Source organism: Rhodobacteraceae bacterium IMCC1335, from assembly GCA_039640495.1.
In the GTDB taxonomy this organism is placed as follows: Bacteria; Pseudomonadota; Alphaproteobacteria; order Rhodobacterales; family Rhodobacteraceae; genus Thalassovivens.
This window is the reverse complement of record CP046864.1, coordinates 1,268,775-1,326,445: the sequence shown is the minus strand read 5'-3', so window position 1 is coordinate 1,326,445 and position 57,671 is coordinate 1,268,775. Positions and strand designations below refer to the sequence as shown.

Annotated in this window: 56 protein-coding genes, 2 tRNA genes and 3 pseudogenes (2 of these 61 cut by a window edge); 27 read left to right on the top strand and 34 right to left on the bottom strand. The window is 48.4% G+C overall.

The genetic code is table 11. The features are described 5' to 3' along the window. The 4 genes in view from ugpC to GN241_06315 are tightly spaced (at most 37 nt apart) and all read left to right on the top strand, a layout consistent with a single transcriptional unit that may run on beyond the window. A protein-coding gene (gene ugpC, locus GN241_06330) for a sn-glycerol-3-phosphate ABC transporter ATP-binding protein UgpC (GenBank protein XAT57016.1) crosses the window boundary here: on the top strand, positions 1-808 show its 3' portion. It extends 269 nt beyond the left edge of the window; 808 of the gene's 1,077 nt are visible here — the last part of the coding sequence; its start codon lies beyond the left edge, outside the window; the stop codon is at positions 806-808. A 37-nt stretch (positions 809-845) separates the two neighbouring features. Further along, positions 846-1,589 carry a TIM barrel protein gene (locus GN241_06325; protein ID XAT57015.1) on the top strand — a complete coding sequence of 248 codons (744 nt, stop codon included), beginning with the start codon at positions 846-848 and terminating at the stop codon, positions 1,587-1,589. Between the two features lie 33 nt (positions 1,590-1,622). Further along, positions 1,623-2,768: a gfo/Idh/MocA family oxidoreductase gene (locus GN241_06320; protein ID XAT57014.1), complete on the top strand. Its 1,146-nt coding sequence runs from the start codon at positions 1,623-1,625 to the stop codon at positions 2,766-2,768. 7 nt (positions 2,769-2,775) lie between these two features. Next, the gene (locus GN241_06315; GenBank protein ID XAT59197.1) at positions 2,776-4,389 is read left to right on the top strand and encodes a family 43 glycosylhydrolase; all 1,614 of its coding nucleotides are present in this window, start codon (positions 2,776-2,778) and stop codon (positions 4,387-4,389) included. 103 nt (positions 4,390-4,492) lie between these two features. Here the strand turns inward: GN241_06315 and GN241_06310 are convergent, their stop codons facing one another. Further along, complete coding sequence (locus GN241_06310) at positions 4,493-5,056, bottom strand: histidine phosphatase family protein (GenBank protein XAT57013.1); 564 nt, start codon at positions 5,054-5,056, stop codon at positions 4,493-4,495. Positions 5,057-5,168: 112 nt separating this feature from the next. After that, the gene (locus GN241_06305; protein XAT57012.1) at positions 5,169-5,540 is read right to left on the bottom strand and encodes a DUF861 domain-containing protein; all 372 of its coding nucleotides are present in this window, start codon (positions 5,538-5,540) and stop codon (positions 5,169-5,171) included. 366 nt (positions 5,541-5,906) lie between these two features. Between GN241_06305 and GN241_06300 the strand changes: the two genes are divergently transcribed. Both GN241_06300 and GN241_06295 read left to right on the top strand, forming a co-directional pair. Continuing rightward, entirely contained in the window at positions 5,907-6,380 is a 474-nt protein-coding gene (locus GN241_06300; protein XAT57011.1) for a DUF2938 family protein, read from the top strand. A gap of 385 nt (positions 6,381-6,765) precedes the next feature. Next, positions 6,766-7,674 carry a dihydrodipicolinate synthase family protein gene (locus tag GN241_06295; GenBank protein XAT57010.1) on the top strand — a complete coding sequence of 303 codons (909 nt, stop codon included), beginning with the start codon at positions 6,766-6,768 and terminating at the stop codon, positions 7,672-7,674. A gap of 217 nt (positions 7,675-7,891) precedes the next feature. Here the strand turns inward: GN241_06295 and GN241_06290 are convergent, their stop codons facing one another. The 13 genes from GN241_06290 to GN241_06230 all read right to left on the bottom strand — a co-directional run bounded on the left by GN241_06290 (position 7,892) and on the right by GN241_06230 (position 21,566). Continuing rightward, positions 7,892-9,115, bottom strand: coding sequence for an acyl-CoA dehydrogenase (locus GN241_06290; GenBank protein XAT57009.1), 1,224 nt, complete (start codon positions 9,113-9,115; stop codon positions 7,892-7,894). 177 nt (positions 9,116-9,292) lie between these two features. Next, complete coding sequence (phoB, locus tag GN241_06285) at positions 9,293-9,976, bottom strand: phosphate regulon transcriptional regulatory protein PhoB (protein XAT57008.1); 684 nt, start codon at positions 9,974-9,976, stop codon at positions 9,293-9,295. Between the two features lie 13 nt (positions 9,977-9,989). Then, complete coding sequence (phoU, locus tag GN241_06280) at positions 9,990-10,709, bottom strand: phosphate signaling complex protein PhoU (protein XAT57007.1); 720 nt, start codon at positions 10,707-10,709, stop codon at positions 9,990-9,992. Between the two features lie 10 nt (positions 10,710-10,719). Next, complete coding sequence (locus GN241_06275; GenBank protein XAT57006.1) at positions 10,720-11,505, bottom strand: phosphate ABC transporter ATP-binding protein; 786 nt, start codon at positions 11,503-11,505, stop codon at positions 10,720-10,722. 3 nt (positions 11,506-11,508) lie between these two features. Beyond that, positions 11,509-12,804 (bottom strand): phosphate ABC transporter permease PstA, encoded by a 1,296-nt coding sequence (gene pstA, locus GN241_06270; GenBank protein ID XAT57005.1) that lies wholly within the window; start codon positions 12,802-12,804, stop codon positions 11,509-11,511. A 2-nt stretch (positions 12,805-12,806) separates the two neighbouring features. Next, positions 12,807-13,937, bottom strand: a complete 1,131-nt coding sequence (pstC, locus tag GN241_06265) for a phosphate ABC transporter permease subunit PstC (protein ID XAT59196.1) — start codon at positions 13,935-13,937, stop codon at positions 12,807-12,809. A 393-nt stretch (positions 13,938-14,330) separates the two neighbouring features. Beyond that, positions 14,331-15,347, bottom strand: a complete 1,017-nt coding sequence (locus GN241_06260) for a phosphonate ABC transporter substrate-binding protein (GenBank protein ID XAT57004.1) — start codon at positions 15,345-15,347, stop codon at positions 14,331-14,333. A 196-nt stretch (positions 15,348-15,543) separates the two neighbouring features. After that, complete coding sequence (locus GN241_06255) at positions 15,544-16,572, bottom strand: two-component sensor histidine kinase (protein XAT57003.1); 1,029 nt, start codon at positions 16,570-16,572, stop codon at positions 15,544-15,546. A 122-nt stretch (positions 16,573-16,694) separates the two neighbouring features. Further along, the gene (locus tag GN241_06250; protein XAT57002.1) at positions 16,695-17,873 is read right to left on the bottom strand and encodes a cystathionine gamma-synthase; all 1,179 of its coding nucleotides are present in this window, start codon (positions 17,871-17,873) and stop codon (positions 16,695-16,697) included. Beyond that, the gene (locus tag GN241_06245) at positions 17,870-18,400 is read right to left on the bottom strand and encodes a gamma carbonic anhydrase family protein (GenBank protein XAT57001.1); all 531 of its coding nucleotides are present in this window, start codon (positions 18,398-18,400) and stop codon (positions 17,870-17,872) included. The genes GN241_06250 and GN241_06245 overlap by 4 nt, the downstream gene beginning before the upstream one ends. Then, positions 18,397-19,044 carry a guanylate kinase gene (locus GN241_06240; protein XAT57000.1) on the bottom strand — a complete coding sequence of 216 codons (648 nt, stop codon included), beginning with the start codon at positions 19,042-19,044 and terminating at the stop codon, positions 18,397-18,399. Before GN241_06240 ends, GN241_06245 begins: the two co-directional genes overlap by 4 nt. 3 nt (positions 19,045-19,047) lie before the next feature. Further along, positions 19,048-19,944, bottom strand: a complete 897-nt coding sequence (locus tag GN241_06235; protein XAT56999.1) for a YicC family protein — start codon at positions 19,942-19,944, stop codon at positions 19,048-19,050. A 251-nt stretch (positions 19,945-20,195) separates the two neighbouring features. Next, positions 20,196-21,566: a 3-deoxy-7-phosphoheptulonate synthase class II gene (locus GN241_06230; GenBank protein XAT56998.1), complete on the bottom strand. Its 1,371-nt coding sequence runs from the start codon at positions 21,564-21,566 to the stop codon at positions 20,196-20,198. A 173-nt stretch (positions 21,567-21,739) separates the two neighbouring features. Between GN241_06230 and GN241_06225 the strand changes: the two genes are divergently transcribed. The 6 genes from GN241_06225 (at position 21,740) to GN241_06200 (ending at position 28,173) form a co-directional block, all read left to right on the top strand. Then, positions 21,740-22,741 carry a helix-turn-helix domain-containing protein gene (locus GN241_06225; GenBank protein ID XAT56997.1) on the top strand — a complete coding sequence of 334 codons (1,002 nt, stop codon included), beginning with the start codon at positions 21,740-21,742 and terminating at the stop codon, positions 22,739-22,741. Between the two features lie 148 nt (positions 22,742-22,889). Beyond that, a complete protein-coding gene (locus GN241_06220; GenBank protein ID XAT56996.1) occupies positions 22,890-24,107 on the top strand; it encodes an ABC transporter substrate-binding protein in 1,218 nt (405 codons plus the stop codon). 88 nt (positions 24,108-24,195) lie between these two features. Next, a complete protein-coding gene (locus GN241_06215; protein XAT56995.1) occupies positions 24,196-24,972 on the top strand; it encodes an ATP-binding cassette domain-containing protein in 777 nt (258 codons plus the stop codon). A 73-nt stretch (positions 24,973-25,045) separates the two neighbouring features. After that, positions 25,046-25,759 (top strand): ATP-binding cassette domain-containing protein, encoded by a 714-nt coding sequence (locus GN241_06210; protein ID XAT56994.1) that lies wholly within the window; start codon positions 25,046-25,048, stop codon positions 25,757-25,759. Positions 25,760-25,861: 102 nt separating this feature from the next. Beyond that, positions 25,862-26,872 (top strand): branched-chain amino acid ABC transporter permease, encoded by a 1,011-nt coding sequence (locus GN241_06205; GenBank protein ID XAT59195.1) that lies wholly within the window; start codon positions 25,862-25,864, stop codon positions 26,870-26,872. Next, complete coding sequence (locus tag GN241_06200) at positions 26,872-28,173, top strand: branched-chain amino acid ABC transporter permease (protein ID XAT56993.1); 1,302 nt, start codon at positions 26,872-26,874, stop codon at positions 28,171-28,173. Before GN241_06205 ends, GN241_06200 begins: the two co-directional genes overlap by 1 nt. Positions 28,174-28,373: 200 nt before the next feature. Here GN241_06200 and uvrA read toward each other — a convergent pair whose 3' ends face one another. Then, a complete protein-coding gene (uvrA, locus tag GN241_06195; protein ID XAT56992.1) occupies positions 28,374-31,232 on the bottom strand; it encodes an excinuclease ABC subunit UvrA in 2,859 nt (952 codons plus the stop codon). A gap of 211 nt (positions 31,233-31,443) precedes the next feature. Between uvrA and GN241_06190 the strand changes: the two genes are divergently transcribed. Beyond that, entirely contained in the window at positions 31,444-32,388 is a 945-nt protein-coding gene (locus GN241_06190) for an ROK family protein (protein ID XAT56991.1), read from the top strand. On the opposite strand, the gene GN241_06185 is transcribed toward GN241_06190, so the two are convergent. From GN241_06185 to GN241_06175, 3 genes are all read right to left on the bottom strand, one after another. After that, positions 32,351-33,532, bottom strand: coding sequence for an MFS transporter (locus GN241_06185; GenBank protein ID XAT59194.1), 1,182 nt, complete (start codon positions 33,530-33,532; stop codon positions 32,351-32,353). The genes GN241_06190 and GN241_06185 overlap by 38 nt on opposite strands. Positions 33,533-33,808: 276 nt before the next feature. After that, positions 33,809-34,165 carry a LysE family transporter gene (locus GN241_06180; GenBank protein ID XAT56990.1) on the bottom strand — a complete coding sequence of 119 codons (357 nt, stop codon included), beginning with the start codon at positions 34,163-34,165 and terminating at the stop codon, positions 33,809-33,811. 488 nt (positions 34,166-34,653) lie between these two features. Further along, positions 34,654-35,964, bottom strand: a complete 1,311-nt coding sequence (locus tag GN241_06175) for a HAMP domain-containing protein (GenBank protein ID XAT56989.1) — start codon at positions 35,962-35,964, stop codon at positions 34,654-34,656. A 42-nt stretch (positions 35,965-36,006) separates the two neighbouring features. Between GN241_06175 and GN241_06170 the strand changes: the two genes are divergently transcribed. Together GN241_06170 and GN241_06165 are read left to right on the top strand one after the other, a co-directional pair. Beyond that, the gene (locus tag GN241_06170; GenBank protein XAT56988.1) at positions 36,007-36,927 is read left to right on the top strand and encodes an MBL fold metallo-hydrolase; all 921 of its coding nucleotides are present in this window, start codon (positions 36,007-36,009) and stop codon (positions 36,925-36,927) included. A gap of 67 nt (positions 36,928-36,994) precedes the next feature. Continuing rightward, positions 36,995-37,069 (top strand) — tRNA-Asn (locus GN241_06165). 201 nt (positions 37,070-37,270) lie between these two features. Here the strand turns inward: GN241_06165 and GN241_06160 are convergent. After that, entirely contained in the window at positions 37,271-37,669 is a 399-nt protein-coding gene (locus tag GN241_06160; protein XAT56987.1) for a hypothetical protein, read from the bottom strand. A gap of 70 nt (positions 37,670-37,739) precedes the next feature. On the opposite strand from GN241_06160, the pseudogene GN241_06155 reads away from it, so the two are divergent. From GN241_06155 to GN241_06125, 7 genes and pseudogenes are all read left to right on the top strand, one after another. Beyond that, positions 37,740-38,872: pseudogene (locus GN241_06155) on the top strand (IS3 family transposase). A gap of 19 nt (positions 38,873-38,891) precedes the next feature. Then, positions 38,892-39,965: pseudogene (locus GN241_06150) on the top strand (nitrate ABC transporter substrate-binding protein). A gap of 3 nt (positions 39,966-39,968) precedes the next feature. Beyond that, positions 39,969-40,802: a nitrate ABC transporter permease gene (ntrB, locus tag GN241_06145; protein ID XAT56986.1), complete on the top strand. Its 834-nt coding sequence runs from the start codon at positions 39,969-39,971 to the stop codon at positions 40,800-40,802. Positions 40,803-40,812: 10 nt separating this feature from the next. Next, the gene (locus GN241_06140; protein XAT56985.1) at positions 40,813-41,718 is read left to right on the top strand and encodes an ATP-binding cassette domain-containing protein; all 906 of its coding nucleotides are present in this window, start codon (positions 40,813-40,815) and stop codon (positions 41,716-41,718) included. A 44-nt stretch (positions 41,719-41,762) separates the two neighbouring features. Continuing rightward, the gene (cynS, locus tag GN241_06135; protein XAT59193.1) at positions 41,763-42,203 is read left to right on the top strand and encodes a cyanase; all 441 of its coding nucleotides are present in this window, start codon (positions 41,763-41,765) and stop codon (positions 42,201-42,203) included. 148 nt (positions 42,204-42,351) lie between these two features. Then, positions 42,352-42,486, top strand: a pseudogene (locus GN241_06130) (IS6 family transposase). A 475-nt stretch (positions 42,487-42,961) separates the two neighbouring features. Beyond that, positions 42,962-43,240: a hypothetical protein gene (locus tag GN241_06125; GenBank protein ID XAT56984.1), complete on the top strand. Its 279-nt coding sequence runs from the start codon at positions 42,962-42,964 to the stop codon at positions 43,238-43,240. A 71-nt stretch (positions 43,241-43,311) separates the two neighbouring features. On the opposite strand, the gene GN241_06120 is transcribed toward GN241_06125, so the two are convergent. From GN241_06120 to GN241_06095, 6 genes are all read right to left on the bottom strand, one after another. Further along, complete coding sequence (locus GN241_06120; protein ID XAT56983.1) at positions 43,312-43,848, bottom strand: UPF0149 family protein; 537 nt, start codon at positions 43,846-43,848, stop codon at positions 43,312-43,314. Between the two features lie 102 nt (positions 43,849-43,950). After that, on the bottom strand, positions 43,951-44,838 hold the full coding sequence (locus GN241_06115) for an NAD-dependent epimerase/dehydratase family protein (GenBank protein XAT56982.1): 888 nt from the start codon (positions 44,836-44,838) through the stop codon (positions 43,951-43,953). A gap of 101 nt (positions 44,839-44,939) precedes the next feature. Continuing rightward, positions 44,940-45,467: a DUF3833 family protein gene (locus GN241_06110; protein XAT56981.1), complete on the bottom strand. Its 528-nt coding sequence runs from the start codon at positions 45,465-45,467 to the stop codon at positions 44,940-44,942. Between the two features lie 207 nt (positions 45,468-45,674). Beyond that, entirely contained in the window at positions 45,675-46,025 is a 351-nt protein-coding gene (locus GN241_06105) for a hypothetical protein (protein ID XAT56980.1), read from the bottom strand. A gap of 122 nt (positions 46,026-46,147) precedes the next feature. Continuing rightward, on the bottom strand, positions 46,148-46,795 hold the full coding sequence (locus GN241_06100) for a hypothetical protein (protein XAT56979.1): 648 nt from the start codon (positions 46,793-46,795) through the stop codon (positions 46,148-46,150). Between the two features lie 1,650 nt (positions 46,796-48,445). Then, entirely contained in the window at positions 48,446-48,919 is a 474-nt protein-coding gene (locus GN241_06095) for a hypothetical protein (protein XAT56978.1), read from the bottom strand. Between the two features lie 337 nt (positions 48,920-49,256). Between GN241_06095 and GN241_06090 the strand changes: the two genes are divergently transcribed. Next, positions 49,257-50,387: a PQQ-dependent sugar dehydrogenase gene (locus GN241_06090; GenBank protein ID XAT56977.1), complete on the top strand. Its 1,131-nt coding sequence runs from the start codon at positions 49,257-49,259 to the stop codon at positions 50,385-50,387. Between the two features lie 286 nt (positions 50,388-50,673). Here the strand turns inward: GN241_06090 and GN241_06085 are convergent, their stop codons facing one another. Both GN241_06085 and GN241_06080 read right to left on the bottom strand, forming a co-directional pair. Next, positions 50,674-51,474: a methyltransferase domain-containing protein gene (locus GN241_06085; protein XAT56976.1), complete on the bottom strand. Its 801-nt coding sequence runs from the start codon at positions 51,472-51,474 to the stop codon at positions 50,674-50,676. A 94-nt stretch (positions 51,475-51,568) separates the two neighbouring features. Beyond that, entirely contained in the window at positions 51,569-51,937 is a 369-nt protein-coding gene (locus GN241_06080) for a cupin (GenBank protein XAT56975.1), read from the bottom strand. A gap of 172 nt (positions 51,938-52,109) precedes the next feature. Between GN241_06080 and GN241_06075 the strand changes: the two genes are divergently transcribed. Beyond that, the gene (locus GN241_06075) at positions 52,110-53,444 is read left to right on the top strand and encodes a Rieske 2Fe-2S domain-containing protein (protein ID XAT56974.1); all 1,335 of its coding nucleotides are present in this window, start codon (positions 52,110-52,112) and stop codon (positions 53,442-53,444) included. Here GN241_06075 and GN241_06070 read toward each other — a convergent pair. Further along, a complete protein-coding gene (locus GN241_06070) occupies positions 53,283-53,552 on the bottom strand; it encodes a hypothetical protein (GenBank protein XAT56973.1) in 270 nt (89 codons plus the stop codon). The two genes, GN241_06075 and GN241_06070, sit on opposite strands and share 162 nt — an antisense overlap. A gap of 9 nt (positions 53,553-53,561) precedes the next feature. After that, entirely contained in the window at positions 53,562-53,747 is a 186-nt protein-coding gene (locus GN241_06065) for a hypothetical protein (protein ID XAT56972.1), read from the bottom strand. A 318-nt stretch (positions 53,748-54,065) separates the two neighbouring features. Between GN241_06065 and GN241_06060 the strand changes: the two genes are divergently transcribed. Further along, positions 54,066-54,137: transfer RNA gene (locus GN241_06060), tRNA-Lys, on the top strand. 413 nt (positions 54,138-54,550) lie between these two features. Here GN241_06060 and GN241_06055 read toward each other — a convergent pair. The 4 genes from GN241_06055 to GN241_06040 form a co-directional block, all read right to left on the bottom strand. Continuing rightward, on the bottom strand, positions 54,551-55,603 hold the full coding sequence (locus GN241_06055; GenBank protein XAT56971.1) for a hypothetical protein: 1,053 nt from the start codon (positions 55,601-55,603) through the stop codon (positions 54,551-54,553). Further along, positions 55,518-55,712: a hypothetical protein gene (locus GN241_06050; protein ID XAT56970.1), complete on the bottom strand. Its 195-nt coding sequence runs from the start codon at positions 55,710-55,712 to the stop codon at positions 55,518-55,520. The genes GN241_06055 and GN241_06050 overlap by 86 nt, the downstream gene beginning before the upstream one ends. 273 nt (positions 55,713-55,985) lie before the next feature. Next, on the bottom strand, positions 55,986-56,216 hold the full coding sequence (locus tag GN241_06045; protein XAT59192.1) for a hypothetical protein: 231 nt from the start codon (positions 56,214-56,216) through the stop codon (positions 55,986-55,988). A 9-nt stretch (positions 56,217-56,225) separates the two neighbouring features. Continuing rightward, positions 56,226-56,552, bottom strand: a complete 327-nt coding sequence (locus tag GN241_06040; GenBank protein XAT56969.1) for a phage major capsid protein — start codon at positions 56,550-56,552, stop codon at positions 56,226-56,228. Between the two features lie 706 nt (positions 56,553-57,258). Between GN241_06040 and GN241_06035 the strand changes: the two genes are divergently transcribed. Both GN241_06035 and GN241_06030 read left to right on the top strand, forming a co-directional pair. Beyond that, positions 57,259-57,651, top strand: a complete 393-nt coding sequence (locus GN241_06035; GenBank protein ID XAT56968.1) for a VOC family protein — start codon at positions 57,259-57,261, stop codon at positions 57,649-57,651. Continuing rightward, positions 57,651-57,671 carry the 5' end (the start) of a competence protein TfoX gene (locus tag GN241_06030; protein XAT56967.1) on the top strand. The gene runs 291 nt beyond the window's last position, so only the first 21 of its 312 coding nucleotides appear in the window; it begins with the start codon at positions 57,651-57,653; its stop codon lies off the right edge, out of view. The genes GN241_06035 and GN241_06030 overlap by 1 nt, the downstream gene beginning before the upstream one ends.

Below are 57,671 nucleotides of genomic sequence, written 5' to 3'. Positions count from 1 at the left end.
GAACGTTGAGGGGAATTTATCCTTTGGCCTGAAAAACACGAAAATGCCTAAAGAGGAGATCAAAGCGCGTGTGGCTCGGGCCGCCGAAATTTTGCAGATCGAACCCTTGCTCTCCCGCAAACCCGCCGCGCTTTCTGGCGGGCAGCGCCAACGTGTAGCCATCGGGCGTGCTCTGGTGCGCGATGTCGATGTCTTTTTATTCGATGAGCCTCTGTCAAATCTGGATGCTAAGCTGCGTGCCGATTTACGCGTTGAAATCAAGCGTCTGCACCAACAATTGGGCAATACGATGATTTATGTTACGCATGATCAAATCGAGGCCATGACATTGGCCGACCGTATCGCGGTGATGCGCAGTGGCAAAATCATGCAGCTTGCTTCACCAAATGATATCTACAACCGCCCACGCAATAAATATGTAGCGAATTTCATCGGTTCGCCCTCAATGAACTTTCTGGATGGTCAGATCCAAGATAACCATTTTATCTTCGAAGACGTCAAATTGCCGCTCGATCGTTATGAATTCTCTGAACAGCCAGCCAATAACTGCGCCGCAACCATTGGGATCCGTCCAGAGCATGTGATCGTGGGGGATTTAAGCGCCAAGGCTCCTTATCACACACAAGTCACCGTTGATTTGGTCGAACCGATGGGCTCGGACACGATCGTTGATTGCACCGTAAGCGGGGCCTATTTCAGATTTCGGATGGATGGCCAAGCCCGCGTAAAACCAGGAGATCTTGTCAGCATAGGGTTTGACCCGAAACAAGCCTCTCTGTTTGATCCTGCTTCCGAATTGCGCCTTTAACCCCCCTCTTAGCCCCTACAATAAAAGAAGATTACTCATGCCCGCACATTCCATGCAACTTTACTCGTTTCGAAATTTTGACTTAGCGGATACGCTGCAAACTCTGGCTGATCTGGGGTTGCGCGAGGTCGAGGGGTTCGGGGCATTATACGAAGATCCAAGTAAAACCAAAGCGCTGTTGGACGCATATGGCCTGTCAATGACCACCGGCCATTTCGACATAGATCTGGTTGAGAATGAACCAGAAAATGCCTTAAATATTGCACGTGAATTTGGCATGGAAGCCATGATCCTCGCCTTTTTAAAGCCCGAACGGCGACCAACAGATCGCGCAGGCTGGGCTGCCTTTGGCGCGCATCTTGAAACAATCGGTACGCCTATTCGTGCGGCGGGATTGCAGTTTGGCTGGCATAATCATGATTTCGAATTTATTCCCTTAGAGGATGGCACGTATCCGATTGAAGCCATTTTAGAGGCTGCGCCCTCGCTGGTTCTGGAACTTGATCTTGCTTGGGTGGCGGTTGCAGGGGGATCACCCGTAGAATGGATAGAGCGTTACAAAAATCGCATCATATCTGCGCATATCAAAGATCACGCCCCAAAGGGTGAAAACCTTGATGAAGGCGGTTGGGCTGATGTTGGGCATGGGGTGCTGGATTGGGATGAAATCAGCGCATGTTTACGCGCATCGGGCATTGGCCGTTATGTTCTGGAACATGACAATCCAAAAGATGGTGTGCGCTTTGCAACAAGATCCTACGAAAAACTGATAACCTTTTAAACTAAAGGCCACTGCAAGAAAGGCGCTAAAATTATGAAGAAAATGGGCATTGGCCTTATTGGATGTGGTAATATCTCAACGGCTTATCTACAATTGGCATCGCAATTTTCACCCCTAGAAATGCGCGCTGTTGCAGATCTTGATATGGCTGCAGCCAAAACTCAGGCAGAAAAATTTAACCTCCGCGCGCTCAGCGTACCTGAACTACTTGCCAGCGGTGATATCGATATTATTGTGAATCTGACCGTACCAGCGGCGCATTTTGAGATCACAAAACAAATCCTACAAGCGGGAAAACATGCCTTTTCGGAAAAACCGTTTGTGCTCAGCTTGCAAGAAGGTGAGGCGTTGCGCAAATTGGCCGATGAAACGGGCTTGCGCATCGGTTCGGCGCCCGACACGTTTTTGGGCGGAGCCCATCAAATGGCGCGATCTTTGATTGATCAGGGCGCGATAGGAGAGATTTTAAGCGGCACCTGCCATGTCATGTCGCGGGGGATGGAAGCATGGCATCCGAACCCTGATTTTTTCTTTCAACCTGGTGGCGGGCCAGTGCTCGATTTAGGCCCTTATTACATTACGAATTTGGTGCAACTGATCGGGCCGGTCAAGGCGGTAAGCGCGATGGCCTCAACCGGCCTGAAAACCCGCACCATTGGCACCGGTGCGCGCACAGGAGAGAGCATACCCGTGGATACCCCCACCACGCATCATGCCTTACTCGAATTTCAATCCGGCGCGATTATAACGCTGGGTGCAAGCTGGGATGTTTGCGCACATCGGCACGAAAATATGGAGCTTTATGGCAGCGAAGGCTCGCTTTACCTGCCTGATCCCAATTTCTTCGGGGGCAGCGTGCTCTACACGGATGCAAGCGGGGGCACCGCGCAGCCCAAGCAAAATGATCATCCGTTCGGCATCACCAATACCACCGATGGACAAGGCGAAAAGCGGGCCAATTACCGCTGCGCCGGGCTTGCTGATATGGCGGCGGCAATTCTTGAAAACCGCCCGCATCGTTGTTCTTTGGATTTGGCAGCGCATGTCGTGGACGTGATGACGAGTATTCTGGATTCGGGTGAGAAAAAGCAGTGGATTGAGCTGTCAACCAGTTGCGCACGGCCCGCAGCGCTCTGTAAAACAGAGGCTTTAAAACTGCTAGATCAAACAGCGGGGTAATATGAGAGTGATCAAGAATCCGGTTTTACCAGGTTTTCATCCGGATCCGTCTTTTCTTCGGGTCGGTTCCGATTACTATCTAGCGACCTCTACCTTTGAATGGTATCCCGGGGTGCGCATTTATCATTCAACCAATCTTGGCGCGTGGCGCTTGGTGGCAACCCCTTTGAACAGGCCTGCGCTTTTAGACATGCGTGGAAACCCAGATTCAGGCGGTGTTTGGGCCCCGTGCCTCTCTTATGCGGACGGTTTATTTTGGTTGGTTTACACAGATGTGAAACGCTTGGACGGCGCTTTTAAGGATACGCATAATTATATCACAACCTGCCCGCGCATCGATGGCGAATGGTCTGATCCAATCTACGTAAACTCGTCGGGATTTGATCCGTCGCTTTTTCACGATGACGATGGCCGCAAATGGCTCTTGAATATGGTTTGGAATCATGGCGCGCATGATACAGGCTCTAACCCGACGCATCACCGTTTTGATGGCATAGCTCTGCAGGAATGGGACCCCGATAAAGGTTTGTTCGGACCCATTAAAAACATCTGGTCCGGAAGCCAAAGAGGGCTGACAGAAGCACCCCATATTTTCAAAAGAAACGGCTATTATTACCTAACCACCGCAGAGGGGGGAACCGGCTATGGGCACGCGGTGAGCATGGCGCGCGCGCGCCATCTAGAGGGGCCCTATGAGGTCCATCCAGAACAACATTTGATGACGCATAGCGCCACGCCTGACCACGCGTTTCAACGCATTGGGCACGGCCAATATGTTGAGACCCAAGACGGTGATGCCTATCACTCATTTTTGATGGGGCGGCCAATACCCGACCCAGATGGGGTTGGCCGTTTTTGTCCCTTGGGCCGTGAAACAGGATTAGAGCGCTGCGTTTGGAAAGCCGATAACTGGCTTTATCTTGAAGAATCTGGGCAAAACGTTCGGGCAAACCTGCCCAGCTCTGACCAAGGCCAGCACAGCGTTCAAAAAGCCAAAACCAAAACAATAAATTATACGTTCAATCACCTTCATTCTGATTTCCAATGGCTTAGAACGCCGTTTCCCGAAAGGTTATTTCGTTTAGAAAATAATCGTTTAATTTTAATAGGGCGGGAAAGCATCGGCAGTTGCTTTGAACAAGCATTGCTCGCGCGCCGCCAACAACATCTCATCTATTCCGCCGAATGCCAGCTGGAATTTGCGCCGCAAACCTATCAGCAAGCCGCCGGTTTGATCACCTATTATAACGGCCATAAATTTCATGCGCTCATGCTGTCTCATGATCAAAAACTTGGCCGGATATTAACCATGTTTTCCTGTCCGGGCCGCTATCCCAATACGGATATGGACTATCCACTTGCGGCGCCGGTGCCCGTCGCTGAGGGGCGGGTCGAATTACGCGTTCAAACCGATCATGCCAAGCAACAGTTTTTCTGGAAACAGGCTGAAGATTGGCATCCGATTGGCCCAGTTTTGAATGCAGCTTGCCTGTCAGATGAAGCCGGCAAAGGCGAAGGCAAGTCTTTTACAGGCAATTTCGTCGGTATGATTGCCTTTGATACGTCAGGTTTGGCCGCCGAAGCGCAATTTTCCCGCTTCAGCTATACTGGCGCCGAATAAGCTTTGAACAATCGCGGCAACTGTCTTGGGTAAAAACACGGTTTTAACACCATTTCTGCTCAGCTATAAATAGCTAAATCTGCTTATCAGGTCTTGCCAAGGCTTAACGTAACACCGCCTCAGCACCCCTGTATAAATGATAGATACAACCTTGCTCTGCGTGCAGCTTTAATAAGTCAGCCTGATCAAGGCCCAGATAAAGGCCGCGCAAGACCTTAGAGGTCACTGCATGCGTAACGATAATAGCCGGATCTTCAAGTTCTTGTAAAAAGGACATGACCCGCGTTGAGATCATCTGAAAGGTTTCACCGCCTGGACTCTTAAAAAACCAGTCAAATCCTTGCACTGGCGCTTTGATTGTTTGATTTATGTCCTCGCGCGTGGCCCCTTCCCACGCGCCAAAATTGATTTCAAGCAAACGCGGATCTTTTACGTGAGTTTTGATAAAGGGGGCTGCAAGATTTGCCGTTGTTAAAGTTCTTCCCAAAGGGCTAACGAACACAATATGCGGCAAGCTTTTAGCAGATCGCAACACTTCGCCTTGGGCCAAGGCCTGCTGCCGCCCCTTATCTGTCAGAGGCGAGTCTTTTTGCCCCTGAAAACGCCCCTGCTGGTTCCAGAGCGTTTCACCATGTCTTAAAATATAAAGCTCGGGATAAGGGTACATGCTCGAAACCTATCTTAATAAAATCATACAGACACATGCATATGCTGCGGATCACAGTTTTAAAAGGCGCAGAAACGTTTCCCAAAAACCGTTTCAACAAACACACCTAACGTTAAAATCCGCTGGATTTATTCCCAAAAAATACTTTCGTAACCTCTTGAATAATTTCCCATGTGACGCGGCGTCCATCGGGCATAAAAAGGCTGTCGCCGGCACCCAACACGTGGCTTTTGCCCGTTGATTGATCTGTCAGATGGCAACGCCCAGATAAAAAGGTCATCAATTCATCGCCCTGCTCTGTGCATTCAAAGGTACCCGCAGTGCAGCGCCAGATGCCCGAGCGCGTTGTATAGCCCGCCCCCCCGGTATCAATACGGCCCGATGCGGCGGGCGCCCCAAACAGAATTTTATAATTGCTTTCAGGGTTATCAAAAGGCCAAGGCTGCAAAACCCCAATCTCAGTACCGGGTGTATAAATCTGCATGCCTCAGCTCCTGAAAATTACCAATAATCAATCGACCTTAGCACATGTTATACATGATGTAAGTTGATGTGAGGCGCGCGCGAGCAGCGACTTCTTTGCCAACCTAGATCAAAAATCTGTAAATTTTCCAGAACCCAACCCGACAAATAGAAATTGCGCGTTGGAAAACGGCTGTTTCACCCAACGGAAGATGATCACAGGGCATTAAAAACAGCCCCGCAATACGCCCTGCAAGCCGCAGAATAGGGTCAAATTGATAGCTCTGACTTCTTTAGGTATCCTGCAAGCTGATAGTAACTTTTTTATCTAGTTCAGTATGATAGCGATGGTTATACTGACAGAACTCAAATTTGATCAGAGGCAAGCATGAGCAATCTTCTTTTGGCAAGCGCAGTTGGAATTGGGGGAACCGTGTTCATGGATCTATGGTCGGTTCTGTTAAATCGCGTCTTTGCGATTGCGCCCCCCAATTGGGGATTGGTTGGCAGATGGGTGTTCCACTTAAAACATGGCGTGGTTTTTCATTCAGATATTCAAATCGCGCAAGAAACGGCTGGTGAAACCCGCATCGGCTGGGCCTTCCATTATGGCGTGGGTATAATCTACGGCGTTGTTTTCATTGCTTTAATAGGAGCAGACTGGCTAAGGGACCCAAGCTTCCTGCCTGTTTGGGTGTTTTCTGTTGCCACAATCGCCGCAGGATGGTTTTTATTGCATCCCGGTTTGGGGCTTGGCATCGCCTTATCAAAAACCCCGAACCCGCATTTTGGGCGCGCGATGGGATTGCTTGGCCATAGCGTTTTTGGGCTCGGAATGTGGTGCACCGCGCTTCTGTTTTAGCGCATTCAAGAAGACGGGTCTGGCAGAAGTGAACGTATCTAAATTGCTAAGATATCTGCGCGTTACAACCTTAAAACGCATTTTAGCAACAGCCTAAACAGTGCTACGTTCGATCCTAAAACAAACTGCATGTGAGCTTTTGCAAAGTGGTTCTGCGGCCATCTTGAACATCTTTAAGCCTTAAAGATGGATCTCTTCACGCATCGCGCTAGATTGACAAAGAGTCCGAACTGACATGGTGCAATGATTAGTTCAAATAATAAAACATCTTTGCGTAACCGCGTAGCCGGCAAGGGGCCAAATAATTCACAGCAAAGATCAGGGCAAGACGCCCGAATTTGCGGCCATGCGATAAGCCGCTTTACCCTTATAGATGGAGTAAAACATGAAATTTGAGGGTGTTTATACCCCACTTGTCACCCCGTTCCACAAGGATTTCACGTTAAACAAACAGGCCATGCAAGCCAGCATCGACCTTTTGATCGACGCTGGCATTCATGGATTAATTGTGGCGGGCACGGAGGGTGAATATTATGCAATGTCGATGAAAGAACGCGTCTATTTGATGCGATTGGCAAAAGAAATGATTGCAGGGCGCGTGCCCATGATTATCGGCACCAGCGCGATACGTACCGAAGAGTGCATCGAATATGCCCGTCAAGCCAAGGTGCAGGCGGCAGATGCAGTTCTGGTCACAGCGCCGCCGATAGCGCTTCCAACGGGCCCTGAAATCGCAGCGCATGTTTTGGCCATTGAGCGCGCAGCCAGGTTACCGCTTATATTGCACAATGATCCGCAGCGACTATCGGTTAATCTGAATGAAAGCTGTCTTGCTCAAATTGTTGCATCCCATCATCCATGCGCGTTGATCGATAGCAGCGGCGATCCGGAGCATTTGCATACCACTGCGCGCGCGTATCCTCAAATCGACCTATCCTGCGGAAACAGTTCTGGCGCGCTTGAGTTTTTTGCTAGGGGCGGGCGCAGCTGGGTTTGCGCGGGTTCCAATTTTGCACCAGAGGCCCATATCGCGCTTTATCAGGCCTGCGTGATCGAAAGCGATTTTGTCAAAGGTCGGGCGATCATGTCGGCCATGCTGCCATTGATGCAGGCTTTTGAAACGCAAGGAAGGTTTGTGCAATCTGTCAAACATGGCGTGAACACGCGCGGGATCGATGCTGGCCCCCCGCGCAAGCCGCTTCATCCCTTAGCACAAGACGAAAAAGACCGGTTAGAAGCGATGATAGATACAATGAATAAATCAATTTCAAAAATCACAGGTCAGGCTGCGTGAGGGGCGTTATTGGGATCTATGTTAATGACATTTCATGGATGCCGATGTTCATATGTCGAAGAATCTGCGCCAATTGGTGCAGATCGATTCTTAAACCGAAAGGGTAATGGCCAGCCTTTGCGCGCCACGCGGTATTTGAACCACATGGGGAAATAAAAGAGCCTTTGACTGGTCTAAAAGCCAGCGCTTGCAGCAAACGTTAGATGCCCTTGAGCGGCTAGAAAAACGCTTGCAAACCGGTTTGGGCACGACCTAGGATCAACGCATGCACATCATGCGTGCCCTCATAGGTGTTCACCGTTTCCAGATTATTCATGTGGCGCATCACTTGATATTCATCCGAAATACCATTGCCACCATGCATATCCCGCGCAAGGCGTGCAATATCCAGCGCTTTGCCGCAATTGTTACGTTTGATCAAGCTGATCATCTCTGGCGCGGCTTCAGCTTGATCCAACAAACGCCCCACCCGCAGCGACGCTTGCAATCCTAAAGCGATTTCCGTTTGCATATCCGCCAGCTTTTTCTGAAACAATTGCGTCTGCGCAATTGGCCGGTGAAATTGTTTGCGGTCGAGGCCATATTGTCGGGCCGCATGCCAACAGAACTCAGCCGCGCCCATAACGCCCCAGCTGATGCCATAGCGCGCTCTGTTTAAGCAGCCAAAAGGCCCTTTCAATCCTGAAATATTGGGCAGCAAAGCATCTTCTGAGACTTCGACATTATCCAACACAATCTCGCCGGTGACTGAGGCCCGCAACGACAGTTTGCCATCAATTTTAGGAGCAGTCAGACCCGCCATCCCTTTTTCCAAAATGAACCCCCTGATGGCACCATCATGCGCATCTGATTTGGCCCACACCACGAAGACATCCGCGATCGGCGCATTCGAAATCCACATTTTAGATCCTGTCAGTCGATACCCATCCGCAGTTTTAATCGCCCGCGTTTTCATGCCTGCCGGATCCGACCCCGCATCTGCTTCGGTCAATCCAAAGCAGCCAATAAGGCGCCCTTCTGCCAAGCCAGGCAGATATTTGTTGCGTTGTTCCTCGGAACCATAGGCGTGAATCGGATACATCACCAGGCTTGACTGCACCGACATCATCGAACGATAGCCACTGTCAACGCGTTCAACTTCGCGGGCCACAACCCCGTAAGCCACATAGCCTGCGCCTAACCCGCCATATTCTTCAGGTACGGTTATTCCCAACAAGCCCAGCGCCCCCATTTCCCGAAAAATCTCTGGCTCAACAGTCGCATTTCGATAGGCGTTCAAAATTCGGGGCTGCAATTCATTCTGCGCAAAGCTTCGCACAGATTCTTGCAACATGCGTTCTTCCTCGGTCAACTGATCTGAAAAATTGAACGGATCTTGCCAATCGAAACTGCTTAGATTTGGCCGATCTTTCGCGCTGATCACGTCAGTTGCATCTTTCATATCGATATCCCCAAGGCTGCTTTTTTGAATTAGCACCAATATGACCTGAATATCAGAAAAGTTACAGCGCAATCGCGAATTTTTTTTTCATTAAATCCACCATCATTCAGGCGGAACCGCGGCTTTTATGTGCAGTTCAAACGCTCTGTCGCCCCCCCGGTCAAAATTGAAACAGTTTCAACCCAATGCGTATCCAGCACCGCGCACTGTGCGTAAAAGATCTCTACCGCCATTCTGGCACAAGGCCTTGCGAAGACGTCCTATATGAACATCAACCGTGCGCGTTTCGACATCGGTTTCACGCGACCAAACGCGATCAAGCAGCTGATCCCGGCTCCAAACGCGGCGCGGCTTTTCCATAAAAACACTGAGTAATCTAAATTCAGTCGGACCAAGTTTCAGCGGCTGGTTATCCCGAAACACTTCAAAGGTTTCAGCGTCCAAAACAATATCCTCAAATCGCAATTTTTGTCCCATCGCGGCGGCGCGCGTTCGACGTAACTGGCCGCGCACCCGCGCCATTAATTCAATCACCGAATAAGGTTTGATCATGTAATCATCTGCGCCGGTTTCCAAACCACGTACCTTATCAACTTCTTCTGAGCGCGCAGAGAGCATAATAATTGGGATTTCCCGCGTTTCCCGATTCAGTTTCAAACGACGGCACACTTCAATACCTGAGACCAATGGCATCATCCAATCCAACAAAATTATGTCGGGTGACGCTTCATCCACGACCAGAAGCGCTTCTTCACCATTCTCGGCGATCAACACCTCATAGCCTTCGGCTGCTAGATTATAGCACAAGATCTCACGCTGTGACGGCTCATCTTCCACAATCAAGATCGATGGTTTTACCATGCGGCGCGTCCAATTATTTTCTTAAGCTGATATCAGGGTCCAGCGATGTAAGATCGCCCTTTGGGCGCGGGTCGCTGGGAAGCTCGCCAGTTGCCAAAAAGACAACTTGTTCGCAAATTGAGGTCACATGATCGCCCATGCGTTCGATATTCTTAGCGATGAAATGCAAATGCATGCAGGCCGTGATATTGCGCGGATCTTCCATCATAAACGTTAAGAATTGCCGGAACATTCCGTTATACAGCTGGTCAACATCACGGTCTTTTAAAATCACCCGCTCTGCCAAATCCGGATCACGTTGAATATAAGCATCCAACGCATCTTTTAACATCAGCTCAACCTCGCGCCCCAAACGTCGCAAAGATGACCCCGCATTTTCTATCTCGGGCAGCTCCAATAGCACGCCTGTGCGCTTGGCCATATTTTTTGAATAATCGCCAATGCGTTCAAGGTTGCCACTGACTTTAATCACCGACAGGATCAACCTTAAATCGACCGCGTTAGGAGAGCGCAAAGCCAAAACCCGCGCAGCCTGCGCATTGATCGACGCTTCAAGCTGGTCAATCAATTTATCGCGCGCGATCAGCTCTTCTGCCAATGGATTATCACGGGTTTCAAATGAGCGGGTCGCATCTGCGATTGATGCCTCAACAAGCCCCCCCATTTTCATGATCAGGGCTTCTATTGTTTCTAGGTCTTTATCAAATCCGCTGACAATATGTTTTTCTACCATGGAAGCCTCCTTAGCCGATCCGGCCCGTGATGTAACTTTCGGTACGGGCATCTTTCGGATTTGTGAAAATCGCACTCGTATCGTCAAACTCGACCAAATTACCAAGGTGGAAAAAAGCAGTTTTTTGGCTAACTCGGGCCGCTTGCTGCATCGAATGGGTAACGATAATCACAGAGTAGTTTTGTTGTAACTCGCTGATCAATTCTTCGATTTGCGCGGTCGCGATGGGATCAAGCGCAGAACATGGCTCGTCCATCAGCAAAACTTCAGGCTCTGTGGCGATTGCGCGGGCAATGCATAAGCGCTGCTGCTGCCCGCCCGACAAGCCGGTTCCGGAGGTGTGCAGCCGGTCTTTCACCTCATCCCAAATGGCGCCGCGGCGCAGCGCCTTTTCAACAATTTTATCCAACTCTGCTTTATTCTGCGCCCGGCCATGTATGCGCGGGCCATAGGCAACATTGTCATAAATAGACTTTGGAAATGGGTTGGGCTTTTGAAACACCATGCCAATCTTGGCCCGCAGCATCACTGGATCTATTTGCGATATATCGTGATCGTCAAACATAATTCTTCCTTCAACACGACATCCCGAAATCGTATCGTTCATCCGGTTGAAACATCTTAAAAAAGTTGATTTTCCGCAGCCTGAGGGACCAATGAAGGCGGTTACCATTTTCTCAGAAATACGAATATTCACATCTCTAAGAGCCTCTTTATCACCATAAAGCACGCGCACATCTTGAGCGACTATTTTTGATTTATCAGACACGGTTTCTTCCATATTTGTATCAAGCATATCCTACCACCGTTTTTCAACGCGGCGGCGCAGGATTATCGCCAGAGCATTCATTGTTATCATAAAACATAATAAGACGATAATGGCACCCGAGGCGCGCTCAACAAAGGCTGGGTCACCTCTGACCGTCCAATTATATATTTGCACGGGCAGCGCCGTTGAGGGATCAAAAATACCATCGGGAGACAGCGATGGGTATTCGCGCACAAAAGCCACCATCCCGATCAACAGCAAAGGTGCGGTTTCCCCCAGCGCTTGAGCAAGGCCCAGAATAGTGCCTGTTAAAATACCAGGCGCTGCTGAGGGCAATACGTGATGAAACACCGCCTGAACGCGGGATGCGCCAAGCCCTAGCGCTGCAGATTTGATCGAGGGTGGCACCGCTTTGATCGCGGCGCGCGCGGCAATTATCACGGTTGGCAAAGTCATCAATGTCAGGCACAAACCTCCAACAATCGGGGCTGATTGAGGCAAATCCATAAAATTAATAAAAAGCGACAGCCCCAAAATCCCAAACACGATCGAGGGCACCGCCGCCAAGTTTGAAATATTTATTTCAATCAAATCGGTAAACCAATTTTTCGGAGCAAATTCCTCTAGGAAAACCGCTGTGCATACAGAAAGAGGCACGGCCAAAACAAAAACGATTATCACCATATAAAGCGAGCCAAGCAAGGCCACACCCAAGCCCGCTGCTTCTGGCCGCAAGTCAGAGGCGTCAGGCCAATATAAAAATTGCCCGTTGAACCGCGTCTTTAATAGACCCGCGGCTTTCATAGCATCTGCCAAAACCAGCTGATCTGGCGAAATCATAACATCAAGCGCGGCGGTTTCGAAAGTCACCCGCCCTTTGTAATACCCGTCAATCCGGCCATTGGCCAAAACTTCAAAGTCAAACGGTCGGTCAAGCAGAGATGGATCCTCTAACACTGCATCGCGCAACTGAGCAGGCGCCTCTTTTGAGATCATATTCTTAAGCTGCTTTTTATCCAATTTTGAAAAGTCGATCCCCGCATCTTTCAGGTTTTGCTGCAATTGATCCCGGATCACCTTTGAATAGCCGATCGTTGAGACTTTTTTCATCTTTTCAGGATCCCGCGTACCGGTTTTATCCAGTTTAGCAGCGGGCAAATCCATCTGCAGCTGAATGAAGGTTTGTTTGAAGGCCGGCAGACCCGCAGCCAAGACCGAGCTGAATAAGGCTAGCACGCACAGCAAACCCAGCGTTATCGCTGATAGGCCATATATCTTGAAGCGCATTTCTTTCGCGTGACGGGCTTTTAAATCCAAAACCTTAATCCCTATTCATATTCTTCACGGTATTTGCGCACGATATAAAGCGCCAATACATTCAAGCATAATGTGATCACAAACAGCGACAGCCCGAGTGCAAAGGCCACCAAGGTTTCTGGCGATTCAAATTCTGTATCACCTGTGAGCTGATTGACAATTTTGGCGGTGATTGTTGCCATGCCTTCCAGCGGGTTAAGGCTTAGCTTGGCCGCTGCACCCGCCCCTAAAACTACGATCATGGTTTCGCCAATTGCACGGCTGCTGGCCAAAAGGATCGCACCAATGATGCCAGGCAATGCGGCGGGAATAATCACTTTTTTCACCGTCTCTGACCGCGTAGCCCCAAGCCCGTAAGACGCATCGCGCAAGGATTGAGGCACCGCATTGATGATATCGTCAGATAGTGAACTGACAAAAGGAATAAGCATAATGCCCATCACCAAACCCGCCGCTAGAACAGAATCCGAATTTGACCCTAAGCCAAGTGGTTGCGTAAAGGAATCCCGCAACATCGGGCCCACCGTAAGCAAGGCAAACAATCCATAAACGATAGTGGGAATTCCAGCCAACAGCTCCAACAAAGGTTTGGTGATATCCCGAAAGCGTTGCGTGGCATATTCTGACAGGTAGATCGCCGCAAACAACCCAATCGGAACCGAAAAAGCCAACGCCACAAAAGAAATATATAACGTGCCCCAGAGAAGCGGCAAAACACCCAGCTCGGACCCATACCCTTCTACCTCACCAGAATGGAATTGTGGGCTCCAAACGGTGCCAAATAAAAAATCGGAAATCGGGTGCATTTGCGCAAAATGGAGGGTTTCGGACAGCAGCGACACGACAATCCCGACCGTGGTTAAAACCGCCACCACGGATGAGGCCGCCAGCACCGAGATAACACCAAATTCAACCCGCTCGCGCGCATTAAACTCGATTGAGACTTTATGCCAGGCGCGAAGGGCAAAACCCAATGCGATCAGGCTGGTTCCGATCAGCAACAACGTTGAAAACTGCATTTTCAAACGCAAAGCGTGAAGAACAAGCTCGAGATGAGCCACATCATAAGCCTCGCCCAAAAGCGGTAAAACCGTTTCAAGCCCACCGGACCAATATGAGATTACGGCCATCAGCAGGCCCATAAAGCCCTGCGGCGCCAAGCCGAGCAAACCGGCATTCAAGGAAGCGCGTATGCTTTCGCGCAGCAAGTGCAGATCGGCCGTGGTTTCAAATAAATCCGCGCCCAAAACCTTAATCGCAGAATTGAAAAAATAAAGTTCAAGCCCCCATATGAACGATAAAAAAAGCATGATTGGAATACTGACTTGCATCACGCCATACCAACCCCAATGGGTTGGGGAGGCACCCATAACTTGCCCTTTTATGCGCAAATTTAGAGACCGCGAACGACAAAGAAAAAACGTAGCGACACAGGCCAAAAAGAGAATGGGCAAAACAGAATTCATGTTTCAACCTTTAACAAAGCAGGAGCCGCCTCAATCTGAGGCACGCCCCCTTGAAACAGTCTCCTTGGATTATTCCAAAGGACCCATCGGAATGCGGTTTGCGACCATATCCTGGGTTTCAGCAAGCTGCGGATCGGACACCAAACCATATTCCGACAATGGCCCATCGGGGCCCGCTATGTCATCGCTTACAAAAAACTCAACAAACTCTTGAAGCCCTGGGATCGCATCTAAATGCGCAGTCTTAACGTAAAAATAAAGCGGGCGTGACACCGGATAGGCCCCGGTTGCAATGGTTTCCGTTGATGCCTCAACACCGTTAATTGTCGCCGCATAAATTGTATCGGTATTGTTCATCAAAAAGCTCAATCCAAACACGCCAATGCCGTTGGGATTCGAAGATAAACGCGCCAACGTTTCGGTGTAGTCCCCGTCAATATCTACGGAACGGCCATCGGTGCGCACTTTAAAGCATTCTTTTTCAGCTTTCTTTTTATCGTTTCCATTGGCCGCGAAGAAAGTCTCATAAAATCCGGCAGCTTTACATCCGGCAAGCATAACTTTCGTTTCAAACACTTCCCGCGTTCCATGTTTGGTGCCCGGAATGAACAACATGATCTCTCGATCAGGCATAGACGGATCTATTTCCGTCCAATTCTGAGCAACCGATTTATCGCTGGTCGCGAGATAAATCTGCATCGGCGTCAGATTTTCAAAACCCGTGGTTTCCAATCGGCTTGCAAACACAATGCCATCGTACCCGAAGCGCACTTCCATGATTTCGTTCACGCCATTCGCCGCGCAAGTGTCAATATCGCTTTGCTTGATCCGGCTTGAAGAATTGGCAATATCCGTTGTGTTTACGCCAACGCCTTCGCACAGCTTCTTACGCCCAGCGCCTGACCCCCCCGATTCAATCAAAGGTGTGGGAAAATCAAAGTTTTCTCCAAAGGCCTCGGCAACGATTGTGGCATAGGGCAGTACCGTTGATGAGCCTGCAGCGTGCACATTGTCGCGTGCAAAAGCAAAATTTGCAGATGTTGCACTTACAACCAAGGCGGAAATTGCTAGTTTAACAAAAGACATCGATCTCTCCTAAATGTGTCAGGTCCAGCCAGGTGCGTTTTGCACCTTGTTCGATTCTTGCTGTGCTACCTCTGTTTTGCGATGCTTTTGCGACAGTTTTGTAACAGCTATATGACGGCTTTATATTTTTACAAAAAATTTTCGCCAAACCCCAATTTTAAGAAGCTTGACCAAGCTTTGGAAAGCCTCGCACCGTCTAGATTGGCAAAATAATTTTAAATTCACTGCCTTTGCCAACAGCACTGTCAATTTTCAAAACCCCACGATGGCGGCTGACAATATGCTTTACAATTGCCAAACCCAAACCGGTTCCCCCCATTTCGCGGCTTCTATGGCTGTCAATACGGTAAAACCTTTCGGTCAAGCGCGGTATATCAAGCGCATCAATGCCGGGGCCCTTATCCACTACGTTTATAGCGATACCCTCGCATCCAAGACGGGTCTGATAGCTGATATCCGACAAGGTAACGCTTACCTCATTATTTGGCCCACCATATTTGATCGCATTTTCAATAAGGTTGATAAAAACTTGCCTCAACTGGTCTTTATCCCCAGCCATTTTGACCAAGCGATCCGCGTTGACCACGTGCAAGCGTACCCCTCGCGCTTCGGCAACGGGCGCCAATGTTGTTGCGGTTTCCTGCAGCAAGCGCGACACGTCAACCACCTCATTCGGGCGCATTCGTTCAACCGCCTCAACTTGTGACAGGGATAGCAGATCGGAGACCAAGCGGTTCATGCGCTGCGCTTCGCGCTCCATAATTTCAAGAAATCGCGCGCGCGCTGAGGCATCCGAGCGCGCTGACGTGTTCAGGGTTTCAATAAAGCCTAACAGCGCGGTGAGGGGTGTTTTCAACTCGTGGCTAACATTGGCAACAAAATCGCGCCGCATTTGGCTGACATGCTCTTTATCAGATTGGTCTTCAAAACATAGCAATGTCAGATTTTCGTCAATGGGCGCGCAGGACACTTTATAAAGCGCATCTTGAGTGCTTTCATTCACGACGAACTGGCTGATCTGCCTACGGCGCGTTGTCAATACAGCCTCTACCGCTTCGAGCAGAGCGGGCTGTCGCAGCACTGTAATATAGTGCCGATCCAACAACCCCTCCCCCAAGAGAGAAACCGCCTCTGCGTTCATCATCGAGACGCGCTGATTGGCATCTATAGCTAGCGTGGCAAGGGGTATGCCCTGCAGGATGGACGCAATATTTACCTCTGCCATCATGTCACCTTTTTGAACCCACATAAAACGGGATGCTTTGAACGCCTATATCGTTAAGCTATAGGATGATGATAAAAGCAATCCATCGCTCGCGGCTTTTTGAATGCCCGTGGAGGGCATAATTACACAGACGCAAGCGCATGTTCGAAGACATTCAGCAGGGCAATCTCATCTTCCAAACCAACCGAAACGCGAAAAAAACCCTCCGAAATGCCCAGCTCTTGCTGTTCAGGCCCCGTCAACACCCGATGCGATGAACTGACAGGATGGCTGAGCGTGGTGCCCACATCCCCCAATGTGGGGGCAAAGGCTATCGGATCGGCAGCTTTTGTAAAACGCTCAGCAGCTTCTCGTGTCTGATTGGCCAACTCAAAACTCACCATATTGCACCCGTTTTGCCCCAAAATGGTCTGTGCCCGGGTGAAATCAGGGTGGCTGGCTTGGCCTGGATACAGCACCCGCGCCACGGCTTTATGTTGCGCAAGCATCTTGGCCAAAGCGCTTGCTGTGGCTTGCGTTTTGTCAAAGCGCAAAGGAAAGGTCAGCAATCCCCTTTCGGCAAGCCAGCAATCAAATGGGCTGGCCGTCATCCCGGCGGTTACCGAGAATGTATAAATTTTGTCTCGTAAACCCAGATCTTTTGCGGCCACATAGCCCAGAGTGACATCGGAATGCCCCGCCAATAATTTTGTTACCGAATGGATCACAATATCCGCACCAAAGTCAAAAGGCCGGATGGCTTTTGGCGTGGTGAAGGTATTATCGACTGCCAGTATCACCTGCTTCTCTGCCGCCCAGGCGGCAATGCCAGTCAGATCAGCAACGCGCAAAGTCGGGTTTGACACCGCCTCAATCAAGATCATTTTCGTATTGGGGCGCCGCGCCGCTGCCACGCAATCCGCTTGCGTGGTATCAACTAAGCTGGTGTGAATCCCCAATCTGGGCAAATCCTCTTTCAAAAGGCGCAGCGAACGGCCATAAAGCTGGTCTGACCCGATGATATGATCACCCGCCTCGAGCACCCCCAAAAGGGCCGCGCTGACCGCAGCCATTCCAGACCCCAGCACAATTCCATGATGCGCGCCCTCTAGATCATCGATGAGGCGAGCCAGCGCCTCTGCGTTCGGATGCCCCTCGCGCGCATAGGTATACCCCTGCAGCCTTCCCTCATATTGAGCATCCAGCATATCGGGCCCCTCAGACGCGTACACAACCGATGGGGATAAAGGGGTAACCACAGGTCGGCTGGCACTGCTCGGCAGGCCAATAGGCCGCATCAAATTGCGAGGATGGTTTTTCATAAAATAACCTGCTCCTCCAACTGATCGCGAAACTGCGCTGCATTCTCTTGGTAATGCAGCGCGCTTGCCGCTAGACCTTGGATCTCTTTCGCGCTGAGCGCACGCACGACCCTTCCAGGACTGCCCACAACCAGTGATCCATCTGGAATGACTTTATTTTCTGTGATCAATGCCCCCGCCCCGATCAAACAGTTTTTTCCAATTTTTGCCCCATTTAAGACAATTGCGCCCATTCCAATCAGTGAGGTATCGGCAATTTCACATCCATGAAGGATCACCTTATGGCCAATTGTGCAATTTTCTCCAACCTGCAGCGGGTACCCAATATCAGTATGGATGACAACATTTTCTTGAATATTGCTGCCAGCCCCAATCTTGATCAATTCGTTGTCACCGCGCAAAGTTGTACCGAACCAAACCGATGTTTTGCGCTCGAGGATCACGTTCCCAATGACATTGGCATCTGGCGCGACCCAAGCAGAAGGATCAACTTGCGGTGTTTTGGCATTCAAACGATAAAGCGTCATAATCGATCCTCAAACTCACTGTTCAAGCGGCGCACTCGGTCAACCAAGCCAGGTTGTTGGGAAAGGCGCATACGCTCAGATGTGATGATGTTTTTCAAGTCTTGTTCTGTTTCATCAAGATCATCATTGATCAGAACGTAATCATATTCAGGCCAATGGCTGATTTCGTTGCGTGATTTTGCCATACGCCCGGCAATCACCTCTTCGCTGTCTTGCGCCCGCGCTCTCAGACGGCGTTCAAGCTCTTCTATGCTGGGTGGCAAGATGAAAATAGATAACACATGTTTGCCCAAACTGGAATTTCGCACCTGTTGACCGCCTTGCCAATCAACATCGAACAGCACATCTTTTCCCTCTATAATGGCTTCTTTCACGGGGCCATGCGGGCTTCCGTAAAAATTTCCAAACACCTCAGCATGCTCGAGCATTTCATCGTTTTCAACCAAATTTTCAAAGGTTTTTTGATCGATAAACATGTAATCCTGCCCATCAACTTCTCCGGCGCGCGGCGCCCGCGTGGTGGCCGAAATCGAAAATTGGATTTCAGGATCCCACTGGCGTAACCTGCGCGCCAGGGTCGATTTTCCTGCACCTGAGGGCGAGGATAAAATAATCAGCAAACCGCGCCGGTCTTCTTGGGTCATACTTTATTCCACATTCTGAATTTGTTCGCGCATCTGATCTGTTAAAACCTTCAACTCGAGCCCAAGATCTGTCAATTCTTTATAATTGGCCTTTGCGCACAGCGTATTGGTTTCTCGGTTAAACTCTTGCATCAAAAAATCTAATTTTCGGCCCTTTGCACCTTTTTGCTCGATCAATTTACGCGCCGAGGCAACATGTGCGTCAAGACGATCTAATTCCTCAGTAATATCACTCTTTATCGCAATCAGCGCCACTTCTTGGGCAACACGCTGAGGGTCAATTTCATTCTCGGCGCGAAAAATTTTATCAAGATTCTTTTGCAGTGATTTGGCAGCGGCCTCTTCACGCTGTGGAAGCAGAGTTTTAGCCTGCGCCAAAAGGCGTTCAAAATCCGCTAATTGCTTTGAAATAATTGTTTTTAAGGCTGTACCTTCTGCTGCGCGACTTGCCGCAAAGGCGCGCAGCATGGGCCGCAACGCCGCAAGAAGATCGGCGCCTTGTTCGCTTAATGGCTGTTGCCCTACCTCCGAAGATACCAGCACCCCGCCCAATGGCAAAATGTCAACCGCCCGAGAAGGCGCCAAGCTAAGACCGATATCCATCGCTTTTTGTTCGATACGTTCTAACGCATCTAAAATCGCCGCTAGGCTTTCTTCGCCAAGCTCTGCTTGATCTGCGGGTGACACATGGGCTTCTAGTTTCAGCGAAACAGAAATATGCCCCCGCGTCGCACAGGTTTGCAATTCAGTGCGCAAAATCTCTTCAAACCGCTCAATCCATTCGGGGATGCGGCATTTAATGTCTAGTCCACGGCCATTTACGCTTCTTATTTCGGCTCGCCAAACCACCCCATTTAAGCATCCAGTATCGGATGCAAAACCAGTCATTGAACAGATCAAAATGACCTCCTGTACCACTGAGATTGTGCTAAGCTATCCCCAGAGACAGATCAACCCACCACCAAGCATCGGCTGCCAGCAAATATCCGCCGGCACCGAGCGTTTTCAGCCTTAAGCTGAAAAACAGCGCCTCCCCCACCGTTTAAAAAGGTTCAGGCTGCTCACCCTCATTACCCGCCTAGCGCAGTTTCGCGTAAGCACATAAGACAATGTCGACAATAGCGTGCGTGCCGGCAGGGGCTATCCCATTGTTACGCAACGGCTGTTTTCGCGCGTCCCTGCCGGTGAGAAACCAATTCCTCGGCCACCAAAAACGCAAGCTCCAAAGACTGGCTGGCGTTTAGACGCGGATCGCAGGCGGTGTGATAGCGCGCCGATAGATCTTCATCGCTTACAGCGTATACGCCTCCAGTACACTCGGTTACATCTTGGCCTGTCATTTCAAAATGAACGCCGCCTGGAACTGTACCCTCTGCCGTGTGTACCGCAAAGAATTCTCGTACCTCCCGCAAAACACTGTCGAAGGGGCGCGTTTTATAACCGGTCGAGGATTTGATGGTATTTCCATGCATCGCATCGCAAGTCCAAAGCACATTGGCGCCTTCTTCCTGCACAGCCTTGATTAACCGCGGCAAATGATCACCCACAGCACCGGCGCCAAATCGTGAAATCAGCGTCAGGCGTCCAGCCTCATTGTCAGGATTGAGACGCGCCATCAAGACCTTAAGATCATCAGCGGTGGTGGTTGGTCCACATTTTAGCCCGATCGGATTTTGAACGCCGCGGCAAAATTCTACATGCGCCCCATCTGGCTGGCGGGTGCGATCGCCGATCCAAATCAGATGGCCCGATCCGGCCAGCCATTTTCCAGATGTTGAATCTAAGCGGGTTAAGGCTTCCTCATACTCCAGCAAAAGTGCTTCATGGCTCACATAAAAATCAACTGTCCGCAGTTCTTGAGAGCTATGAGAGGCGATACCTGCCGCGCTCATGAAGTCAAGCGCATCGCTGATACGGTTCGCCATGTTGCGGTACTCTGCAGCGCGCTCGCTTTCAGTAAAGCCCAGCGTCCAACTATGCACTTGATGCACATCCGCATAGCCACCTTTGGAAAACGCCCGCAACAGGTTCAGCGTCGCCGCAGATTGCGTGTAAGCTTGCGTCATTTTTAGAGGTTCCGGAATGCGTGCCTCAGGCGTAAAGGCCAGCTCATTGATAATATCGCCTCTGTAACTGGGCAGTTCCACGCCATCTTTGGTCTCGGTTGGGGCGGATCTGGGCTTGGCGAACTGGCCGGCCATGCGGCCCAATTTCACCACAGGTACTTTCGCGCCATAGGTCAGAATCATCGCCATTTGAAGCATCACTTTAAACGTGTCACGAATTCCATCCGCAGTGAATTGCTCAAAACTTTCTGCACAATCTCCGCCTTGCAATAAAAAGGCTTCCCCCCGTGACGCCGAGGCAAGCTGAGCTTTTAAATCACGGGCTTCGCCCGCAAAAACCAAAGGCGGATAATTTGACAGCTGTGCTTCTACTTTCTCCAAAGCTGCCGCATCGACATAATCGGGCATTTGCACGCGTGGAAGTTTGCGCCAATCAGATTTTTGCCACTCTGCCATATCTTGATCTCCGAACCACAGGATTGTTTCGCATTCCTATACTAAACCTGTCGCAAAAGAACCATAGCAGAATGTTATTCTACATCTTGACGCGGTGGATTAGTTTTGACCAAGTGATGTCTGAAAAAATCGTACGAGCAGACCCGCGGCTCGTTAATGAAAGAGATAGTGGAATGGTCAGCCAATCCAATTTAATTTCAGTCTCCAACCAGCAAGGTGCCCCGCGCCGATTTGCATTTGTCTTGATCGAAGAGTTTTCACTGCTTTCATTTGCGGCCGCGTTGGATGCGTTGCGGATCGCAAATCGGATGTCCGGCAAATCTCTTTACAGCTGGACAGTGCTTGGAGAGAGCGCAGATATTGTTTTTTGTTCTGCAGGAACATCCTTCCGCGTCGATGACGGGCTTGTTGAGCTGAAAAGAGATGATACCGTCATCCTGTGCGGGGGCATGAATATTCAGCGGCAAACCTCTAAAAAGCTTTTGAATTGGGTGCGCCGCGAAACGCGCAAAGGCCTTTCTGTGGGCGGGCTTTGCACCGCAGCTTACACGATGGCAAAAGCCGGCCTGTTAAACGGACGACGCGCCACCATACATTGGGAAAATCATGATAGTTTTGCCGAAGATTTCGATGAGGTCGAATTAACAAAATCCGTCTTTATGAAAGACGGTAAGTTTATGACCACCGCAGGTGGCACCTCATCGATCGATTTAATGCTGAAATTAATCGCCGAGGATTTTGGCGAGGATTTGGCCAATGCTGTGGCAGATCAACTGATTTACAGCTCGATCAGAACCGACCAAGACACCCAAAGATTATCAGTACCAACGCGGATTGGCGTCCGCCACCCAAAACTAAGCCAAGTCATTCAAATGATGGAAACAAATATCGAAGAACCGATCAGCCCCTCGCTGCTGGCAAAATATGTTGGCATGTCGACCCGGCAGCTAGAGCGGCTTTTCAGGCGCTATTTAAACCGAAGTCCGAAGCGGTATTATATGGAGCTTCGCCTGCAAAAAGCCCGCAATCTTTTGATGCAGACGGATATGAGCGTGATCAATGTTGCGCTGGCCTGTGGCTTTGCCTCACCCTCTCACTTTTCAAAATGCTACCGAGCGCATTATCAAACCACACCCTATCGCGAGCGGGGCAGCCTGTCAGCAACCTCGAGTTGATTTGATCGCAATGTGCAAGGGCTTTGCATCGCAGAAAAACAGTTTAGCCTGAACTTATGCTGATATTTCAAGCATTCCTACTTTTCTTTTGCGACACAGCGTCATAAAGTTCGGTCTGGATTTGTGATCCTTACATGGGAGAAGTAACATGAGAAATTTTTTAATGGCCACGGCTGCGGCAGCTTTAACAGCAGGCACCGCAATCGCAGGCAGCCATAGTGGCGAGATTAAAATCGGCGTGATTTTGGGCTTTACCGGCCCGCTCGAAACAATCACCCCCTCAATGGGCTTGGGCGCTGAGCTGGCGATGAAAGAAGTCACTGCGTCAGGCAAATTGCTCGATGGCGCAACCGTGACGCCGGTGCGCGGCGATTCGACCTGCATTGACGCAGCCGCGGCAACAGCGGCGGCGGAGCGTTTGATCACATCTGATAAAGTGGATGCGATCATGGGCGCGGATTGTTCAGGCGTCACAGGCGCAATTTTGCAGAATGTAGCGCGCCCAAATGGCATTGTGATGGTATCACCATCAGCGACATCTCCTGCGCTTTCAACGGCTGAAGATGATGGGTTGTTTTTCCGCACAGCCCCGTCAGATGCGCGTCAAGGCGTCGTGATGACAGAAAATATCATGGATCGCGGTTTCAAATCCGTTGCTCTGACATACACAAATAACGATTATGGCAAGGGTTTGGCTGACAGCTTCCAAGCCGCATTTGAAGCCGCTGGTGGCACTGTAACCGTGTCTGCTGCGCATGATGAAGATAAAGCAGATTATTCTGCCGAAGTCGGCGCGCTGGCCTCAGCCGGGGGTGAAATTTTGGTTGTTGCGGGCTATGCAAACGGTGCTGGCACGCAAATCATCCAAGGATCGCTTGACACAGGCGCGTTTGACACATTCGTGCTGCCAGACGGTATGGTGGGTCAAGATATTGTCGACACAATTGGCCCAGATTTGACCGGCTCATTCGGTCAATATCCAGGCACCGACAGCAAAGGCGCTGACATGTTTGTTGCGATGGCACTTGGCGCCTCTTTGAACAATCCTGCAGAAGCTTTTGGCGGTTCTGATGCATTTGCGCCCGAAAGCTACGATGCTGCCGCTTTGATCATGCTCGCCATGCAAGCCGCTGGCTCAACTGATTCAGCCGCAGTGAAAGAGCACATAATGGCGGTTGCCAATGCGCCAGGCGAGCAAATCATGCCGGGCGAATTAGGTAAGGCGCTTGATATGATCAAAGCCGGTAAAGACATCGATTACGTGGGAGCAACCGCCGTTGAATTGATCGGACCGGGCGAATCAGCTGGTAACTATCGCGAGATCGAGATCAAAGACGGTGCAGTGGCAACGGTCGCATTCCGTTAATCTCTTTAAGTGAGAACAAAAAACAGCCCGGGAGACCGGGCTGTTTTGCATTTCAACCCTGCGCAGTGGATGAATAAGGGCAGTTGTTTTGATTAAAGTTCAAAATCTTCACAAACATTTTGGTGGGTTTCACGCGGTTGACGGAGCCTCGCTTGAAATTGCCTCAGGGTCTATAACAGGGTTGATTGGCCCGAATGGCGCTGGAAAAACCACTTTATTTAACGTCATCGCCGGGGTGCTTGCGCCGACATCGGGCAGCGTTTTGATGAATGGCGAAGATATCACCGGATTGGCGCCGCATCAGTTGTTCAGTAAAGGCCTGCTGCGCACGTTTCAGATCGCCCATGAATTTTCATCTATGAGCTGCCGCGAAAACTTGATGATGGTTCCGGCAAATCAATCAGGGGAAACCCTTTGGAACACTTGGTTTGGCCGCAAACGCATCGCCAATGAAGAACGGGCGCTGGCGGCAAAAGCGGATGAAGTCCTTGAGTTTTTAACCATCGATCACCTGCGCGACCATAAAGCTGGGCAAGTCTCTGGCGGTCAAAAAAAGCTGTTAGAGCTGGGCCGCACGATGATGGTCGATGCAAAAATTGTGTTTCTGGATGAAGTTGGGGCTGGGGTGAACCGCACGCTTTTGAACACAATAGCCGATGCAATCTTGCGGCTGAATAAAGAGCGCAATTACACATTCGTTGTCATCGAACATGATATGAATTTTATCGAGCGGCTTTGTGATCCAGTGATCTGCATGGCTGAAGGACGGGTGCTGGCAGAAGGGACGCTGGCCGAAATAAAGGCCAATGAACAGGTTATCGAAGCCTATTTGGGCACCGGCCTGAAAAACAAAACCACCGCATGAATAAGGGCGTCAGAAAATGAATATGAGCAGCCTAAATCTGCACGTTACTTGGATGCAAGCGAGTTAATTGGACATGAATGAGCCATTTTTAATCGGAGAAACGATGACCGGCGGCTATGGGCAGGGGCCAGATATTCTGCACAGCTGTACCATTGCGGTCGAGCGCGGAGAAATCGCGGTGATTGTGGGCCCAAATGGTGCGGGAAAATCAACCGCGATGAAAGCTGTTTTCGGCATGCTTCGCCTGCGCGAAGGCCAAGTGCGCCTTGATGGTGATGATATCTCACATCTCTCACCGCAAGATCGTGTTGCCAAAGGCATGGGATTCGTGCCCCAAACAAACAACATATTCACCAGCATGACAGTACAAGAAAACCTAGAAATGGGTGCGTTTATTCGACGGGATGATTTTCGCGAGACGCTTGAGCAGGTCTATGATTTATTTCCTATTCTGCGCGATAAACGCCGGCAAGCCGCCGGCGAGTTATCAGGCGGGCAACGCCAGCAAGTGGCGGTTGGGCGCGCGTTGATGACCAAGCCCAAATTGCTCATGCTTGACGAACCAACCGCCGGTGTCAGCCCGATTGTTATGGACGAGCTCTTTGATAGGATCATCGAGGTGGCCCGCACCGGCATACCGATCCTTATGGTTGAACAAAATGCGCGGCAGGCGCTGAGCATTGCCGATAAAGGCTATGTCTTGGTGCAAGGGCGCAACGCCTTTACCGGCAGCGGCGCAGAATTGTTGAACAATCCAGAAGTCCGCAAATCGTTCTTAGGGGGGTAGAGCTTTGCGTAAAGTTTTTGAATGCACTCGATTATGCGGTGGCGGTCTTTCACCTCAGACGCGTCTGCGCGCGCGCAGAATTGATCTAGGGGAATGCCCGTGATGGATCTGCTTAATGCACTGGTTGCGCTGGCCAATTATGTAATTATACCCGGCCTTGCCTATGGCAGCCAATTGGCGCTGGGGGCTTTGGGTATCACGCTCATCTATGGGGTGTTGCGCTTTTCTAATTTTGCGCATGGCGATACGATGGCCTTTGGAGCAACGCTGAGTATTCTGGGCACGTGGTGGCTTCAATCGATGGGAATTTCTTTTGGGGTTTTGCCAACCGCCCTTTTGGCGCTGCCCTTCAGTATTCTTGGCTGTATTGCGTTGATCTTGTTCACCGATCGTACCGTCTATCGCTTTTATCGCGTTCAAAAAGCCAAACCCGTGATCTTTTTAATCGTTTCGATGGGGGTGATGTTTATTATGAATGGCGTCGTGCGCTTCATCATCGGCCCCGATGATCGCACTTTTAGCGATGGTCAGCGCTTCATCATGTCCGCGCGCGAGTTTAAGGCCATGACCGGGTTGAAAGAGGGGTTGGCAATTAAAACGACGCAAGGCTTGACCATGATTGCCGCCGTGATTGTTGTTGCGGTGCTGTTTTGGTTCCTTGAGCGCACACGAACCGGCAAGTCGATGCGCGCCTATGCGGATAATGAAGATCTGGCTTTGCTCTCTGGGATCAATCCAGAGCGCGTGGTGATGGTGACCTGGATGATCGTCGCGGCGCTGGCGACGATTGCGGGCACGCTTTATGGGCTGGATAAAGTGTTCAAGCCCTTTACCTATTTGCTCTTGCTCTTGCCGATTTTTTCCTCGGCCATCGTCGGTGGGTTGGGCAATCCGGTTGGCGCGATTGCCGGCGGGTTTGTGATCGCCTTTTCGGAAGTTACCATAACCTATGCGTGGAAAAAGGTGGTGACCTATCTCGTGCCAAGCGATTGGGCCCCCTCGAGCTTGGTGCAATTGCTAAGCACTGATTATAAATTTGCAGTCAGCTTTTCTATTTTGATCATTGTGCTGCTATTTCGTCCGACCGGTTTGTTTAAAGGAAAGGCCTATTGATGGCGCAGTATAGAAACATTTTTCTGTTTGCAGCGATGGCATTGCTCATCCTGTTGACCGGTTTTTTGCAAAGCTGGAATAGCGCTTTATTGATCCTCAATATGGGGCTAATCAGCGCCATCATGTCCTTAGGGGTCAATTTGCAGTGGGGCTTTGCGGGCCTTTTTAACGTGGGCGTGATGGGGTTTGTAGCTCTGGGCGGTCTGGCCACTGTGCTGATTTCAATGCCACCCGTTACAGAGGCGTGGAGCGCAGGAGGGCTGCGCACCCTGCTGGGACTGGTGATTGGTGTTGCCAGCCTTTGGCTAACCAGTTTGGCCATTGCCCGCCTGCCATCGGGCAAAGCCAAAATATTGGGGATCATTGCAGGGCTGATTGTGGGGTTTTTCGCATTCAGATTTGTTTTCGATGGCGGAGTATCAGCGATCGAAGCGGTCAATCCAGCCTCAACGGGATATCTCGGCGGATTGGGATTGCCGATCCTTCTGGCTTGGCCCGCTGGCGGGCTGCTGGCTGCGGGTGTGGCCTGGATTATCGGAAAAACCGCCTTGGGCTTGCGCTCTGATTATCTGGCTATCGCGACGTTAGGCATTGCGGAAATTATTTTAGCGATCATGAAAAATGAGGATTGGTTGGCCCGAGGCGTCAAAAATGTAATCGGCCTTCCTCGGCCGGTTCCCTTCGAGGTGGATTTGCAAAACAACCCAGACTTTGTGGCAACTGCAAGCGACCTTGGCATGAATGCTGTGACCGCCTCGTCTATTTATGTAAAGCTGTGCTACGCTGGCTTGTTCACTGTCGTTCTGTTGCTTTTGCTTTGGATGGCCCAAAACGCGCTGCGCAGCCCATGGGGGCGCATGATGCGCGCCATTCGCGACAATGAAACCTCTGCGGAAGCTATGGGAAAAGACGTTACCAAACGGCATCTGCAGATCTTTGTGTTGGGCTCGGCAATCTGCGGCATTGCGGGCGCTATGATGACCACACTGGACGGCCAGCTGACCCCAGCGGGCTATCAACCCTTGCGCTATACATTCTTGATCTGGGTTATGGTGATTGTCGGCGGCTCTGGAAATAATTTTGGCGCAGTGCTGGGCGGTTTTGTGATCTGGTTTTTTTGGGTGCAGGTGGAACCAATCGGTGGTTTTTTAATGCAAGCAATCACCTCTGACATGGAAGATGGAAGCCCCTTAAAACAGCATTTGATCAGCAGCGTGGCGCATATGCGGCTGTTTACCATGGGTCTAATCTTATTGCTGGTGCTGCGGTTTTCGCCCAAAGGCTTAATTCCTGAAAAATAGCAAAACGGGTTGAGGTCCTCCACCAGGGGGCCTTGCAGACCGCTTTTTAAAGGTCGCGCATACCGCTTTGAAGCCCAGACTGCGACCAACAAAACCTGCGCTACAAACATCAACCGGCGATCAAGAACAGCGCCACGAAACACACCTCCAAGCCACTCCGAGCGCAGCGAGAGCTTTTGTATCCCCCAGGCAAAGGCGGCTTATTCAGCCGCTAATTTCCGATCTTTGAGCAACATCTTCAAATAATGGCCCGTGTAACTGCTTGTATTCTTGATGATGGTTTCCGGAGTTCCGGCGGCCACGATACGCCCGCCCCCATTACCGCCTTCAGGACCTATATCAATGATCCAATCTGCCGTTTTGACAACATCCAGATTATGCTCAATCACCACCACAGAATTGCCTTGATCCACCAGTTCATGCAGCACTTCTAGTAATTTTCGTACATCTTCAAAATGCAAGCCCGTTGTCGGTTCATCCAGAATGTAAAGGGTACGGCCCGTTGAGCGCTTTGCCAGCTCTTTTGACAATTTGACGCGCTGCGCTTCACCGCCCGAGAGCGTTGTGGCTTGCTGGCCCACCTTGATATAGCCCAAACCCACCCGCACCAATGCATCCATTTTTTCACGGATCGATGGCACCGCCTGAAAAAACGCCTGCGCATCTTCGACCGTCATATCCAGCACATCCGCAATACTTTTGCCTTTGAACTTAACCTCTAGCGTTTCGCGATTGTAGCGCGCGCCATTGCAGGTTTCGCAGGTCACGTAGACATCGGGTAAGAAATGCATTTCAATTTTGATAACTCCATCGCCCTGGCAGGCTTCACAGCGCCCACCTTTCACGTTGAAACTGAACCGGCCGGGCTTATACCCGCGGGTTTTTGCCTCGGGCAATCCTGCGAACCAATCGCGGATGGGCGTAAAGGCACCCGTATACGTTGCGGGGTTTGAGCGCGGCGTCCTGCCGATCGGACGCTGGTCGATATCGATCACCTTATCGAGAAATTCGAGACCTTTGATCGTTTCACAGGGGGCTGGCGTTTGTTTGGCTCCGTTCAAACGCATCGAGGCCGTTTTGAACAAGGTTTCGATTGTAAGCGTGGATTTACCACCGCCGGACACCCCTGTAACGCAGATCAGTTTGCCAAGCGGAAAATCCGCCGTAACGGATTTCAGGTTATTTCCGGTGGCCTTGACCACGGTGAGCATATTGCCGTTCCCACTGCGCCTTACCGCAGGAACCGCGATCTCTTTTATTCCTTGAAGATATTGCCCTGTAAGAGAGTTTGGGTCGGCCGACACCTCTGCTGGCGTGCCGCGGGACACAACATGCCCCCCATGAACACCCGCGCCTGGTCCGATATCGAACACGTAATCCGCCTCGCGGATTGCTTCTTCATCATGTTCGACCACGATCACCGTATTGCCCTGATCGCGCAAGTTTTTCAACGTGGTAAGCAAGCGGTCATTGTCGCGCTGATGCAGGCCAATTGAGGGCTCATCGAGCACGTATAAAACTCCCGTAAGGCCGCTACCAATCTGACTGGCCAGCCGGATCCGTTGGCTTTCACCCCCCGATAAGGTGCCCGCATTGCGGCTGAGGGTTAAATATTCCAAGCCCACATTGTTCAAAAATCCGAGCCGCTCGCGGATTTCTTTCAAAATCGACGCAGCGATTTGATTTTTTTGATCGCTCAGATGTTCGGGCACACTTTCGCACCAGCTCAGCGCATCTCTGATCGACATCTGCACAAGTTCACCCACGTGCAATTTGGCAATCTTAACCGCCAGCGCCTCGGGGCGCAGGCGGAAGCCATTGCAGCTTCCGCAGGGTTGGTTGTTCTGATAATTTTCAAACTCTTCGCGCACCCACGAACTATCGGTCTCGCGATATCGCCGCTGCATATTCGGAATGACACCCTCAAAACCGCGGGTTACCTGATAAACGCGGCCTCCGTCATCATAACGAAACTTAATCTCCTGATCCCCTGATCCGTGCAAAAACACCTTTTTAACGGCGGCGGGCAGATCCTTCCAACTGACATTCATGGACACGCCATAATGTTTAGAAATTGCCTCGATCGTTTGTGTGAAGTAAGGGCTCTTTCCCTTCCGCCATGGTGCGATGGCACCATCCCGCACTTTCAGCGTTTCATCCGGCACCACCAATCGCTCATCAAAAAAACGCTCTTGGCCCAACCCATCACAATCCGGGCAAGCCCCGAAGGGCGCATTGAAGGAAAACAGACGCGGTTCAATTTCCGAAATTGTGAAGCCGCTCACCGGACAAGCGAAATTTTCGCTGAAGGTAACCCGCTCAGGATCACCCTCATCCGGAGCGGTTTCCAAAATTGCAATGCCATCGGCGAGATCAAGCGCGGTTCGAAAACTATCTGCAAGGCGTGTTTCTATGCCCGCACGCACCACAATCCGATCGACAACAACGTCGATATCGTGGCGAAATTTCTTATCTAGGGTGGGCGGATCATCCAATTCATAAAACGCGCCATCCACTTTCACGCGTTGAAATCCTTGCTTTCGCAATTCAAGAAATTCTTTGCGATACTCGCCTTTTCGATCGCGCACGATCGGGGCCAATAAATAGGCCCGGGTGCCTTCTTGCATCCCCGCGACGCGGTCGACCATGTCTTGCACCTGCTGGGCCTCAATCGGCAAGCCAGTGGCAGGACTATAGGGCGTGCCAGCCCGGGCAAAAAGCAACCGCAAGTAATCATAAATTTCGGTGACTGTGCCAACTGTGGAGCGCGGGTTTTTGCTGGTGGTTTTCTGTTCGATCGAAATGGCAGGGCTGAGGCCAGAAATCTGATCGACATCCGGTTTTTCCATCATATCCAGAAACTGACGGGCATAGGCGCTAAGCGATTCAACATAGCGCCGTTGCCCTTCAGCATAAACGGTATCAAAGGCCAGCGATGACTTTCCGGATCCGGAAAGACCTGTTATCACCACAAGTTGATCTCGTGGAATATCCACATCGATTGACTTTAGGTTATGTTCGCGGGCACCGCGCACAGAGATGAATTTTTGATCTGCCATGATGTTCCTTACTCTACAATGCAAACATAGGCTGATTAAACTGAGTCTCCAATCAAATTTTGAGAACAAATATAGAACATTTGGTTTTACGTGGCCTTTTCCTCTGATCTTTCATTCTGTAACATTTGCTCGATCTATCGGCTTGAGCAATCGCCTTTAGGCTTCTAAACAGCAGATGAAGCAGAAGCAGGCGGCAGCTCGGGGATAAATAATGGCTGATAACACCTATATTTTGATTGATTTGGGGGGCAGCAATACCCGCGTCGCTCTGAGTGATGATACCACGTTGAACTCTGAAACAATTCAAAAATTTTCGAATGCAGGCTATGGCTGCTTAGAAGATATTATCAAAACCTATATGCAGGCGCAAAACCTAAGCAAGGTTACAGCTATTTGTGTTGCCGCTGCGGGGCCGCTTCGCGACGGCGTGATAAAAGTGACTAATCTAAACTGGGTTATTTGCCCGGATCGATTGCGCGCGCTTACCCAAGCCGATAATGTTGGTTTGCTTAACGATCTACAAGCCCAAGGATACGCGCTTAACGTTCTGCCGTTGGAAAGCCTCAAGCATCTTTATGGCCCTGCAAAAGCCAAAGTGGGGGCCACTAAACTGGTCTGTGGAATTGGAACCGGCTTTAATATTGCGGCTGCCTATCCTGCTTCTAATGGTGTGCTGGTGCCGCCTGCGGAAGCGGGGCATGTTCGGTTGCCCGTTGCAACCCCGATACAGCGCGAGCTGTCTGATTGGATTACATCTGAACGGGGGTTTGCATCTGTTGAAACCGTGCTGGCTGGGAACGGGCTGGAAACCTTAAACAGATTTTTTGATCCCGAGCACCCTCGCAGCGCCAGCGAAGTTATGCAAGCCGCGCAGGATGGACAGCGCGAGGCACGCCAAGTTGTAACTTGCTTTGCATCAGTCATGGGCTCTTATTTTGGCGATTTGGCCCTGGCACATCTGCCCCTCGGTGGCATTTATATGATTGGCGGGGTTTCCCGCGCAATCGCGCCCTATGTAACGCCGGAAAATTTCGGAGCGACCTTTCATGATAAAGGCGTCTTCTCCGATTACATGTCGGAATTTCCGATCTTTTTGGTTGAGGATGACTTTGCCGCGCTTAAAGGCTGCTTGGGCTATCTGCAACAATCGATTTAGGCAAATGCGGCGCTGCGCGCCAGACCCCAAATGACATCACGACCGTGCTCAATACAAAGAATATAGCAACCGCGATATATTGACTTTCCAACCCTATATCCCAGTCAATCATCACCCCGGTGATGCCCGGCCCAAGCGCAGAACCCAATACCATAATCGCGGCCGCCAATGATTTAATCGCGCCCAGATACCGGGTGCCATAGAACTCAGCCCAAAACGCATTTGGAAGCGTTGTATTTGCGCCGGCTGTGATGGCCAGAAACAGCAAACCCGTTACGAACATCATCTGCGATTGTCCGAATGCAAAGCACAAGAAGGCAACCGACATCGGCAATTGGTAAAACCAGATCAGCCTTGGGGTGCCAAAACGATCTAGCGCCCAGCCCGATGCCAACATCGCCAAAACCGCGCCCCCCGTATATAGCGGGAAAAAACTCACCAACGTTAAATGATCCCAGCCTTTTATGGCCGCGAAATGCACCTGTTGAAAGAAAAACGCCGTGTTAAACGCGCTGGGGCCCAGTAATGCCGGCATCATGCACCAAAAAAGTGGGTGGCGGATAACCGCGCCGCGCGTCCAATGCTGCGCATCCATTCCCAAAGAGCTGTTATCTTCTGCCATGGATTGCGGGGTTCGCTCTTGACGCAGCAAGCGAAATAAAACTGGTAAAGACAATAAAAGCACCCCAGCAGCAACGCTCCATAAAGAACGCCACGACACAAAGCCCATTAAAAACACGAACAATACGGGCAGAAAAGCTTCTCCGAACGAATATCCCAATCCCGCGATCGACAGCGCGCGCCCCCGATTGGCCACAAACCAGCGGGACATAGCCACCACGGCCAGATGCGAGCACATGCCCTGCCCCAATAAACGCAACGCGAAAATTGCAAAAGGCAGGTAAAACACATGCGACAGATTGGCCATCACAAGCGTTGCCCCCATTAAACCAGATAAAACGAAAAGCCCCAAAACTCGGGTCCGGAGGACATCGCTTAAAGTGCCCAGCCAAACCATCACTATCGCCGACGCCGTGGTGCCCAAGGAGTAAAACCCACCCCAAGCCGCGTGCGAGAGGCCGAATTCGGCCCGAATATGGCCTGAAAAGATAGAAATGAAGAAGGTTTGACCAAAGCTTGACATAAATGCCAGCAAAACCCCTGCTCCTAACCAGGCGCTATTTTGACGGAAGAACTGCAAAATAGGCACAGGCGTCTCCTTTGATTAGACCTCTGTGCTAAAGTTAAATGTTCCAAAAGGAAAGATTATAATGATGCGGTGCTGCAAGCTTGTTTTTACGGACCCAAGACCGCACATATTTTATATTTAAACGCTCTGCCACGCGCGTTTGCCGTAAAAAACTTTCAATTTCTATGAGGCCTTAGGCTAAAGCGTATCTTGGATATGATGTCCGAGACTTTAACGGGCGAAAAAGATCGATACACCAAGCAAGCAGAGCACAATGCCCGTGAGGTATTGTGGCTTTGTCTGACGTGTAGGGTTTGCGACAAACCATTCTCGCGCATAGCCGGATGCGAAGGCAACGCTCGCTTCAACGATAAAGACGCTAAGTTTCATCAAAATTCCAAGTAACAATATCTGGGAGCTTAAGTTTCCGCGTCCGCTGTCGGCAAACTGCAGTAAGAACGCAAATATGAAGATGATAGCCTTCGGATTAAGCAGGCTTGGGATGATTAGTGCTAAGTCTTGCCCTGGTGTGACTGCTAAGATTAAAACGGCTAAAATAAAAATAGGCAAAACAGAAATGTCAAACATGGTATTTCGTGGTTGTTAAGGTGATTTCATGTCAAAATTATATGAAAAGAGTTAGAGTATATCGCCCATTACAAGTTCCAGATACTCGAATCTTTGACCAAAAAAAGCATAGGCATTTGACAACAAAAAAGACCGGCGCCTCATCCGCAGGCACCTGCCAGTCATTCTTGAGCATAAAATTTTTATCCGCTTAGAAAGAAACCGTGGAGGGGTGCGTTCCTCTAAAAGCGTCTTTAATCATAAAGCCGTCTTCAAGAAGTATAGGCCGCCCCTCCACAAAACTCGTCACCAATACGCATACGCAACATCTCCAACCGCGCCGGGCACACAAAACCAAAAAAGACACCCAAACCAAAACGAATCCGAAAATGTTTCGCCTACCCATGCCATTAAAGGACAAAAAGATATTTTTCAATACAAAAGTATACATTTACATCCTTTAAATTCACGCTTGCAAAGCCCGTAAACCAAAAACCGCCAAATTTCACCTAACGCGAAATGATAAGGCTTGCGCAAAGGCCTCCAAAAGCGCCACTTTCGGACAGCTCAACTCGTCCACCATGAGCACGCGCAATATCAGCGGCAATTGGAAGCCCAAGACCAACCCCCGATCCTTTATTTTGGTTGCGCGCGGGATCAAGACGCGAAAATGGCTTCATGGCTTCTTCATAAAGCTCTGGGGGAATACTTGGCCCGTCATCCTCCACGGAAATCATCAGGCTGCGCGCATCATATTGAAGATCAACAACCGCTTTCGTGCCATACCGCACCGCGTTCATAATCAAGTTTTCAAGCGCGCGTTTGATCGCAAGCGGACGCATCTCAACGAGGATAGCGCTTGGCTTGCAGCGCAAAGAAACGGAATATCCGGCGCGCGTTGTATCTAGTACAATCATTTGAACCAACTCGAACGGGTTGGTTGCCTCTGATTTACCCCCTTCATCGCCCTGCTCGCGGGCAAAGGAAAGAAATTCATCCAAGAGCTGGCGCATTTCATCAACATCGCGTTCGAGCAATTTGCGATCATCATGCTCGAGCATAGACAGGCCCAGCTTCAAACGTGTCAAAGGTGTACGCAAATCGTGACTAACACCCGATAATATCATTGTGCGTTGTTCAATATGGCGTTCAATGCGTGCACGCATATCTAAAAACGCCCGTCCCGCTGCGCGCACTTCGATCGCCCCAGAGGGGTGATATGGTAGGGTCCGCCCCCGGCCAAAGGCCTCAGCCGCAGCGGCCAAACGGGTGATTGGCCGCAATTGATTGCGTAGATAAATAAATGCAATCAAAGTGAAAAACACACCAAATACAACCATATTGACGATCAACTGGTGCGGGTTTGACGGCGACACCCTGTCACGTGAAAATTCAATATCAAAATAGGCTCCCGCCAATTCAAGCCGCAGATGCACCATTTTAGGCGTATCAAGATTAACCGCCACCAAACTGTCTAATAGCTCAAACTCTTTTACAACAACCAATCCGGTTAGATCATAAAAATGCCGAAAAGTTGCCAAATCCGGAGCATCGGCAGCAACGGTCTCAATGGTGATATTCAAAGCTTTGGCCAAATTTTCCGTCGCTTCGGTCAGACCCTGATCCGCGATCAGCCGCGCGCTTAACAAGCTAAGTTCGCTGATCACTGTCCGGCTCATCTGCTCGGTCACCCCTTCAAAGTGTCGCTGGATAAACACGATGGAGACCACAAGCCAGAGCAACACCACCGGCAGCACCAAAATTAAGGCCACGCGACCATACAGCCCCGAGGGCAAATAGCGTTTGAAGGATCTAAACATCACCTCTACATCTAGAACAAGTTTAGAACCGGGGAAACAAAAATGGACTCTGCCCACCAAAGCTTTGATCCGCCTGTTGGCATAGCGCAGCAAATTGCGCCAAATCTTCGCAGAATTTTGGCCCCAAATCCGTCACCCATGACGTTTCGGGGCACGAACACCTATCTGCTAGGCGGGTCTGATCTGGCGATCATTGATCCCGGGCCCGATCAATTAACGCAGTTAAGGGCGATCAAAGCAGCGCTTCAGGGCACGCAAAAAATCACCCATATCCTCATTACCCATTCGCATCTTGATCACTCGCCTTTGGCGCGGCGGCTTTCGGCGGATTGCGGCGCGCCCATTTTTGCATATGGGCGCTCTGATACAGGGCAAAGTGACCGCATGAAAGCGCTGATTAAATCGGGCTATAGCGGCGGTGGAGAAGGCGTCGATTGCGAATTTACCCCAGATCACACCTTGAAAGACGGCAGCAAACTGGCTGGCCCTGATTGGGAACTGGAAGCAATTCACACCCCGGGGCATTTTTCAAATCATCTCTGTTTTGGCTGGCAGGAGGCCGCTTTTACTGGCGATCATATCATGGGTTGGGCCAGCTCGATGGTGTCGCCACCCGATGGTGATATGGGTGATTTTATACGCTCTTGCGAAACGCTTTTGCAGCGCGACTGGAACGTTTTCTACCCTGGTCATGGCGATATTGTTCAAACACCAAACGCGCGTATTCGCGAGTTACTTGCGCATCGAGAGCACCGAGAACGCTCGATACTTGCGGCCCTGTCAGTAGAGGGGCGCAGCATAAAAGAGATCACAAAAAACGTTTATCGTGACACCTCTGACGATTTGCTCCCAGCTGCCGAACGCAACGTATTTGCTCATTTGATCGACCTTTGTGAACGCCAAAAAGCCATCTGTGATGAACCAATCCGTTTTGAAAGCCAATTTCGATCCCTGACGTCATAAAACAAAAAGAAAATTAATATAAAAACCGCTGGACGCGGAATTCTTGTATTGCTATAGCGGAGCCAGTTCCGGCGTAGCTCAGCGGTAGAGCAGTTGACTGTTAATCAATTGGTCGTAGGTTCGATCCCTACCGCCGGAGCCAAATTCACAAACAAAATCAAAAAGTTACATGATTTATGTGGGAATTTAGGTGTATAGCTAAAAGTTATAAACAGTTATAAACATTTCTTGGTGTGAAATTAGAGACATTAATCGTCAAAATATGTCCAAGAAAGTTGCAGCGTTCCTCCCATCTCTTTGATTAATTTTTTTGAGGCCTTTGCTTTAAACACTAATTCTTCGGTCAATCTCCGAGAACTCGCTCAGTTAAAATACCACCTTCGAGTAATTCCTTACGCCTCGGATACCACATTCCATCCGATCCGGCTCTTAGTGTCTGGATCGCAAACTGTGGTTTAACTCCTCGCTCAAGCAGATATTCAAACTTTGTAAAAATTTCGGCTTGAGTATCTTCATAAAGCCAAGATGCAAAATCAAAAGGAGTTTCCCAGCCTTCATTTTCCTTCTCAGCGTTATAGTATTCTTCAATGCTGTCTGCCGCCCACCAACTTGCATGAAAACCAATTTTGCCACCAAGCGCTAATGTTCTGTCTCTTCCACCAAGAAACATTGTAACACACGCACTTTCGCAGGTACCTTCAACATAAGTTTTTATGTCAGCATCAATAATGAGATCAGCCATATCATTAGCTGCCCCTGTCTTAGCCCCCTAGAACTGTGCCAGTATATTTTGGCAAAGGGAGTAAGGAAACATGGCTCGGAAGCGATATTCTGATGAAGATGTATTGAAGTTGTTACGCGAGATTGATGTTCATTTACATGATGGTTTGGACGTTGTGAGTGCGTGTCGCAAAGCTGGGATTTCAGATAAGAGTTATTATTACTGGCGTAAGAAGTTTGGAGGTCTTTCTCGTTCACAGGTTTCTGAGATGAAATCGCTCAAGAAAGAAAACGAGCGCTTGAAGAAAATCGTCGCTGACTTGCAGTTAGACAAATTGATCCTCAAGGAGAGCCTTGATCATCTAAAGCCGCGGGCCTGACGCGGGCTCAGCTTCGTCAGGCTGTCATTCATACGCGTCAAAAGCTGGATATTTCTGAGCGGCGTGCTTGCGCTGTTCTGGATGTAGCCCGCTCAAGTCTGCGCTATCAAGCCCAACCCACAGATGACAACGAACTTCGCTTGGCGATGATCCGGCTGGCCAAGCAATATGGGTGGTATGGTTATAGGAAAGTCACAGCTCTGCTGCGCATGGAAGGCTGGCGTGTTAACCACAAGAGGATCGAGCGCTTATGGATTGAAGAAGGTTTGCAGCTGCCGCGCCGGCACAACAAGCGCAAACGGCTTTATCATAAAGACAGCTCCATCATCAGGCTGCGGCCCACACACCCCAACCATATTTGGGCGATCGACTTTGTGCACGATAAGCTTAGCAATGGGCGCAGCTATAAAATGCTCACGGTTCTAGATGAATATACCCGTGAAGCGCTCTGCGTGGCAGTGAGACCCAAAATGAATGCGAACGACGTTTTGGAGACACTGCACCCGCTGCTGATCAAACATGGTAAGCCAGAGTTTATTCGCTCTGACAACGGACCCGAGTTCATTGCCACGCATCTGCAGGACTGGCTGAAGAAGGTTGGGATCAAACCAATGCAAATCTATCCGGGCAGCCCTTGGGAAAATGGATACAACGAACGCTTTAACGGCACCTTGCGAAAAGAAGTGCTCAACGCCGAATGGTTTCACACCACACGGCAAGCCCAGGTCGCTATCAATGTTTGGCTTAGGCAATACAACCAGATCAGACCTCATCATGCATTGAACATGCGCCCACCCGTACCAGAAACCTTATTAGAGAAACCAAAAATCAATGGACGAATTTAGGGGGCTAGACAGGCCACCTGAAAAAACAGACCTGAACATTGGATTTGTGCCGATCACCTGCGCGACCCCGATAATTATGGCACAGCCTTTGGGTTTCTATGAGCGCTACGGTCTCAATGCCCAAGTGATCAAAACCGCAGGTTGGGCCGTTGCGCGCGACAAGTCTCTGAACGGAGAATATGACGCCTCGCACATGCTGACGCCTATGCCTTTGGCGATGAGTCTTGGGGCGGGGTCGGTTGCGGAACCTTACATCATGCCAGCTGTCGAAAACATTAACGGACAAGCCATCGTGCTGTCGAATGAACACCTAGACAAACGTGATCCTAAGCAATGGAAGGGCTTCACCTTCGGCGTGCCGTTTGAATACTCGATGCACAATTTCCTGCTCCGGTATTACGTGGCCGAGTTTGGCTTGGACCCCGATGTCGATATCCAGATCCGCGTTGTGCCGCCGCCAGAGATGGTTGCCAACCTGCGAGCCGGCAATCTTGACGGCTATTTGTCGCCCGATCCATTCAATCAGCGCGCCGTCTATGAGGGCATCGGGTTCCTGCACATGTTGACCAAGGATATTTGGGAAGGCCACCCTTGCTGTGCCTTCGCAGCCCCCCTGTCATTTGCGCAACAGTTGCCAAACACCTATGGCGCGCTTTTGAAGTCGATCATCGACGCCACGCAATATGCATCAGCAGCCGAGAACCGTAAAGAAATCGCGGAGGCAATCGCCCCCACCAACTACTTAAACCAGCCAGTCACGGTGATCGAACAGGTCCTTACAGGCACCTACGCCGACGGCCTGGGCGAAGTGAAGCGCGTGCCTGATCGGATAGATTTCGACCCCTTCCCGTGGCATTCCATGGGCGTATGGATCCTGACACAGATGAAGCGGTGGGGCTACATCGAAGGCGACGTCGACTACCGCGGCGTCGCGGAGCAGGTCTACCTGGCCGCTGATTGTAAGAAAGTAATGGAAGACCTCGGGTATGAGGCGCCGGACATCACCTACAAATCGCACACTATTATGGGTAAGACCTTTGATCCTGCGAAGCCGGAAGAATACGTCAGCAGCTTCCCGATCGGAAAAGGGTAAGCCATGGGCACCCTTTCCTTGAACCAACGAGCCGCTTTGCTGTCCGTATTTATGCTGGTTGTCGGTCTCCTGATATGGGAGGCCGCCATTCCTGCCCAAAAGGCCGCTAAAGAGTTGACGGAATACGAAATTCTGACTGGTGCTGGCTCCCCAAAGGCTGGTGTCCCGCCACCCAGTCAGGTCATTATCAAGGCATGGGATCAACTAAGCGACCCTTTCTATGATGCGGGACCCAACGACAAGGGCATTGGCATTCAGATCGGGTATTCGATCTACCGTGTCCTGACAGGCTATCTCCTTGCCGCATTGATTGCTATCCCCTTCGGGTTCCTGATTGGGATGAGCCAAGTGGCTTACAAGGCTTTCAATCCGTTCATTCAGGTGCTGCGCCCAATCTCTCCGCTCGCTTGGATGCCACTTGCGCTGTTCATCATCGGAGACAGTGAGGCTTCTGCGATCTTTGTGATTTTCATCTGCTCGATCTGGCCGATGTTGATCAACACCGCTTTTGGCGTTGCCGGAGTGCGTGAGGACTGGGTGAATGTTGCCCGCACCCACGAGCTTGGGCCGATCAAAACGGCCTTCACGGTCATCTTGCCAGCTGCTGCGCCGACCATTTTGACTGGAATGCGCATCTCGATAGGTATTGCGTGGCTGGTCATTGTGGCGGCTGAAATGCTCGTCGGTGGCACGGGCATTGGCTACTACGTTTGGAACGAATGGAACAATCTTGACCTGACCTCAGTCGTTTTTTCGATACTAATGATTGGTGTGGTGGGCATGTTGCTGGACGCAATGTTCGGCCTGCTACAGCGCCGTGTCACCTACGCCGAATGAAGGAAGCCTCATGAAACCATTTCTAAGCATCGAAAAACTCGTCCAGAAGTTCCCAAACGGGAACGGCGGCGAGATGACTGTTTTTGAAAATGCCTCTTTCGGGGTTGAGAAAGGCGAATTCGTGGTTATCCTTGGCCATTCTGGCTGCGGCAAATCTACGATCATGAATATCCTTGCTGGCCTTGCTGATCCGACAAGTGGCTGCGTGATAATGGATGGGCAAGAGGTCAAAGGCCCCAGCCTTGACCGTGGCGTGGTGTTCCAGAACTACTCCTTGCTCCCTTGGCTGACGACGCTCAAGAATGTTACGTTTGGGATCAAGGCGCGCCACCCGGAATGGACCAAAAGCCAAGTCGAAGAACACGCGACAAACTTCCTTGCGATGGTTGGGCTTGAGGGGGATGTTATCCACCGCAAGCCAAGCCAGTTGTCAGGCGGCATGCGCCAGCGGGTGTCGATTGCGCGCGCCTTTGCAAACCATCCGAAGCTGTTGCTTCTGGATGAGCCTTTCGGCGCACTTGATGCCCTAACGCGCGGGACTATTCAGGACGAGCTGCTCAAGATTTGGGGGCAGATGGAGCAGACGGTTTTTATGATAACTCATGACATCGACGAGGCGATCCTGCTGGCTGACCGCATCCTGTTGATGACAAACGGACCGTACGCGCGTGTTGCCGAAAGTGTCGAGATAACAATCCCGCGCCCGCGCAACCGGACTGAAATCGTCGAACACCCCAACTACTACGCGATCCGCAACCATTTGGTGCAGTTCCTTGGTAAACGATCAAAAGAACTGGCTGGACAACCAACGGAAGCAAGCAAAACGAACAAACCCAAAACGATCAGGATCGACTTGACCGATCCCACAGAAGACCCCGAAAACAAACGACCCACCTTAAAGGCAGTAAGTAGCTAAGACCGAAGGAGACCAACATGAAAGACCTCACAATGACTGCATTGATGACCAAAGAAGACGTCACCGCGCTGATCCTGTCCGCCAAGAAACAGGCTGGACTGACATGGGAAGATATCGCCGAGAAGATCGATATGTCGCCTATCTGGACCCATTCTGCCGCAATGGGCATGAATGCCTTTCCGCCCGAGAAAGCAAAGTTGATGGTCACTGTCATGGGGCTGCCGCAAGAGGCGGAAAGTGTTTTGGCCGAAAGTCCTACCAAGATTTGGGAGCAAGCCGTGCCAACCGACCCCTGCATTTACCGCTTCTACGAAATCGTTGGCGTCTATGGCCCGACGCTCAAGGCTCTGATCCAAGAAAAATTTGGTGACGGGATCATGTCTGCCATCGACTTTGATATGACTTTAACGCGCGTTGAAAACCCAAAGGGGGATCGCGTGAAGGTCGAGATGTCAGGCAAGTATCTTGGCTACAACAGCTGGTAGGTTGCAATGACTGTTATGCCGGTGCCGCCGTTTTTCCTATGACGCGCTCAAGAAAGTTCTGACAGCTGAATATGTGTGGAACACACGTGATGTAACTGTAAGATTAAACTCGGTTGAAGCGGGCAGGGCGGTTTCGTAGCCTTGCCGTATGACAAAAAACTCCACATTCAGGTCCTTTAAAACCAGTCCTGAGATCATCCGCTTGGCTGTAATGCTGCACGTTCGGTTTCCGCTCTCACTTCGTAACGTGGAAGATTTTCTGCACGAACGAGGCATTGAGGTTGGCCTCACACAAGCTGCCACTGTCGCCATATATAACGAACGCATACGTCGCCCTCGCCTATGCGCCGATCCTGTTTAAGGCAATGCTCTGCCCAGTCAAATGCTGACCAGCCTCGAGATGCTGCTGCCAGACGCTCGCAACTGGCCATTGTCTGCATTTCAACTGCCACTTCGCATGGCGTAGGCCAAGGAGTGTAGTTTGCGTACTTTGTGTACTTTCTAGAAAAACTAAGAGATAAATTAAGACCAATATCTCTGTTATTTGAGGTTCCAGAAAAACCTACACAAAGTACACCTTGTACATCCTGCGCGCTCATCGCAGGTCCACATTCACGAAGAAGTAGCCCTGACTGCGCCGTGAGGATTTTGTTACGCCGGCAGCCTCAACGCGGTTTGCAAACTGTTTGCGGCCTAGCTGTCCGCGCAGACCGGCACAGTTCTAGCGGGCTAAGACACCAGTAGAGGCTCAAAGAGCATTGGATTTACATTCTAGCAATTACTTAATGCGTGACGTGGCTAAAATTGGAGGAGCTACACAGTGGTTGAGAAGCGCAAAGTTAGCAGCAAAGCGTGGCATCAAAGTCTCGTCACATCTTTATCCAGAAATTAGTGCACACCTTTTATCATCAATCGAAAACGCACACTATTTGGAATATGCCGATTGGACAAAGTTACAAGTCGCTGGGCATATATCCTCACAAAACAACCAGCTCTGCATCGATGACGCATGGGGCGTAGGTCTACATGGTTTTTAGGGCATCAGGGTGATGTCAAAGGCCCTAGAGGTGGTGTAAGGGCGTAATTCCAACTAAACAACCCTACTTATCTATTGTTGCCAGTATAGGTAAATTCTAGCGACAGTATCAGGAATAACTTCAGAAGCCTGATCCAAGGCCTTGTCCAGTTGATCTTGTGTTATTCCCATCATCGAGTTGCCTTGGTCATCAATCATATGAAGCAAAATAGGGGTCATTAGATGTCCGTCTGAGCCACTTTCACTTAACCTGAGCCACTCTTTTGGATTTAAGCTTACAGCCTTCATGAAGCCCTCACACCAATCCATTGCAATCAGATGTCCTGCTTTGGCTTGCCAGAATATTGGCTCGACAACCATCGGATCATGAGCAAGCCCTTGAGCGATCTCCATATAGCGATCAGTGAGGGTATTAAAGACCCAATCAGGTAACTCTTTTGGCTCAGCACCAAGCCCTGCTGCCATCCACATATCAGATGAGATAGGAGAGGGAGAGCAAATGACACCGTGAAGCAGACCATCAAGATCAGAAAGCATCATACAATCCTCTGGACTTTCGTCAGAAGACAGATACTGGTCTAGCTCATCTAGCTGTACGCTTTGCGTCATAAGGCAAGTCTAATATTGATTTGCAATGCAGAGCTAGGAGTTTTGTTTGAAAGTAGCATGTATTTCTGAACTTGGCGGAATGTAATGGAGGTCTCTAAATAATTAGGGATTAATATAATCTCGCCAGCTATACTCAGGCTCGAAGCCTAACAAACGTTTGGCTTTTTCATTTGAATAAAAGCTCTTGGGAATATCGTTGGTCTTCAAAGGAACGTGTTGGTAGTAAGTTTTGATCAACTCTTCCGATGTTAAGCCAACTGAATGGTCATCATTAGATACATTGAAAACTTGATACCCTAGCCCATCCGTTTGTAAGCACTTTTGAACCATCTGCCCAAGATCACGAGCATCGATGTAAGAGAAGATATTTCGCCGTCTTAAATCTGGATCCTTCATAAAGGCAGGAAAGTTTTCAACATATTCGTGCGGCTCAATGACATTGTTAATTCGCAAGCCATAAATATCAATGCCAGTTCTGCGTTGAAAGCTTTGAGCAGTCGCCTCGTTTACTACTTTTGACATTGCATAACTGTCTTCTGGTATAGTCGGATGCTCTTCATCAATGGGCAAGTAATCTGGCTTCACCTCACCATCTGCAAAACAAATTCCGTAAGTTGTCTCTGAAGATGCGAATATCACTTTTCGCACACCCATTTTGATAGCGGCATCTATGACATTGTAAGTTCCAAGAGTATTAACCCTGTAGCATTCGTTATCACTCGTCATCAGCAAGCGTGGAACTGCTGCAAAATGGACAACGGCATCGAACTTTGGGACACCCGCACCTTGAGCCAACTCATCATAATTTGCGTAGCTACCCATTACATCAAATACTTGCCCAGCGTCTGTAATATCTGCAAAGCGAGTTAAAACCTGTGAATGGCCAAGATTGACCTGGTCGAGGTTAAGAACTGAATGGCCCTGCTCTAACAAGTATGCCACGCTGTGCTTTCCTGCTTTACCTGATCCACCAGTAAATAATATTCTCATGGTTCATTCCTCAGTCCAGTAAGCGTATTAGTCCAATCATGTATAATAAACTGGCGTTATCATAGGACAACTATATTTGTGATAGAGCTAAGCTAACCTAACTATAGCTTTTCAAACATGATGGTGACTTGCCCCAAAGGAAATCCCCACTTCGACATGTAGGCGATATTGAGAACTCTATCATCGTCCAGCAGCCACATATAATCATCAAACGAAACTCTCATTTCTCCATCGGGAAGTGGCAAATCTATTTTATAAGCCCAGTAAAACGTATCACCTTCAATCTGGCCTTTTGCTTCACCAATTACTCCTTTGGCATCTCCAGTCCAAGTATCGTCATCACCCTTTGCCAAACTCCAAATTCGCTGTTCTGTGGTGTCGTCCGAATAAGTAAAATCTTCTACTAGAGTAAGTGCTTCACCGTCCCATGATCCGTCTATATCAACAACAAAACGTCTACTCACATTTCCCAAGACATCTTGGAATTGACCGTATGCTTTGACTTGACCATCGAAAAACTTCTCTAGCTCAAAGGTTTTATCCGATAACTTAGCATCATCTATTGACGGCTTAAACGCACACCCCGCAAGACCGATCGACAAAATAAGTATTTGTAGGAACCTAATCATTTATTACCCTTTAAGTGATTTGCTCTCAACAATCGACTTAGATCGCAAGCGCACCTATTCCACATAGGTCTTACAGCCTTAGAAATCGCATTTAGCTGCAGAGCGTGAACTGTATTCTACCAAAAGACAAAGATCGATAGATGGTGAAGTTATAGCCAGCAAGACAAATAATGGGGCTAAGTCCAAAACCTGCCCCAAACTTTATAGCTAACTTTTATTCTCTAAAGCGATCAAGCAGGCCTCTGCTAATTGTCGATGAGACTTGTCTGATCCTAAAGGAGTTGCCCAGCCTGTTTTTTCAATAATTCCACGTTTTAGGTATGCACCAGAACTAGCTAATTGAGCAGAGATTTCTGGTAATGATGGATCCGCTTGAGAAGCCGCAATGCAATATGGCGTCAATGCTTCGGCCACTGCAGTATTAGCTGCGTCTCTCGCTATTTTAGATACTGAAGAGCCAGTCACCCAGCCTCCCCAATTAAATCCCACTATTGCTAAAACAATAGCTCCTGCCACGGCACCCCAAAGCGCCGATCCCGTCCATTCTGGAAGTTTCACGGATAAATCCAATCTGTATGAAAAAGTGTATACTTGATGGTATACTGTGTTTCGTATTTAACAGAGTTTTCTAAATTAAGTCCACCAAATTTATCCAGTTATCTTTCGTCGGCGGCTATTTATCATTCCGCAAACTTTGATTTCAACTTTGCCAAAATCCAGCCAACCGCATAAAATCCAAGGCCAGTGACAATAGTTGTAGAGTAAAAACTCACTCGCTCGCTAAACGACATGTTGTTTAGAAAGGGATACGGCAAACCATTGGTCACAGATCCCTCTGGTGTATCGTTGAGCGGTCCTGTAACGGCTTCCGACCACAAAATATAAAGCAAACATATAGCTAAGATCGTCATGACGCCCTTCTTCACTTGAGTGAAAGAATTGTTCAAAAGAAGTGCGTCCAGAATTATCAAAGCAGGGCCCAGTATATGCAGGTAATATTCCTGAAACCAAACTATTGAGCCTGAATAATTTACCAAACTGGGATCAATAAAGTATAACTTCCAATACAGAAAAACGACCATAGCGTTCAACACGGCAGTCGCTGATACAAATGGCAGGTAACTCTCAGGAAGACCTTTGTGCTTACTTTTGTACAAGAGCCATGTTGCCACCATAGCGGTCGTCAAACCCCAAATGGTCAGATAACGAAACTGAATACCAAAGTTATTATAATTAGCTTCAGTGAACTGATATAAGAAATACCCTAAAGAAAGTATCAAACAGACAAATCTGTATCGCAGAATATAAATATGACTGAATGTAAGCATCACTCGCCCATGAGGTAGTAAGAGCAAGAAGCCTTACCGAACCCAGAAGATAAGATCTATCAGAAATGTAAAATTGCAATTGTATATGATCCCAAGACGTGTTGTGATGTCGAAGACCCTAGAGGTGGTGTGAGGGGCGTCATTCCCACTAAACAAACCCACTGAAGAGTAAACGGAACACCCTTCCCTCTGGACGATTAAACGTGAGAGATTTGGGGATATTCGATGGACGACAGAAGATGAAATTGAAAAGTGTGAGAAGAGCAAAATAGTTGTTGTGGGTTAGATAGGTAACTCATCCAACAAAAACTGGAACAAGTCGGCACATAAAATTTACCAAACTCGGTACATAAAAAACAAATTATTTTCATTTTAATTGTTTGAATTCAATTTACTATAAATATTTATGGCCCCTACCGCTGGAGCCAAAATAACAACAAAATCAATAACTTACACCACCTCCACAAGCACTCGGGTGTGTAACTAAAAGTTATAAACACTTATAGACATTTCTTGGCATGCAATAAGCGAGTCAAAGGCATTTCTATAGCCAAGAAAATTGCAATATTAATCCCGCCGTTTTTATTAAATGTATTCACTCATTTGCGTTTAAAGATAGTCCTTCTGCCAATCTCCCAGAACTCAGTAAGTTAAAATACCGCCTCCAAGTGATTTCTTGCACCTCGGATAATGGTTCCTGCCAGATCTTTTAAATGAGAAAGCGTGTTAAAAGTACTGAGATGATAAACAAGGGACGGTAGAAGACTACTCAATGTAGCTATTTCGTGAAACTCATTCAAAAATTGGTGAGCCGCCTGCTTCAATACAAAAAGTGGTTACCAGATGAGGGGTAGGCATGGGTCACACCCCCGGTATTCGTTAGATATTCGGGCTTTGAAAGTGAGGTGAGTTGTGGGTGTGTTAACCAGTTTGTAAAAGATTGACGCAAGTTAAAGATCATCTCGCTTTGAAGACGGTCTGGCCTTCTTGTCGGCATCAAATAAGTGCTGGCGCCTGACATATTACACGCAATTTATTCTCAGCTAGTTTTGGTGAAAGGAGGCCTAACCCACAATCAGAAGCAACCACTAGCCGATCTCGGTCGATATCGACTACCTGCAATGGACGCCCATACTGTCAGTAATAGGAAACTACTAAGCCACGATGGTCAATCACGAGCGGCATTTACTGATCACATGAGTCCTGACGGTTCATGGGCAGGTCATGCCTACGCTTAAGTTGTAATGTCTGCAGACAGTGTTGCCACATATAAATGTAATGGTGTTAGAAACATAACAGAAGCCGGCGGCGTATCTTTTAGAGGCGGAACCATATTTGAAACAACATCTAAAGCGTTATCTGAACTGAATCGTAAGTATTTCATGTTTATTTATGAAGCTGATGCAAGGGGCAAAGCGGTGTAGGAACTTGATCCCTGCATCTAAAATTATTGATTTAGAGCTTTGGCTCTGATTAACCCGCAGAAATGGAGTGAACCCATGAGCCACAAAGATATACCCATTAGATGTAGTCGGGCTTTAATAGGGTCGTGAGCTCTAGCCTTAGAAAGAGTACTGAATTGGATTAATTAAAAGTTGTTCTTCTTCAGTAAATTTAATTAGCGGCTAGAGCATTGGCCTTCAGTTTTATCTAGTTAGCAGAAGTCCAAGTATATTTCCCAGAAGTTTGATCGAAATCTACACCTTCAAAGATAAGATTAGCCGGCGCTAATCCCGCATATTTTCCGGTACCAGAAACAAAACCACCAGTGAATTTACCAATAGTCGGATCGAACTTTCCGATATAGACGGCAGCATCGCCCTGCGGGTCAATCGAATGGCATGTGTTATGAACAAAGCTCGGATTCTGCTCTCCGGTTGCAAAAATTAATGTCTGGTAGCAATTGCCAGACCCGCCTTTCGGCCAACCGTCTGGAGCGTTTGGTGTGTCCCAGATATCTTTAGTAACCCTGTACAAAATCGTACCACTTTTTCCTTCTTTGAGTTCCTGAGAAACAGTTGACCAATATCCAGAACCTGGAGCTTCATGACCATCGGCAAAAGCAAAGCCTGTCGTCGACGTTAGTAAACTTATAATGATCGCTGTTTTTTTCAAAAGTTTCATCTCAACCCCCCTAGTGAATGCTATCAGCGTACCAACAATCGAAAGATTTAAGGCTTTTGACGCTGCGTCTTGTTAAAAAAATAATTTTAGAATTATAAATTTGCCTAAATAATTGGCATGTGCAGCTATCTAGCTGTCGTCGAAATAAAAACCTGAGGCCACTAAATTTGTTACAGAAGCTACCAATCAATAATCCTACATACGATCCGTAACCCAAAAGTCTTTTCACCTTGCGTTTCAGGTCTTACTTTAAAAAAACCTTCCTTTTGGATTTGGGCTTGATTGTAAAAGCATCTAAGTTTCAGATTGAAGTAGATATAATAAAATCGGAGTATAAATGCGGCTGCTAATTTATGTTGCTTTGATGAGCTTAGCTACACATGCGCTAGCGAATAACATTATTGAAGGAAATCAGGGCTCAAAGATAAAGGGGATTGTAGTTGAACGGTTTCAAAACCCCTGGGCCATGTCCTTTATTTCACCTGACAGACTATTAGTTACGACGAAATCGGGTGATCTTTGGCTAGTTCATACAAGTGGTGAAAAGTCTTTGGTAACCGGCGTTCCCAAGGTCTTTTATGGTGGCCAAGGCGGTTTAGGCGACGTTGTACCTCACTCAAATTTCAAACAAAATAAATTTATTTATATCTCTTACATTTCCTCAGATACCGCAGGTGATACACGATACGCCACTGTGGTTAGAGCAGAATTGAATATAGAAAATTCACCAAAGTTAGAAAATATTACAACTGTTTGGGACCAAACCCCGGCTAGACCTGGCAAAGGTCACTTCTCACATAAAATCACTTTAGGACAACAGGGAAGTAAACATGACGGCAAAATCTTCATAACTTCCGGAGATAGGCAAGAGCAAGCGCCTGCTCAACACTGGGATAAAGCATTAGGAAAGATTATTCGTTTAAATGATGATGGATCTGTACCCGTCGACAATCCTTTCCAAGACAAGGGAGAATTAGCAAAAACATTTTGGTCGATTGGTCACAGAAATTCCTTAGGGATTGCATTTAATCAAAATGGTGAGCTTTGGGCGCATGAAATGGGGCCAAAGCATGGCGATGAGCTGAATCTAATCCTTCCTGGAGCGAATTATGGCTGGCCGATAGTCTCTGAGGGTAACCACTATAGCGGTGCAGTTATCCCAACGCATGATACTCGACCAGAATTTCAAAAACCAAAATTATTTTGGGTTCCCACAGTAGCGCCTTCCGGCCTATTTTTTTATCAAGGTGATGAATTCCCAGATTGGAACGGAGATGCTTTCCTTGGAGGATTGAAGGGTAGAGCACTTTTAAGGATAGAGTTTAAAAATGATTTACCAGTTGAAGCAGAACGGTTCAGTTGGTCGCAACGAGTACGGGACGTGGAGCTTGGAAGCGATGGTGCCATCTGGGCCTTGGAGGATGGCAGGTCAGGCCGCTTAATAAAGTTTATCAAAGCAAAAAAATAAATGAATCATAGAAGAAGTTGCGTAATCGGTGGCGGGTATGTCAGGTAAAATGAATAGTGTTAGCAAAGAAAAACGTTATAGAACTTTATTTGCATCCTGCACTGGTGACACCTTCCAGAAGAGGACATCCCCATCCTTACCTTCAATCACATTCTTTTCGTCCAAACGATTTCGAAACTGAGCGTGGAACGTATGGGCCACACCTCCTTTATCAGCATTATATACGGGGGTTTGACAGTGAGGTGGGCTGTGGGTGTGTTAACCAGATTTGTTCTTCGCCAAATATTTACTCATAACGCTTTGTGCCCTTCGCCATAAGAAAGTCCATCCGTAAAAGGTTATCTCCAAAATATTTAGAAATGGCTTTATCAATTTCATTTCGTAGACTTGAAAGCTTCTCTGGTTCCTCAGCAAAAGCTTCTACCATTCTCTTAAGAGGACCTGCGCCCTTTTCAAAATTAGCACGAATATGTGCAACGCTTAGTCCTGGCATCTCAAGCTTATCACGATCAAATGTTAAATCATGAACTAAATTTTGAAGTCGCTCTTTGATTATTTCGACAGACCCCCATTGTACTGGCGCTGCAGCACCATCGGGTAACGGCGGTCCATATTTAGCATTAATCTGAAAGAATTGCCCCATGAACAACTCTGGAGGCCAGCTTGAAAATGCTATTGTTCCGCCAGGCCTCAGCACTCGTAACATTTCTTTTATTGCGACATTGGGTCGAGGCGCAAACATATGCCCAAACTGACTAAGAACAATATCGAAGCTTTCATTTTGGAATGGTAAGTCTTCTACGTCTGCCTCATGAAAATCTATATCTAGCCCTAGGATTTTGTTGTTTTCATTTGCTCGGGCGATCAAGTCAGGCGTTAAGTCAGCTCCCGTCACTTTTGCGCCTGACCTTGCTGCGGTTAGAGCCACTACTCCGGTACCGCAGGCAACATCTAGAACTCGGCTATCTGATAAAACTCCTGCAAACCGCACGAGCTTCGGTGCAGCGACACCGGTGAAATTCTCCATAGAGGCAAAATCAGACCATGTTTTTTTTGCTTTCTCTTTCAATTCGGCAAAATCATTCATCGTATTTTCCCTCCTTTTGTTTTTGATAGAATTTTATTGATGCTCAGCATTTGTAAGCGCTGAGCATCACTTGATTAAATAGCATCTTACTGCTTCAGCCCTTTGTCCAAGCTGCAAACTCTTTTTCTGTAGTTGAAAATTCAATGCCGAGAGCAGGCTCATCGCCTATAACCCATGCATCATGACCTGGTGCAATTCTATAAGCGCTACCCGCAGAGATTGTCTCTTCAGAGCCATCGTCGCAAACTACGTGAATTTTCCCCTGCATAAGCACGCCGATATGGCCGGCCTGACAGGAGTCAGTTCCAACATGAGGTTTAATGCACTCAGACCATTTCCATCCCGGCTGCATATTTGCTTTCGTGATATTAACTGGTCCAAATTTAATAGTTGCAGCATGTGTTTTGTCGGGTGTCATCGCTTCATCAGGGTTTGACCATGCTTTTGTCTCAATTGACGACATGTTACTCTCTCCTATTTCTGGTTAACAACTCAGAAAGATTAACATGAGTTTTTGAAAATCATAGGAATTAGTGACAATATTAAATTTCCGGTAAGCATTCGGCGGAGTTGAGCACAGTTTAGACGTTAGTTTGTCTTTACGATGCTTTATAGACGTTCCATAATAATAAAAAATGGAGCCTTTGAAAAATATGCCAAAGTTAACTTATGCCGATGAAAAACGTGAAGTTGAATTTTCTGAGGCCCAAAGCATTCTTGAAATTTCAAATGAAAACCAAGTTGAACACTTGCATGTCTGCGGCGGTCTCGGACGATGCTCTACCTGTCGAGTACAAATCCTGGACGGCTTAGAAAATTGTTCCGAGCGGTCTCAGAAAGAACAGCTTATAGCTGACAAGCTTGATTTCCCAGATGATGTACGCCTCGCTTGCCAAACACTGTTAAGTGGGGACGCAAAAATACGGAAGTTATTTAAGAACAAAACAGATATAAAGTTTGCACAGGCAGCAATGCAATCATCTGGCTCAATTGGCTCTAACAAACAAGTTGCAATTTTATTTGCGGATATTGAGGACTTTACGCCACTAAGTGAGAGACTAGCGTCGTTTGACGTGATGTATCTATTGAACAAATATTTCGATTTTGCTGGCAACATCGTCATGAAGAATGGCGGTGAAATTAACAATTATATTGGTGATGCATTTCTGGCAATATTTGGGCTTGATGGTGAAGGCGATGAAACATTTCGGGCTGTAAAAGCTGGATTAGAATTGCAATCAGACCTAAAAAACTTTGCCAGTACCGTCGAAGAAAACTTTGATGAAGAATTCAAAATTCGAATTGGAATTCATTTTGGAGAAGCCATAATCGGCATGCTAGGTTGTAGGGGCACGGAAAGATTAAGTGTTATTGGTGACACCGTGAATATGGCTGCTAGAGCAGAAAGTGCCAACAAAGAAGCAGATACGACAATGCTTATTACAGAAAACGCCTATAACCAGATCCAAGATAGAGTAGAGGTGGAAGATTTCATTAGAACAAAACTTAAAGGTACTAGTGAGAGAATTACTTTGTATGAAATTAAGTCAGTAAAAGGCGAAAGCCTAGTGGCTAAAAAGCATGATGCACTGGTGAAGGATGGAATAAAATGGACACGTGCAGGTGCCAGCAAAGATCTGTCAAAAGAAAATAAAATTGAATTTGAATTAGACGGTGATGACGTATTGTTGTTTAGGTTCAACGGTGATGTAAGAGCCGTTCAAAATACCTGTACTCATATGAATTTGCCTCTATCTGGTGGAGAGATAGACGAAAATGGCCACATAACCTGCCCGTTCCATGGCACTTCATATTGCACCAAGGACGGTGGTGTTCAAAAATGGTGTGATGGGCTTCCAGAGGATATGCCCCCAGAGAACGTTCAAATGATGAAGTCGATGAAACAGGTACCGCTCAATACTTTTAATGCAATAGATTACGAAGGTAACATTTGGGTAGCAAAAAACTAACAACATTTGTGCGGCACTATCATCGAAATATGAAAGTAGGGCCAATCTTCGACATTCAGATGCCTCACAATACCCGACTAGAGAGCCGAGCCTTTTGGTCTCAAGCAATTTGTAATTTTACTCAGAAGAGCCACCCTTAATCATTTGGCGACGTTTTATGATATCTTGGAGATTATAAAATAATATAGTTTCTGAAGCGTTTCCATCTCGTGCAGCTCGACCAATCTCTTGATAAAAAGCTTCCACGCTACTTGGGAGGCAGGCATGAATTACAAATCGTATATCGGGTTTATCGATGCCCATGCCCCTGCCGAAGTCACAGTTCGATGCGATCCACACAGTAACTACCTATTAAGCTCGGTCTGCTAAAGCACAAACTGTTCCCAAAACTCGAGTTCACCGCGTTCATCGTAGGTGGGGCTGAATTCTTGCTGACTGAAAACCGGTGAGGAATTCGTCGAATGGCAGCCTATATCAGGTCGACAATCTTTTTTCTCACCTCACTGTCTTCTTCGATATACTGCTGCGTGGCAGAAAAAGACGAGTGACCTGCCAACATTTGCACATTTCCGAGCGACCCACCCACAGTGCTAATCTTCCGAGCAGCATTTGTGATAAAGCTCCGGCGTAGCTCAGCGGTAGAGCAGTTGACTTTTAATCAATTACTCGTAGGTTCGATTCCTACTGCAGGAACAAATAATAACAAAGACTTAGCTGGATTAGTGGCCTCTTTTTTTGTGGATATTTATTGACCAGCCCGCGTTTAGCGCGCGATTTCACCGCTTCAAGCTTCATTTTAACCCAGAGAAAAGGCTATGCGCGGTTTACATACTGAAATAGATTAAACTGTTCTTACAAATTCACGGTAAATAAACACTGAATATTACCTACTGAATGATAATCACCATTCCCTCTGATCTGGTTTGGATCACTCATTGCTTTGAGCTCTGGATAAGCCACGCTCACGAATTCAAGGATTGGTTTTAAATACATCTTGTCTCTGCCAGTATGAGGCTTCGTCAATGAACCCATTGAACCTCCTGGACATGACTTTCCATAGAATTTGACCCTTTTAAGGGGATCATAATGATTTTGTAGCGCGTTCTTCAAAATTTGCCTGCGATACTTCTTTCGCCTTCCGCTGAATATTGGGCAATATCAACTCCAGTAATTGCCTGTATAAGTGCCGCCTGCTTTGTCAATCTGGCAAGGGCATGTACCTGATATGTTAGGCTGGTTCCACCTCTGATACTTTCGTAGACTATAGATCCGTCATTTCTCATATCATGGATCGCAAGTTTATAGTTTTCAGCTAAATCAAGTATGATATCATCATCTCCGTTCGTGTAACCCCAAACACTCTGGATGTAGTCGCTCAAGTACTGTTTGTTATCTTGCCGACCTCCCCAATCGGAAGCGGCCAGCTTACTTATCAAGTCATCCAACCAAGGTCCTATGATCTTTCTCTCATTTTCACTTATTTCGGGACCAAGCGCAGCAACACTTTCAACAATATGAGACAAGATCACAGCAATTTGAAAATCCACAGTTTTGTAAGAAGTTATAATGTTTCTGGACAGCGCATCTTCTTCTGCCCATTTTAAGATCGTGTCCTTAACTTTTTTAGAAGCTTTTGACTTTGGGTCGTAAACCGCCTGTGACGTTGCAATTGACCACCATGCGGTTGCGTTCGCAACATCGATTAGAACATTTCCGTACTTGTTGGAGGTACCGCCGTCGACTACAATCGGTATTGTGTTTTCTATTGAAATTGGAAACCCAAAAGTCTGTATAAAACCTTTTTTACATAGCTTATTATCTAATCCTGCAAATGGTGATCTGAATTCATTTACGAAATCATATTCCTTTAATTTCAATGGGAATTTCTCTAATTGCCATGCCTTTGATTTACCTTGCATGCAATTTGAAACGTTAATGTGCATTTTAGAATATCTGCGATGCTTATTCGTTTTAAGCGCCGCGACTGGCTCTAACATCAATGCCGTTTGTAGAGAAATTGTTTCCTGAGCTTGTTCGGCTAAGTCCAAAATTTCGTTTCCACTTAAGCGTCCATCAAAATTTTTGTGACTTGTCGCTATAAAATGATACCAACGCAGACTTTGGTTCTGAACCATAGATCCCGTCAACGGTACCAGCATTGTAACCGATTTTATTTAATAATCGTTGAGCCTCATCGACAGTACCCCCATACGCTAAAGTACCAAGAAATAAGATAGGAAAAATGTTAATGAGTCTTAAAATATACATTCAACCCTTCAGAAAACGAAAATGGAACCAAATCATTTGATGTAGTCTTTGTTCATTGTTTTTGCCTATGATAAACTTTTATACAAGTTCAAGAATTCTTGTTGTCTTTAAAATGACCCGACCCATGACGTTTGCACGCTGGCTACTAGCGGGAGGGGGGTGATGGGTCTCAAAATCAAGGCGGCACTGAGGAACTTGAACCACCGCCTCCCTTTAACCATCATCTGGCGCGATCCTTGCGGATGCAAAACCGCGCTTCTCTCAAAAACCTAGCTATTCCTTACATGTCAGCGTGACCTTTTGGAAGGCATTGGGGCGTAACACACCAAGCTCACAAAGCTGATAAGCATAGATGTTCACTATGCCTTTTGCACCGTTGGTGCATGGATCAACCACAATATCCACACCTCCAAAAGTTCCAATCATGACATTTTCAAAGAAACCAAAATAGGCAGTGTGAAGGGCTGCATGAGTTGTTTCGATAACTCTGCGTCCAGAAATCAGGCTATCTTGTCAAACGAATTGACCCGAGCCGTTATATTTAGCCTGTGCACCAAGTGTTGCAGCGTTAGCAGGATGAACAAGCCAAACGCCATTAGATGTATGATAATCATTCTCCGCCACTTCAGCGATTGCGTTTAAACTTTCTGCATGGGTCATCGTATTGCCTGAAGCGGTTGCGAACGTCTCAATACCGGTGGCATTTTCTATTCCTTGAGGGTTAGCACCCGAACCGGCGCCGTCTAAGGCTGCATCATCCAGACCATTTGCGATCTGCCTTTGGAGCCGTTCGCGAACAAGTTGTTCAATGTCTGCAGTCACAGTTGATAAGCCACCCAAGAATAAGACTCCCTACTTACTAGCAAATGAGGCTCTAAGGTGAGTGTGTGGATATCCAAATCGCTTTCAGTGATTGCTAACGTTTCCCGGCCTCCGGGAATGCCTTCGACTAATTTTAGTAGAGACTTTCTGTGATCTCTTCGCGACAGCACAACGCGGAAATGCTCTCTTCGCCACGAAGACCAGCGAAGGCAATAAGGATCTTTTCTTCAGCCGAATAAAAACGGGCTATCTTGCAACGCATGTGTTTTACCAATTTATCTGCAGCATCTTTGCTGCCAAGCGTTGATGTCAGACAATTACACTGTCCAGCAGCTTACACTGGCCATAAATCGGATCGAGCAAGCATGTACAGCACAGGCCATCAACACGTTTTCATAGGTTTCGAAAATAATTTTTAATGGTCAGGACGAAACGATTTCGTTTGCCACGCGTGTCGTTGATAACAACGGGAAGCGGAAAGCTGAGGCGCAGTTGATGGATGTCCATCAAGTCAGCCGACTATGGGATGCCATCAAGCGAGTTTCTAGGGAACAGCGCCGGTTTGGAAAAGTGCAGTTCGTACGGCTCACGATCTTATCGGTGATGCTCATTTCCTCTATTTGAAGAGGCGCAAATCCGCACACTCTATGAGTGTAATTTCAACTTTATTGTCATCTTTTAACGTCCCATGCTTTGCATAGGAAACTGGATAGAGGCCGCGAACATGAAATTTGGATATTCAATAATATATGTGGCTGATGTGCCTGAAACGCTTGAATTTTATGGCAAAGCCTTTGGCCTGAAAACTGGTTTTTTGCACGACAGCAACATGTATGGTGAGCTGGAAACAGGCGAAACCACGTTGGCCTTTGCATCCGATGGCATGGCCGAACAAAATGGTCTTTCCATCCGCAGCAATCGTTCGACCAAGACACCAGCAGGCCAGGAGATTGCTTTGGTTACTGAGGAGCCGGAAAATGCCTTTGAAAAAGCCGTTGCAGCGGGGGCTGTTTTGGTGAAGGCCCTTGAGACCAAACCTTGGGGTCAAGTCGTTGGATACGTAAGGGACATCAACGGGTGCCTGATTGAGATTTGTTCACCAGTGGGCGGTAAGTAATGGCTTCGGATCAAAGCATA

What these genes read in the sequence shown, in the direction of transcription:
- phoB (XAT57008.1), bottom strand. Translation starts at nt 9,976, where the DNA reads ATGGTAAAACCATCGATCTTGATTGTGGAAGATGAGCCGTCACAGCGT.
- phoU (XAT57007.1), bottom strand. Translation starts at nt 10,709, where the DNA reads ATGGTAGAAAAACATATTGTCAGCGGATTTGATAAAGACCTAGAAACA.
- GN241_06050 (XAT56970.1), bottom strand. Translation starts at nt 55,712, where the DNA reads ATGTATATTTTAAGACTCATTAACATTTTTCCTATCTTATTTCTTGGT.
- GN241_06160 (XAT56987.1), bottom strand. Translation starts at nt 37,669, where the DNA reads ATGGCTGATCTCATTATTGATGCTGACATAAAAACTTATGTTGAAGGT.
- GN241_06240 (XAT57000.1), bottom strand. Translation starts at nt 19,044, where the DNA reads ATGACCCAAGAAGACCGGCGCGGTTTGCTGATTATTTTATCCTCGCCC.
- uvrA (XAT56992.1), bottom strand. Translation starts at nt 31,232, where the DNA reads ATGGCAGATCAAAAATTCATCTCTGTGCGCGGTGCCCGCGAACATAAC.
- GN241_06290 (XAT57009.1), bottom strand. Translation starts at nt 9,115, where the DNA reads ATGAAAGATGCAACTGACGTGATCAGCGCGAAAGATCGGCCAAATCTA.
- GN241_06220 (XAT56996.1), top strand. Translation starts at nt 22,890, where the DNA reads ATGAGAAATTTTTTAATGGCCACGGCTGCGGCAGCTTTAACAGCAGGC.
- GN241_06245 (XAT57001.1), bottom strand. Translation starts at nt 18,400, where the DNA reads ATGACGCTTTATCGTTTGAATGCCAAAACACCGCAAGTTGATCCTTCT.
- GN241_06190 (XAT56991.1), top strand. Translation starts at nt 31,444, where the DNA reads ATGGCTGATAACACCTATATTTTGATTGATTTGGGGGGCAGCAATACC.
- GN241_06120 (XAT56983.1), bottom strand. Translation starts at nt 43,848, where the DNA reads ATGACGCAAAGCGTACAGCTAGATGAGCTAGACCAGTATCTGTCTTCT.
- cynS (XAT59193.1), top strand. Translation starts at nt 41,763, where the DNA reads ATGACCAAAGAAGACGTCACCGCGCTGATCCTGTCCGCCAAGAAACAG.
- GN241_06100 (XAT56979.1), bottom strand. Translation starts at nt 46,795, where the DNA reads ATGCTTACATTCAGTCATATTTATATTCTGCGATACAGATTTGTCTGT.
- GN241_06075 (XAT56974.1), top strand. Translation starts at nt 52,110, where the DNA reads ATGGAGCCTTTGAAAAATATGCCAAAGTTAACTTATGCCGATGAAAAA.
- GN241_06080 (XAT56975.1), bottom strand. Translation starts at nt 51,937, where the DNA reads ATGTCGTCAATTGAGACAAAAGCATGGTCAAACCCTGATGAAGCGATG.
- GN241_06325 (XAT57015.1), top strand. Translation starts at nt 846, where the DNA reads ATGCCCGCACATTCCATGCAACTTTACTCGTTTCGAAATTTTGACTTA.
- GN241_06310 (XAT57013.1), bottom strand. Translation starts at nt 5,056, where the DNA reads ATGTACCCTTATCCCGAGCTTTATATTTTAAGACATGGTGAAACGCTC.
- ntrB (XAT56986.1), top strand. Translation starts at nt 39,969, where the DNA reads ATGGGCACCCTTTCCTTGAACCAACGAGCCGCTTTGCTGTCCGTATTT.
- GN241_06250 (XAT57002.1), bottom strand. Translation starts at nt 17,873, where the DNA reads ATGAAAAACCATCCTCGCAATTTGATGCGGCCTATTGGCCTGCCGAGC.
- GN241_06115 (XAT56982.1), bottom strand. Translation starts at nt 44,838, where the DNA reads ATGAGAATATTATTTACTGGTGGATCAGGTAAAGCAGGAAAGCACAGC.
- GN241_06090 (XAT56977.1), top strand. Translation starts at nt 49,257, where the DNA reads ATGCGGCTGCTAATTTATGTTGCTTTGATGAGCTTAGCTACACATGCG.
- GN241_06230 (XAT56998.1), bottom strand. Translation starts at nt 21,566, where the DNA reads ATGGCAGAGTGGCAAAAATCTGATTGGCGCAAACTTCCACGCGTGCAA.
- pstC (XAT59196.1), bottom strand. Translation starts at nt 13,937, where the DNA reads ATGGGCCTGCTGATGGCCGTAATCTCATATTGGTCCGGTGGGCTTGAA.
- GN241_06095 (XAT56978.1), bottom strand. Translation starts at nt 48,919, where the DNA reads ATGAAACTTTTGAAAAAAACAGCGATCATTATAAGTTTACTAACGTCG.
- GN241_06200 (XAT56993.1), top strand. Translation starts at nt 26,872, where the DNA reads ATGGCGCAGTATAGAAACATTTTTCTGTTTGCAGCGATGGCATTGCTC.
- GN241_06180 (XAT56990.1), bottom strand. Translation starts at nt 34,165, where the DNA reads ATGTTTGACATTTCTGTTTTGCCTATTTTTATTTTAGCCGTTTTAATC.
- GN241_06225 (XAT56997.1), top strand. Translation starts at nt 21,740, where the DNA reads ATGGTCAGCCAATCCAATTTAATTTCAGTCTCCAACCAGCAAGGTGCC.
- GN241_06260 (XAT57004.1), bottom strand. Translation starts at nt 15,347, where the DNA reads ATGTCTTTTGTTAAACTAGCAATTTCCGCCTTGGTTGTAAGTGCAACA.
- GN241_06185 (XAT59194.1), bottom strand. Translation starts at nt 33,532, where the DNA reads ATGTCAAGCTTTGGTCAAACCTTCTTCATTTCTATCTTTTCAGGCCAT.
- GN241_06065 (XAT56972.1), bottom strand. Translation starts at nt 53,747, where the DNA reads ATGGGCATCGATAAACCCGATATACGATTTGTAATTCATGCCTGCCTC.
- GN241_06035 (XAT56968.1), top strand. Translation starts at nt 57,259, where the DNA reads ATGAAATTTGGATATTCAATAATATATGTGGCTGATGTGCCTGAAACG.
- GN241_06205 (XAT59195.1), top strand. Translation starts at nt 25,862, where the DNA reads ATGGATCTGCTTAATGCACTGGTTGCGCTGGCCAATTATGTAATTATA.
- GN241_06055 (XAT56971.1), bottom strand. Translation starts at nt 55,603, where the DNA reads ATGCTGGTACCGTTGACGGGATCTATGGTTCAGAACCAAAGTCTGCGT.
- GN241_06295 (XAT57010.1), top strand. Translation starts at nt 6,766, where the DNA reads ATGAAATTTGAGGGTGTTTATACCCCACTTGTCACCCCGTTCCACAAG.
- GN241_06175 (XAT56989.1), bottom strand. Translation starts at nt 35,964, where the DNA reads ATGTTTAGATCCTTCAAACGCTATTTGCCCTCGGGGCTGTATGGTCGC.
- GN241_06275 (XAT57006.1), bottom strand. Translation starts at nt 11,505, where the DNA reads ATGCTTGATACAAATATGGAAGAAACCGTGTCTGATAAATCAAAAATA.
- GN241_06140 (XAT56985.1), top strand. Translation starts at nt 40,813, where the DNA reads ATGAAACCATTTCTAAGCATCGAAAAACTCGTCCAGAAGTTCCCAAAC.
- GN241_06320 (XAT57014.1), top strand. Translation starts at nt 1,623, where the DNA reads ATGAAGAAAATGGGCATTGGCCTTATTGGATGTGGTAATATCTCAACG.
- GN241_06170 (XAT56988.1), top strand. Translation starts at nt 36,007, where the DNA reads ATGGACTCTGCCCACCAAAGCTTTGATCCGCCTGTTGGCATAGCGCAG.
- GN241_06255 (XAT57003.1), bottom strand. Translation starts at nt 16,572, where the DNA reads ATGGCAGAGGTAAATATTGCGTCCATCCTGCAGGGCATACCCCTTGCC.
- GN241_06085 (XAT56976.1), bottom strand. Translation starts at nt 51,474, where the DNA reads ATGAATGATTTTGCCGAATTGAAAGAGAAAGCAAAAAAAACATGGTCT.
- GN241_06110 (XAT56981.1), bottom strand. Translation starts at nt 45,467, where the DNA reads ATGATTAGGTTCCTACAAATACTTATTTTGTCGATCGGTCTTGCGGGG.
- GN241_06210 (XAT56994.1), top strand. Translation starts at nt 25,046, where the DNA reads ATGAATGAGCCATTTTTAATCGGAGAAACGATGACCGGCGGCTATGGG.
- GN241_06305 (XAT57012.1), bottom strand. Translation starts at nt 5,540, where the DNA reads ATGCAGATTTATACACCCGGTACTGAGATTGGGGTTTTGCAGCCTTGG.
- GN241_06300 (XAT57011.1), top strand. Translation starts at nt 5,907, where the DNA reads ATGAGCAATCTTCTTTTGGCAAGCGCAGTTGGAATTGGGGGAACCGTG.